This window comes from Microbacterium sp. HA-8, assembly GCF_046111165.1.
Taxonomy (GTDB): domain Bacteria; phylum Actinomycetota; class Actinomycetes; order Actinomycetales; family Microbacteriaceae; genus Microbacterium.
In genome coordinates, this window is record NZ_CP162025.1 from 2,849,412 (window position 1) to 2,906,666 (window position 57,255).

The following is a 57,255-nucleotide window of genomic DNA, read 5'->3' on the forward strand; positions in this document are numbered from 1 at the left end:
GCGCTCGCCGTCGGGCTTGGCGCTGGGCAGCTCGCGCGGCGACGCCCCCACCGTGACGACGAACGTGTCGGCCTCGATCCGGTCGAAGTCCGTGCCGCCCGCGCCAGTGGATACCACGACAGCATCCGTGCCTTCGAGCCGTCCGTGGCCGGAGATGATGCGCACGCCCGCTGCGGCGAGCGAGGCGCGCATGTCTTCGGACTGCTGACGCGCGAGGGCGAGCAGGCGCTTGTTGATCGTCGCCAGGTTGATCGCGACCTCGGGCCGGCTGGGCTTGCCGTCGGACCCGCGCGCGAAGAACTGCACGCCGAGGTCGGTCGCCTCCGAGATCGCCGATGCGGCGTCGGCGGTGGCGATGAGGGTCTTCGACGGCACCACGTCGGTGATGACCGCCGAACCGCCCACGCCCGCCCGCTCGATGAGCGTCACCTCGGCTCCCAGCTGGGCGCCGGCCAGCGCGGCTTCGTATCCGCCGGGCCCCCCGCCGATGATCGCGATCCGTTGTGTGCGCTCGAACTCACCCGGCATGATCCCCATTCTGTCACCCGGACGCGCACACGCGCGGCGCGGCCGTCTGGCCCGCGCGCCCCGCGCTTTCTAAAGTGGGGACATGTCATCGCACACCACACACCCGCTCGACGATCCCGCCACCGACCCCTTCGAGGTCGCGGCGCAGGCAGCGGACGACATCGCGCGCCTCACGGGCGTCGCGCAGCACGACATCGCCCTGACCCTCGGATCGGGCTGGGGCAAGTCCGCCGAGCTGCTCGGCGAGCAGGTCGCGGCCTTTCCCGCCACCGAGGTCACGGGATTCAGCAAGCCCGCCCTCGAAGGCCATGTGGGCACACTTCGCAGTGTGACCACCCCCAAGGGCAAGCACGTGCTGGTGATCGGCGCCCGCACGCACTACTACGAGGGCCACGGGGTGCGGCGGGTGGTGCACAGCGTGCGCACGGCCGCGGCGACGGGTGCGCGCACGATGGTGCTCACCAACGGCGCGGGCGGCATCAAGCCCGCCTGGAAGCCCGGGCAGCCCGTGCTCATCAGCGATCACATCAACCTCACCTCGGCGTCGCCGCTCGAGGGCGCGACGTTCATCGACCTGACCGATCTGTACTCCCTGCGCCTGCGTGACCTCGCGCGCACGATCGATCCCACGCTCGACGAGGGCGTCTACTGCCAGTTCCGCGGGCCGCAGTACGAGACCCCCGCAGAGGTGCGCATGGCCAAGACCATCGGCGGTCACATCGTGGGCATGTCCACCGCCCTCGAGGCGATCGCGGCCCGCCAGGCCGGTATGGAGGTGCTGGGCTTCTCGCTCATCACGAACATGGCCGCCGGCATCCAGACCACGCCCCTCAGTCACCAGGAGGTGATCGAGGCCGGACGCGAGGCCGAGCCGGTCATCTCCTCGCTCCTGGCCCGCGTGATCGGGGCGCTGTGAACGACGTGGATGCCGGGGCCCCGGCATCCCGCGCCTCTTCGGGTGACGTGATCGCACAGGCGCGGGCCTGGCTCGCGCAGGATCCCGACCCGCAGACGCGCGCCGAGCTCGAGGACCTGCTCGCGCGGGCGGAGGGGGACGAGGGGGCGCGCGCGGATCTGGCGGATCGATTCGGCTCGCGCCTCGCGTTCGGCACCGCCGGACTGCGCGGCGAACTCGGAGCCGGTCCCAACCGCATGAACAGGGTGCTCGTCGCGCAGGCGGCCGCGGGTTTTGCGTCCTATCTGCGCGAGCGGGCGGACGAAGGCGTCACACCGAGTGTTGTGATCGGGTACGACGGCCGGCGCAACTCCGACGTCTTCGCGCGGGACTCCGCCGAGGTCTTCGCGGGGGCGGGCCTGCGCGCCATCCTGCTGCCCCGACTGCTGCCGACGCCGGTACTCGCGTTCGCCGTGCGTCACCTCGGCGCCGACGCGGGGGTCATGGTGACCGCCAGCCACAACCCACCGGATGACAACGGGTACAAGGTGTATCTCGGCGGCGCCGACGAGGGCGCCCAAATCGTGTCGCCCGCCGACGCGCAGATCTCGGCGCACATCGTGCGGGTGGCGGCGGAGATTCCGGTGTCGCGGCTGCCGCGGTCGCTCGGCTACGAGAGTGCGCCCGAGTCGGTCGTCGACGCCTACGTCGCGGCGACGGCGGCGGTCTCGCCCGCGCCCGAGACCGCCGCGGGCATGCGCTGGGTGTACACCGCGATGCACGGTGTGGGATGGGACACGCTGGCGCGGATCCTCGCGTCGGCGAGCTATCCGGAGCCCGTTCTCGTCGAGCGGCAGATCGAGCCCGACCCGGCTTTTCCGACCGTGGCGTTCCCTAACCCCGAGGAGCCCGGCGCGATGGACCTCGCCTACGAGGCGGCGCGTGCGGCGGACGCCGAGTTCGTGGTTGCGAACGACCCCGACGCGGACCGGCTCGCTGTCGCCGTGCCCGCGGACGTCGAGGGAGGCTGGCGCGCGCTGTCGGGCAACGAAGTGGGGCTGCTGCTCGGGTGGCGGGCGGCTCGCCTGGCCCGCGAGGCGGGAGCGGTGCCCGGCGCGTCGCTGGCCTGCTCGCTCGTGTCCTCGCCCGGGCTGCGCGCGATCGCCGGGCACTACGGCCTGGACTTTCACGAGACGCTGACCGGGTTCAAGTGGATCTCGCGCGCGCCCGGGCTGATCTACGGGTTCGAGGAGGCCCTCGGGTATCTCGTGAACCCCGGCACCGTGCGCGACAAGGACGGACTCTCGGCGACCGTCGCCCTGCTCGGCCTTGCCGCGGAGGCGCGGGGGCGTGGGTCGTCGCTCGCGGGACTCGTCGACGAGCTGACCGCCCAGTTCGGTCACTTCGCCAGCGGTCAGGTCTCGGTGCGGGTCGAGGACGTGCGCGTCATCGCCGACATCATGGCGAGGCTGCGTCGGCAGCCCCCCGCCGAACTCGCGGGAGTTCACGTCACGCGCATCGACGATCTGCTGCGCGGCGACGGCGACCTGCCGCGCGGCGACGTACTGCGGGTGTGGCTCGACGACGGATCACGCGTGATCGTGCGCCCGAGCGGTACCGAGCCCAAGCTCAAGGTCTACCTCGATGTGCGTGGCGACACAGCCGAGGATGCCCGGTCGCGCATCGCGGCGCTGGACGCCGCGGCGCGCGCCCTCGTCGGCTGACTCGGGGCGCCTTCCGCGTCCCGCCCCGCGTTTGGGGTGTCGGTGCTCTGCGTCGGGGCGGTCGGTGCTCTGCGTTGGGGCGGTCGGTGCCGCGCGTTGGGGCGGTCGGTGCCCCGCGTTTGGGGTGTCGGTGCTCTGCGTCGGGGCGGTCGGTGCTGCGCGTTGGGGCGTCGAAATTACCGTGGGGCGCGCTGCTCCACGCCCCAACGTCGCGCTGACGCCCCAACGCGCGAAGCCGGGCAGCCCCGACCCTCGTTGGGGCGTCGAAATCACCGTGGGGCGCGCTGCTCCACGCCCCAACGTCGCGCTGACGCCCCAACGCGCGAAGCCGGCCCGGGAAGCGGGAGCTGACGGAGCAAGGCCGCAGGCAGGCGCCGCTCCTCCCCAGCTGCAGTGCGCGACGACGAGTCCCCGGATGCTGCACGACGGCGACCGCGCGACGTGCAGCATCCCGCACCCTCGATTCATGACCGATGCCTTCGCCATCCCGCTCGCGACGAATCGAACCCTCGCGAGGGCGGGGCTGACGGATCGGCAGATCAAACGTCACGTCGAGACGGGAACGATCACGCGGGTGCGGCGGGGAATCTATGTCTCGAGCGCCGATGCCGTCGCGCTCACACCCGAGCAGTGGCGCATCCTGCGCGCTCGGGCTTGGCACGCAGCATCGGATGAGCCGCCCGTGTTCTCGCACTCCACGGCCGCGGCCGTGCACGGACTACCCGTGTTCCGATCCCGCGACGAGCGCACGCACGTCATCGCACCGAATCCTCGCGATCATCTGGCAGCCGATATCAGTCGTCATCGAGGCACGACCGATGCGGGGGTGATCGAGGTCCGTGGTCTGCTGATCACCGACCTCGCGCGCACCATGTCGAGCGTCGCACGATTCGACGCGCCGGAGGCGGCGGTCGCCGTCGCCGACGCGGCGCTGCGCTCGGCAAGAAAAGAGGATCAGGCGGCGGTCGACCGGCTGCGCCGCGACGCGCTGGACTGGCTGACGCCGCGCACCCCCGGCGCCGCCCGGGCGACGGAGCTGATCACGTTCGCAGACCCGCGCGCCGACCGACCGGGCGAGAGCATCAGCAGGCTCTACCTGCACCGGCTGGGTTTCGCGGCGCCGCGCCTGCAGGTCGAGGTACCCGGACCGGATGGCACCCGCTACTTCGTCGATTTCGGTCTGGACGACATCCTCGCCTTCGGCGAGTTCGACGGCGAAGCGAAGTACTCCGACCCCCTCTTCCTCGCCGGCCGCACGCCCCAGCAGGCCCTGCTCGATGAGAAGCGCCGCGAGGACTGGATCCGAGGCGCGACCGGCTGGCGGATTCTGCGCTGGGAGATGACTCACCTCGCCTCGGTTCGAACGCTGGCGGCCCGGCTCGCGGCATTCGGCGTGGCGGTGCCGCGACCCTGACGACGCACGGCCCGTTGGAGCCGGTGGGGCGTCGGCGCTGCGTTGGGGCGCGGAACTCCACGCCGCCACGTGATTTCGACGCCCCAACGAGCCGAGGCTGAGGCGCACACCGATCGTCCGCGCAGGCCTCGATACGATCGATGGATGCTGCTCGCCGATCCGCTGCCCCTCGACGGAACGCACGTGCGGCTCGAGCCGCTCGCCGATATCCACACCACCGATCTCCAGGACGCGGCTCGAGAATTCGGCGACGCGCGTCCGTGGTACACGTCGGTTCCCGACTCCGCCGCCGTCGAAGGCGAGATCGCGCGCCGCCAGGGCGAGCATGCCGCGCGGCGCATGAACCCGTGGGCTGTCGTGGCGACAGCATCCGGCCGTGCCGTCGGCATGACGACGTTCTGCAACATCGACGAGCGCAACCGTCGTGTCGAGATCGGCTACACGTGGCTCGCGCCGTCGGTGCAGCGCACGGCGGTGAACACCGAGGCGAAGCTGCTCCTGCTCGGTCATGCTTTCGAGGGCTGCGAGGCGATCGCGGTGGAGTTTCGCACCCACTGGCACAATCGGCAATCGCGCGCAGCGATCGAGCGGCTCGGCGCGAAACAGGATGGGGTCCTGCGCAACCACAGCGTCATGCCCGATGGCACGCTGCGCGACACGGTCGTGTACTCGATCCTGCCGCACGAGTGGCCGGCCGTGCGCGCCGGACTGCGCGCGCGGCTCGCACGGCGCTGAGCGCAGGCGCAACCCGGCCCTTGCGCCACCACGTTGGGGCGTCAGAACCCCCGGGACGCACCTCGACCACCACGTTGGGGCGTCAGAGTCCCCGGGACGCACCTCGACCACCGCGTTGGGGCGTCAGAATCCCCGTGGGGCGCGCTGCGCCACGCCCCAACGTGATTCTGACGCCCCAACGCCGAGATAGAGACCGAGGCCGAGGCAGCAGGCCGCGGCGCGCAGGCCAACGTCAGGCCGGGTCGAGCAGCGCGGTGATGCGGTCGAGCAGCGCATCGGCGCCGGGGCCCTGCACCGCCACGACGACGCTCTCGCCGGGATCGACCCCGAGCGTCATCACGCCCAGGATGCTGGCGGCATCGACCGGTGCGCGCCCGTGCGCGCGCACCTCGACGGAACCCGGGTGCTCGTGGGCCAGACGCACGAGCTCGGCCGCGGGCCGGGCGTGCAGCCCCTCGGGGACGGAGACGGTGATCACCCGTTCGGCCACGTCTGTCCCCCATCGCGTCGCAAGCCATCGCCCGTGCCATCGCCCAAAGCATCACCGACAGCATGGCCCGAGCCATTGCCGGTGGGACCACTGTAGGCGGTCGGCGCGGGGTCAGCCGTCGATGACCGCCACCAGCTCGTCGAGGAATCCGGCGAAGTCCGCACCGCGGCGCACGATGCGCTGCACGCTGTCGCGCTCGGAGAAGACCTCCACCAGCTGCTCGAACACCGTCTGGAAAGCCTCCCGGTCATCCTCGCTGAAGGCGACCAGCGCGACGACCTGCACCCGGTTCTCACCCCAGGGCACCGACTGCTCGGACACGGCGATCGCGATCGCGGTGCGCGAGGCGGTCATCGTCAGCGCGTGCGGCACGGCCAGGGCGTCCGTGAACGCGGTCGACGAGAGTCGTTCGCGCTCGACGGCGCGGTCGATGTAGTCCTCATCGATCACACCCGACGCCCGCAGCAGCGCACCGAGCCGACGGATCACCGTCTCCTCGTCGTCTCCGGGGTCGAGGCCCCGCACGAACGCCGACGCGTCGAAGTACTGCTCGAGCTCGGCGCGCAGCCGCGCGAGTCGCCGCCCGCGGCGCACCCGGGCGGCGGCCGCACCGACCCTCGCCGCATCCGACTCGGTGAGGAAGGGCTGCACGAGCACGATGCGATCGGATGCCCTCGGCGGGGCGATCGTCGTCAGCACGAGGTCCGTCGAGATCGTCGCCCAGTCGGGATCGGCGCGCGTCTCGACGGTCACGACCTCGATCGCCTGGCCGAGCGAGCGGTCGACGCTGGAGCGCAGCAGCTCGTGCAGCTCGTAGTACCCGGGGCACACGATCGTCGCGGTGACGATCGTGTCGGCGCGGCGGCTGCGCTCGAGCCTCCCGCCCACGTGCATCGCGATGTAGGCGAGCTCGTCGTCCTGCAGATCGAGCCCGAGCAGGTCGTGCAGCTGCACCGCGAGGAAGACCGCGACCTCGAAGATCATCGGGTAGGTCGATTTGATCGAGCGTGTCAGCGGGTTGCGCGACCACGCGCCCACCCTCGCGCGATGCCGCAGGTTCTGCACGTGCAGCGCAAGACGCAGCACGAAGTCCTCGTGATCGAGGTCGACGGCGAACTCCCGGGCCGCGCGGCGCACCGCCTCCCGCACCGCCTGCTCGAGGTCGGGATCCAGGCGCACCCGCGGATCGGCGCCCGCCTCGTCGACGGGGGCGACGACACGTGTGAGCAGCAGCGTCGCGAGATGGCGCGTGTCGGCGGGGCCGAGCTCGACATCCATGTGCCGCAGCGCGAGCCGTCCGACGACCTCGGCCACGCCCGAGTCCGGGATCCGGCGCGCGTCGTCGTCTTCGATGACACGATGCCTGCGGGTGCGGTCCACGGCGATCGCGACGTGCAGCAGGACATCGGTGATGGCGTACTCGTTGACGTAGTACCCGAGCGGTGCCAGCTCGGCGACGAGGTCGGTCTTGAAGGCCCCGAGCGCGTCGGGGTCGACGTACTCGGCCCCGAGCGAGCGCCGCAACTGCGGCATGTCGAGGGCCCCGGCATCCATCTCGTCGTGCACGAGACGGCTGAGCAGACGTCGCTGCGCCTCCTCCGGACCCCGCAGGCGCAGCCGCGACGAAGAGCGCTCGAGCGCGAGCTCGGTGCCGGCGATGAGGCTGCGCACGCGCGCGACATCGCCCTCGAGCGTCGCGTCGCTGACGTAGAGCGCTGCGGCCGTCTCGTGGACATCGAGCCCGTCGTCGGCGTCGAGCAGCCTGCGGACGAGGGCGTGCAGCCGGTCGCGGGGCGTGCCCGCATCGAGGGCCGCGTCGCGCAGACCCGAGGCATGCGCGGGGTCGAGGCGATAGCCGAGCGGTCCCGATTCCACGGCGTCGACCCCGGTCAGGCGCGCGTTGATCGCCGTGACGTACGAACGGATGCTGCGCGGCGTCACCCCGACGGCATCCGCCAGCATCGCGGCGGTCACCCAGTCGCCGTCGCGGGCCAGCAGCGCGATGACCCGATCCTGTCGCGCCCTCGTCACGCGGAGCAGTCCCTTCCTCGGGCATCCCGTCCGCGGGACGCCCCCGCTAGTCAATCACGTCGCGCGTCACACCCGCCGGGTCGCGGGCCACCGAAGGCGCGCTCTTTCCGCCCCCGCGGAAGGCAGAGTGCCTTGTCGCCTCCCAGCGACCTCACAAGAATGGCACGGAAGGAGGTCGGATCGATGAGGATCCTTGTCGTGTGCGGCGCGGGTGCGTCCAGCACGTTCGTCGCGATGCGTCTGCGCCACGCCGCGGCACACAGCGGAATCGAGTTGAGCGCGCACGCCGGGACGACGGCATCCCTTCCGGTCGATCTCGACCAGGCCGACATCCTGCTGATCGGCCCGCACCTCGCACAGGATCTGCCGATGATCCGCCAGCAGGCGCAGCCCCGCGGCGTGCGCGTCGTCGTCCTTCCGGACGACGTCTTCGCCGACCTCGACGGCACCCGCACCCTCGCGCAGCTCATGCCCGAGCTCGAGCGCGCCGCCCCCGAACCATCCACCGAACGTTCCGCCTGATCGAGAGGAAAAATCATGGCTGAAATCACCCGCACCGTCCGCATCGGTTCGTCCCACGGACTGCACGCGCGTCCCGCGAAGATGTTCGCGCAGGCCGCGAAGGACGCGGGCTTTCCCGTGACGATCGCGAAGGACTCGGGCAAGCCGATCAACGCCGCGAGCATCCTCGGCGTCATCTCGCTCGGCGTCGAGCACGGCGACTACGTCACCCTCACCGCCGACACCGACGACGCGGCCGCGGGTGAGAAGGCACTCGACACCCTCGCCGAGCTGCTCACCACCGACCACGACGCCGCCTGATGATGGCCGAGCTTCGCGGAGTGGGCATCGGGCTGGGCGTGGCCCAGGGCCCCGTCGCCCGGATGGCCGAGCCGCTGCCCGCCCCGCCCGACACCCCCAGCGAACTGACCCCCGATGAGGAGACCGCCCGCGTGCGGGCCGCCGTCTCGGCCGTCGCGCGCGAGCTCGAGGCGCGCGGCGAGACCGCCGGCGGCGCCGCCCAGGAGGTCCTCGAGGCGCAGGCCATGATGGCCGAGGACCCGACCCTCGAAGAGGAGCTCGACACCCGCATCGCGGCCGGCAAGACCGCCGAGTTCGCCGTGTACGACGCCTTCCACTCCTTCCGCACGCAGCTGGAGGCCGTCGGCGGCTATCTCGGCGAGCGCGCGGCCGACCTCGACGACGTCGCCCAGCGCGTGATCGCGCGGCTGCGGGGCGTTGCGGCTCCCGGCGTGCCCGACCCCGGGCATCCCTTCGTGCTCGTCGCCAAAGACCTGGCCCCCGCCGACACCGCGCTGTTGGATCTCGACAAGGTGCTCGCGCTCATCACGACCGAGGGCGGCCCCACCTCGCACACCGCGATCCTCGCGCGCGAGAAGTCGATCGTCGCCATCGTCGGCACCGCCGGAGCGAAGGACCTCGCCGACGGCGAGACGGTGATCGTGGATGCTGCCGCGCACACGGTCATCACCTCCCCCACCGCCGACGAGCTCAGCCGCGCGCAGACCCGCGCCCGGGCACGTGCCGAGGCGGCCTCGGCGCCGATCACCCCCGGCGCGCTGGCGGACGGCACCCCGGTGCCCCTGCTGGCGAACCTCGGATCGCCCGCGGGCGCCGCCGAAGCGGTCGAGCTGGGCGCCGAGGGCGTGGGGCTGTTCCGCACCGAGTTCCTCTTCCTCAGCCAGGGCAACGCCCCCACGGTCGCGCAGCAGAAGGCGTCGTACACCCAGATGCTGCAGGCCTTCCCGGGCAAGAAGGTCGTGGTGCGCGTGCTCGATGCCGGCGCCGACAAGCCCCTGCCCTTCCTCAACGACGCCCACGAGGAGAACCCGGCGCTCGGGCTGCGCGGGCTGCGCGCCCTCCGCGCGAGCGAGGACATCCTCCGCGAGCAGCTCACCGCTCTCGCAGAGGCGGATGCCGCCACCTCCGCCGATCTGTGGGTCATGGCGCCGATGGTGTCGACCGTCGAGGAGACGGAGTACTTCACGACCCTCGCGCGCGAGTTCGGCCTGAAGACGGCCGGCGTCATGGTCGAGGTGCCCTCGAGCGCCCTGCTCGCCGACCGCATCCTCGGCCACGCCGACTTCGCCTCGATCGGCACGAACGACCTCACGCAGTACACCCTGGCGGCGGACCGCCTGCTGGGCTCGGTCGCGTCGTTCCAGGACCCGTGGCACCCCGCCGTGCTGCGTCTGATCCGCGAGGTCGGCGCCGCCGGGGCCGCCCTCGGCAAGCCGGTCGGCATCTGCGGCGAAGCGGCCGCCGACCCGCTGCTCGCGGTCGTGCTCGTCGGCCTCGGCGCGACGAGCCTGTCGATGGCCCCGACGGCGCTGGCGGATGTCCGCGCCACCCTGCTCACCCACTCCCTCGACGATGCCCGCCGCATCGCTGAGGCCGCCCTGGCCGCGAGCGACGCGGCCGACGCACGAACCGCGGCACAGCACGCCGCATCCGCACAGGCGTCCGCCACGGCCGCCGCCCACTAAAGAGAGAGACAGTCATGACAACGACGTCACCCCCCGCACGGAGCGGGGTCAACAAGGCGCGTGTCGGAGTCCAGCGCTTCGGCACGTTCCTCTCGGGCATGATCATGCCCAACATCGCCGCATTCATCGCGTGGGGATTCATCACCATGCTGTTCATCGCGGTGGGGTGGCTGGGCTGGTGGACGCCGGTCGCGCCGTTGCTGGGTGGCTTCGGCAACGCCGACGTCATCAACTGGCCCGGTGCGATGACGGCGCTCGCGCAGGATGCCGACGGCAACACGTTCCCGCAGTTCGTGGGTCTCGTCGGCCCGATGATCACGTACCTGCTCCCGCTGCTCATCGCGAACACCGCGGGCCGCATGGTCTACGGCGAGCGCGGTGGAGTGGTCGCAACGATCGCCGTCATGGGCGTCATCGTGGGCACGAACATCCCGATGTTCCTCGGCGCGATGATCATGGGCCCCTTCGCCGCGTACGTGACGAAGTGGATGGACAGGATCTGGGACGGCAAGATCAAGCCCGGATTCGAGATGCTGGTGAACAACTTCTCGGCGGGCATCCTCGGAATGCTGCTGGCGATCCTCGGATTCTTCATCTTCGGCCCGGCGATCCTGTGGTTCAGCGACATCCTGGGTGCCGCTGTGGCATGGCTCGTGAGCCTGAGTCTGCTGCCGTTCGTCTCGATCATCGTCGAGCCGGCCAAGGTGCTGTTCCTCAACAACGCGATCAACCACGGCGTCTTCACCCCGCTCGGCATCGAGCAGGCGACCGAGACCGGCAAGTCGATCCTGTTCCTCATCGAGGCCAACCCCGGCCCCGGCCTGGGCCTGCTGATGGCGTTCACGTTCTTCGGTGTGGGGGCGGCGAAGGCCTCGGCCCCCGGCGCCGCGGTCATCCAGTTCCTCGGCGGCATCCACGAGATCTACTTCCCGTACGCGCTCTCGAAGCCGATGACGATCCTCGCCCTCATCGCGGGTGGCGCGACCGGCGTCACGACCAACATGGTGCTGGGCGGGGGACTCGCCTTCCCGGCGGCCCCCGGCAGCATCATCGCGGTCACCGCCGCGGCCTCCAGCCCCGCCGCCGGCGGAATCACGAACCTGCTGGTCGTGTACTTGTCGGTGCTGCTCGCCGCGACCGTGACGTTCCTGATCACCGCGGTCATCCTCCGCGCCTCGCGCAAGCGCGACCTGCTGGCCGAGTCCGACACGTTCGGCGCGGCGATCGCGCAGACCGAGGCGAACAAGGGCAAGTCCTCGGCCGCGATGGATGCTCTGCGTGCCTCGTCCCCGGGCGACCGCGCGGCCGAGCGCGACGCCGACGCCGCCCTCGACAAGCTCGAGACCGAACGCGAGACCGGTGGCCGCGCCGACGGCGGCCTGCTCACCACGAAGCAGGTCAAGACAATCGTCTTCGCCTGCGACGCCGGGATGGGCTCGTCGGCCATGGGGGCGAGCGTGCTGCGCAACAAGATCAAGAAGGCGGGCATCGAGGATGTCACGGTCACCAACAAGGCGATCGCGAACCTGGATGCCTCGGCCGACCTGGTCATCACGCAGAACCAGCTCACCGACCGAGCGCGTCAGAAGACGCCGGGCGCCGTGCACGTGTCCGTCGACAACTTCATGAACTCGCCGAAGTACGACGAGGTCGTGGCACTCGTGCGTGATCAGCACCAGGATGGTGCGTAGGAACTGAGCGCGGTGGGGTCGGGCGGCGCGATGCCCCCGGCCCCACCGCCTCTGCTCCCGGTATCCGCAACAGAAAGGCATGTGACATGGCACGCGACGTCCTCTCCCTCGGACAGGTCCGCATCCACTCCGGTTCGGCGACCCGTGAGGAGGCGATGCGTGAGGCCGCCGACATCCTCGAGGCCGCCGGCGCCGTGACCTCCCGCTACTTCGACGCGATGCAGCAGCGCGAGGAGACCGTCTCGACCTACATGGGCAACGAGCTCGCGATCCCGCACGGCACAAACGAGACCAAGGACGCGATCCTCGACTCGGCCCTCTCGGTCGTGCGCTACGACGGCGGCGTCGACTGGGGCGGCGAGGCCGTGTCGTTCGTGATCGGCATCGCCGGCAAGGGCGACGAGCACCTCGACATCCTCTCCCAGATCGCGATCCTCTTCTCGGACGAGGACGAGGTCCAGCGACTGAAGGGCGCAGACAGCCCCGAGCAGCTCTTCGCCCAGCTCTCGTCGGTGAACCAGTCGTGAAGGCGGTCCACTTCGGCGCGGGCAACATCGGGCGCGGATTCGTCGGGCTGCTGCTGCACGAGGGCGGCTACGACCTCGTCTTCTCGGATGTCGCAGCCGGTCTCGTGGACGCGATCAACGCCGAAGACTCCTACACGGTCCACGAGGTGGGCGAGGGCGGCACCGACAGGGTCGTGACCGGCTTCCGCGCGCTCAACAGCGCCGAGGACCCGCAGGCGGTGATCGACGAGATCGCCGGGGCGAACGTCGTCACGACGGCCGTCGGACCCACCGTCCTGCCCTTCATCGCTCCGCTCATCGTGGCGGGCCTGGCCCTGCGCGACCCGTCCTCTCCCCCGCTGCAGGTGATGGCGTGCGAGAACGCCATCGGCGCCACCGACGTGCTGCGCGAGCACATCCGCGACCGCGCGGGCGATGCGTGGGATGCGATCTCCGCACGCGCCGTGTTCGCCAACACCGCGGTCGACCGGATCGTGCCGGCACCGCAGGACAATCCCGGCGTCGACGTCACCGTCGAGCCCTTCTTCGAATGGGCGATCGAGCGAGCCCCCTTCGGCGAGAACCCGCCCGCGATCCCCGGCGCGCACTTCGTCGACGATCTGACGCCGTACATCGAGCGCAAGCTGTTCACCGTCAACACGGGACACGCCACGACGGCCTACTTCGGCGCGCAGGCGGGTGTCGAGCGCATCTCCGACGCGCTCGCCGATGAGGGGATCGCGGCCCGGGTCGCCGCCGCTTTGGAAGAGACCTCGGCGCTGCTCGTGGCCAAGCACGAGCTGGACCCCGACGATCTCGGCGCCTATCGCCGCACGATCCTCGACCGCTTCCGCAATCCCGCACTGCCCGACACCGTGTGGCGGGTGGGCAGGCAGCCGCTGCGCAAGCTGTCTCGTCACGAGCGCTTCGTCGGCCCCGCGGCCGAGGCGATCGAGCGGCGGCTTCCGGTCGACGCCCTCGTGGACGCGATGGGAGCCGCGCTCCGTTTCGATGACCCCGAGGACGCGCAGTCGGTCGACCTGCAGCGCATGCTGCGGGAGCAGGACGCCGACGCGTTCACGGCCGCGGTCACGGGCCTTGACCCCCAGCATCCGCTCTATCCGCGGGTGCGCGCGCTCGTCGAGGCCCGGCAGAGCGAACTCGGCTGATTCGGGCGCCCGCGAGGCCGGGCGTTGCGAGGGTGCCGGAGTGGCGGATGCTGCCAGGTTCGGTTAGCCTCGCCTAAGTGTTCACTCAGACCCGCTCCCCGCACATCGCGCACGTGCCCATGCGCGCCACCGTCGCGCGCATCGAGACGCTGAGCCCGACGTTCCGACGGTTCACCCTGACGGGCCCCGAGATCTCGACCGTCGCCGACAACCGGCTCGATCAGCGCTTCAAGATCCTCTTCCCCGTGCCCGGGGTGGGACTGGATGCGATGCCTCCGGGCGATGACTGGTACCTGGCGTGGCGGCAGCTCGACAACTCCGTGCGCCCTGTCATGCGCACCTACACGGTCCGCGAAGTTCGACCCGAGGCGGCGGAGTTCGACGTCGACATCGCGCTGCACGGGCGTATCGGGCCCGCATCCGCCTGGGCGCTCGATGCACGCCCCGGCGACGAGCTCATCGTGTGCGTGCCCCACACGGGCTTCGAGGGAGATATCCACGGCGGCGTCGACTGGCGCCCGCCCGCCGAGGCGCGCCGCATCCTGATCGCGGCCGACGAGACCGCGCTGCCCGCCGTCTCGGGCATCTTCGAGCGTCTGGGTCCCGAGGTGCGGGGCACGGCGATCGTCGAGGTGCCGCACCCGGAAGACGCGGCAGCGATCAGCGCGCCGCCCGAGGGCGTGCGGCTCATCGTCGTGGCCCGCGGCGCGGATCCCGTCGGCTCACGGCTCGTGCCCACCGTCCGCGAGGCCGCCGCCAGCCTCTTGAGCGCCGCACCCGGCGGCGGCGCACAGGAGATCGAGGACGTCGACATCGACCAGGTCATGCTCTGGGAGGTGCCCCACGATCTGGCGGGCAATCCGCTCGGGCACGCCCCCTTCTTCGCCTGGCTCGCGGGCGAGGCTTCGCCCATCAAGGAGCTGCGCCGGTTCCTCGTGTCGGAGAAGGGCGTCGATCGCCACTCCGTCGCTTTCATGGGCTACTGGCGCGCCGGACGACCCGAGATGACGTAACGCGCCGCAACACGACACGACGGGTGAGGTATGGTTAGCCTTGCCTAAGCAATCAGGCGCCCACCCCCTGCATCCCGAAGGATCAACCGTGTCCGCACTCCGCCGCCGCGCGCTGCCGCTCGCCGTCGCCGCGACCGCAGCCCTCGCCCTGTCCGCCTGCTCGACCCCCGCCGGCACCGAGACCTCCGAGGAGAGCCCCGCCACCTCCGGGTCCGGCTTCCCCGTGACGATCGAGCATGTCTACGGCGAGACCGTCATCGAGGAGCAGCCCGAACGCGTCGCGACCGTCGCCTGGTCCAACCACGAGGTTCCCCTCGCTCTGGGGATCGTGCCCGTCGGCATGAGCAAGGCGACGTGGGGCGACGACGACGACAACGGTGTCCTGCCCTGGGTCGAAGACAAGCTCGACGAGCTCGGCGCCGAGACGCCCGTGCTGTTCGATGAGACCGACGGCATCGACTTCGAGGCGGTCGCCGATACCCAGCCCGACGTCATCCTCGCGGCCTACTCGGGCCTGACACAGGAGGACTACGACACGCTGTCGCAGATCGCCCCCGTCGTGGCCTACCCCGAGATCGCGTGGGGAACCTCGCTCGAGGACATGATCCTGCTCAACTCCGCGGCGCTCGGTCTCGCCGACGAGGGCGAGCAGCTGGTCGCCGACCTCGATGCTGAGATCACCGACGCGCTCGCCGCCAACTCGGCGCTCGAGGGCAAGAAGGTGCTCTTCTCGTACATCGACCCGACCGACATGAGCCAGGTCGGCTTCTACACCAGCCATGACACCCGGCCCGGCTTCCTCGAGTCCGTGGGCCTGCCCGCGCCCGAGATCGTCGCGGAGGAGTCGGCGGGCACCGAGGAGTTCTACGTCCAGGTGAGCGCCGAAGAGGCCGACCGGTTCGCCGACGTCGACGTCTTCGTCACGTACGGCGACGCCGACGGCGCCTTCGTCGCGGCGCTTCAGGCCGATCCGCTCCTCTCGCAGATCCCCGCGATCGCCGGCGGCAACATCGCGGTTCTCGAGAACTCCACCCCGCTCGCCGCGTCGGCCAACCCGTCGCCCCTGTCCATCTCGTGGGGCGTCGAGGAGTACTTCGCGCTGCTGGCAGCCGCGCTGCCTCAGGACGGTTGAGCACAGCGACAGCTCTCGGACGGTCGTCGGATTCCGCCGCGCTGCGGCGTCCGACGGCCGTCCGCCTCGCGTGGCTGGCGACGGGCATCGGGGTGCTCGCGGTGCTGTTCGCGGCATCCATCGCCTTCGGCGTGCGCGATGTCTCGATCGCCGAGATCCTCGCGGCACTCGCCGGCGACGCCGACGGCATCGGTCAGGCCGCCGTCACACTGCGCATGCCGCGCACCGTGCTGGCGATGCTCGTCGGTGCCGCGCTCGCCCTCTCGGGAGCCGCGATGCAGGCCGTCACGCGAAATCCCCTCGCCGATCCGGGCATCCTCGGCGTCAGTTCGGGCGCCGCCCTCGCGGTCGTCATCGGCATCGCGTTCTTCGGCTTGAGCAGCCCGTACGCCTACATCGGCGTCGCGACCCTGGGCGCGGCGGGGGCTGCAGCCTTCGTCTACGCCGTGGGCTCGATGGGGCGGGGCGGGGCCACACCACTGAAGCTCGCCCTCGCGGGAGCAGCGTCGTCGGCTGCATTCACCTCGCTCGTCAGCGCGATCCTGCTCCCCCGCGTCGACATCCTCGAAACCTTCCGCTTCTGGCAGATCGGCGGGGTCGGCGGCGCGAGCTGGGACCGCATCCTCATCGTTGCGCCCTTCCTCGCCCTCGGCGCCCTGATCTGCGTCGCGAGCGCCCGCGGCATGAACTCGCTCGCGCTGGGCGACGACATGGCCGCGGGCCTCGGCGTGCGTGTGGGCACCACCCGGCTGATCGCCGCCGTGGGCGCCGTCATCCTCGCGGGCGCCGCCACCGCGATCGCGGGCCCCATCGGCTTCGTCGGTCTCGTCGTGCCGCACCTGTGCCGGATGCTGGTGGGCAGTGACCATCGCTGGCTCCTGCCTTTCTCCGCCGTGACAGGAGCGGCGCTGCTCACGCTCGCCGACATCGTGGGCCGCATCATCACCCGCCCCGAGGAGATCGACGTCGGCATCGTGACGGCCTTCATCGGCGCCCCCGTCTTCATCTGGATCGTCCGCCGACAGAGGGTGCGCGAGCTATGACCCTGCAGACCATCGTCACGGGCCGGCGCGCCCGCGCCCGGCATCGCGGTCGCGTGATCGCGATGCTCGCGATCACCGTCGTCGCGGCATACGCCGTGACCCTCATGGTCGGGCAGACCTTCTACGGGCCCGCCGAGGTGGTCGACGTGATCCTCGGCCAGCAGGTCCCCGGCGCCTCGTTCACGGTCGGCACGCTGCGTCTGCCCCGCGCGACCCTCGGCCTGCTCACGGGCTTCGCGTTCGGACTGGCGGGCGTGACGTTCCAGACCCTGCTGCGCAACCCGCTCGCCTCCCCCGATGTCATCGGCATCAGCGCCGGCGCGAGTGCGGCGGCGGTCTTCGCGGGGGTGACCCTCGGTCTCGGCGAGCAGTCGGTGTCGATCTTCGCCCTCGTCGCGGCGCTCGTCACCGCCGGGGCGATCTACCTGCTCTCGTACAAGGCGGGGTTCGCGGGCACGCGCTTGATCCTCATCGGCATCGGCGTGGGCGCGATGCTCGACAGCCTCATCACCTATCTGCTCTCGCGCGCCGCCGCGTGGGACCTGCAGACGGCCATGCAATGGCTCACGGGAAGCCTGAGCGGCGCCACCTGGGAGCGCGTGCTGCCCGTGCTGCTCGTCGTGCTCGTCCTCGGCCCGCTGCTGATCAGCCGATCGCGGGCCTTCGCGGCGCTGAGCCTCGGCGACGACTCCGCCCAGGCGCTGGGCGTGCGCACCGACCTCACGCGCGTCGTGATGATCCTCGCCGCCGTGACGCTACTCGCCTTCGCGACCGCCGCGAGCGGGCCGATCGCCTTCGTGGCCTTCATGGCGGGACCGATCGCGGCGCGCCTGGTCGGACCCGGTGGATCGCTCCTGCTGCCGGCGGGACTGGTCGGCGCGCTGCTCGTGCTCGTCGCCGACCTCGTCGGGCAGTTCGCCTTCGGCACGCGGTACCCCGTCGGCGTCATCACGGGCGTGCTCGGCGCCCCCTACCTCGTCTATCTGCTCGTCCGGACCAATCGCGCGGGAGGCTCCCTGTGACCGATCATCATCGCCTGGCGGCACGGGGCATCACCCTCGCCTACGGAGACCGTGAGGTCGTGCGCGAACTCGACCTCACGGTGCCCGCCGGTGAGATCACCGCCATCGTGGGCGCCAACGGCTGCGGCAAGTCGACCGTTCTGCGGGCGCTGGCGCGGCTGCTCAAGCCCAAGGCCGGCGCCGTGCTGCTCGACGGCGACGAGATCCACCGGCTGCCCTCGCGCGATGTCGCCCGCCGGCTCGGACTGCTGCCGCAGAGCCCGACGGCGCCGGAGGGCATCGTCGTCGCCGACCTCGTCGGCCGCGGCCGGCACCCGCACCAGCGGTTCCTCGCGCGGTGGAGCGCGGCAGACTACACAGCCGTCGCGGATGCGCTCGATGCCACCGGCATCGCCGACCTCGCCGACCGCGCGGTCGACGAGCTCTCCGGAGGCCAGCGTCAGCGCGTGTGGATCGCCATGGCGCTCGCCCAGGAGACCGACATCCTGCTGCTCGACGAACCGACCACGTTCCTCGACGTGACGCACCAGATCGAGGTGCTCGATCTGCTCACCGACCTCAATAGAGCGCGCGGCACCACGATTGTGATGGTGCTGCACGATCTGAACATGGCCGCGCGCTACGCCGATCAGCTCGTCGCGGTGCGTGGTGGCAGCATCCACGCCGCCGGCAGGCCCGCCGACGTCATCACGCCCCCGATCGTGCGCGAGGTGTTCGCGCTCGAGTGCGAGGTGATCCCCGACCCGGTCTCGGGCACCCCGCTCGTGCTCCCCCGCGGGCGCCACCACAGCTGACGCGCGGCCCGGGGGCGCCTGGGCCCCGAACCCACACTTTTGCAGCGAACCCACATACGTCGGATGGTGGCTCGCTGCAAAAATGTGGGTTCGCGGCGCGGGCCGGACCGGCCGGGGCGGGCCGGGCGCCCGGGCGGTCCGGACCGGGCGGCGCGGGCCGAACGACGGGCCTCAGACGTCGAAGCCCTCGGCGATCAGCTCGATGAGCTCCTCGCGCTCCTCGATCGTGAGGAACGCGCCCGCGGCGGCGTTGAGCTGGAAGGTCTGCAGGTCCTCGAGGTCGTACTCGAACGCGCGGGCGAGGAGCGCGAGCTCCTTCGTCAGCGACGTGTTGCTCATGAGGCGGTTGTCGACGTTGACCGTGACCGAGAATCCGAGCTGGTACAGAAGGTCGAACGGGTGATCCGAGAGGTCCTCGCCCCACGCCTCGATCGCTCCCGTCTGCAGGTTCGACGAGGGCGAGAGCTCGAGCGGAATCTCGCGGTCGCGCACCCAGCGCGCCAGCGACCCGAACTTCACCAGCACCTCGTCGCCCGAGCGCGAGACGACGTCGAGATCCGACGCGAGGCGCACGCCATGCCCGAGCCGCAGCGCGCGACCGTCGATCAGCGCCGACCGGATCGAGTCCAGCCCCGCGGCCTCGCCCGCGTGCACGGTCACGGGGAAGAACTCCGAAGCCAGGTAGTCGAAGGCCTTGCGGTGGAGGGAGGGCGCGAAGCCGTCCTCCGGCCCCGCGATGTCGAAGCCGACGGCCCCCTGCTCACGATGCCGCACGGCGAGCTCCGCGATCTCGAGCGAGCGATCGGTGTGACGCATGGCCGTGATCAACTGACCCACACGGATGCTGCGGCCATCCGCGTCGGCGGAGTCCTCACCCTCCTCGATCCCGGCCTGCACGGCCTCGACCGCGTCATCGAGGCTGAGTCCGCCCGCCAGGTGCTGCTCGGGCGCCCAGCGCACCTCGCCGTAGATCACGCCGTCGGCGGCGAGGTCCTCGACGAACTCGCGCGCGACACGCGTCAGACCCTCGGCGGTCTGCATGACGGAGGTCGTGACGTCGAACGTCTTCAGATACTCCACGAGCGAACCCGAGTCGCTGCGGTCGGCGAACCACGCGCCGAGAGCGCCGGCATCGGAGGCCGGCACCTCGACGCCCGCGGCATCCGCCAACTCGAGGATCGTCCCAGGACGCAGCGCCCCGTCGAGATGGTCGTGCAGGCTCACCTTGGGCAGCGAGCGCACCGACACGCCCTGCAGGGTGAAATCGTCGCCGGGTTGCATGCTCATGGGTGCGCCTTTCGGGAGGGTGGTGCGGGTGGGGCGGTGGGGCGAAGCGGGATGCCGGGGGTTCAGGCCGTGATGCGCTCGACGACGCGGGGGCCGGCGGCTTCGGCCTGCACGTCGTCGCCGATCTGCCACGCGCCCTCCAGCGCGTCGAGCGCGCGGGCGAAGCGGGCCTCATCCTCGGCCAGCAGGGTGAACACCGGTTGACCGGCGCGCACCGCGTCGCCAGGCTTGACGTGCAGGTCGATGCCCGCCGAGTGGATGACGGGATCTTCGGCCCGGGCGCGGCCGGCGCCCAGTCGCCAGGCGGCGATGCCGAAGGGCAGCGCCTCCATCTGCGTGATCAGCCCGTCGGCGGGCGCGGTGACCGTGAGGGTCTCGGGCGCCTCGGGCAGCGGAGCATCGGGATCTCCGCCCTGCGCACGGATCATGGCGCGCCAGGTGTCCATCGCCCGCCCGTCGGCGAGCGCCGCTTCGACGTCGGCGTCGGGCAGACCCGCCAGCGCCAGCATCTCGCGGGCCAGCGCCAGCGTCAGCTCCACGACGTCGGCCGGGCCGCCGCCTGCGAGGACCTCGACCGACTCGCGCACCTCGTTGGCATTGCCGATCGCAAGCCCCAGCGGTGTGTGCATGCCGGTGATGAGCGCGGTCGTGGCGACCCCCGAGTCCTCGCCGAGCGCGACCATCGTGCGGGCGAGCTCCCGCGCCTGATCGAGCTCGCGCATGAACGCCCCGGAGCCGAACTTGACGTCGAGCACCAGCGCGTCGGTGCCCTCGGCGATCTTCTTCGACATGATGCTCGAGGCGATCAGGGGGATCGCCTCGACCGTGCCCGTGACATCGCGCAGCGCGTAGAGCTTCTTGTCGGCGGGCGCGAGCCCCGTACCCGCGGCACACACCACGGCTCCGACGCCCTTCAGCTGGGCGGTCATCTGGGCGTTGGTGAGCGAGGCTCGCCAACCGGGAATGGACTCGAGCTTGTCGAGCGTGCCGCCCGTGTGCCCGAGCCCCCGCCCCGACAGCTGCGGCACCGCGACGCCGAAGGAGGCGACCAGCGGAGCCAGCGGCAGCGTGATCTTGTCGCCCACTCCGCCCGTCGAGTGCTTGTCGACCGTGCGCTTGCCGAGGTCGGCGAAGCTCATCCGCTCACCGGATGCGATCATCGCGTCGGTCAGCACCCGGATCTGCTCGCGCCCCATCCCGTTCAGCAGCACCGCCATCGCGAACGCCGACATCTGCGCGTCCGAGACGTAGCCGCGCGTGTAGGCATCGACCATCCATCGCAGCGCGTCCGGGTCGACGCCCCGCCCGTCGCGCTGCGCGCGGATGACATCGACCGCGTCGAAGGGCTCGACAGAGGATGCTGCCGCCTCGGCGTTCGTCATCGTGCGGCCTCTTCGAGGTCGCGCGGGCCGAAGGCGTCGGGCAGCACCTCGTCGATCGTGCGGATGCCGGAGACCGTCTCGAGCAGCATGCCCGGCAGGGAATGCTCGAACAGGAGCTGTCGGCAGCGACCGCACGGCATGATCGTGTGCCCGTCGTTGTTCACGCAGACGAACGCGACCAGCTGACCGCCCCCGGACATGTGCAGGTCGCCGACGAGCGCGCACTCGGCGCACAGCCCCACGCCGTAGGAGGCGTTCTCGACGTTGCAGCCCGCCACGATCCGGCCGTCGCTCACGAGCGCGGCAGCGCCCACGCGATACCGCGAGTACGGCGCGTACGCCCGCGTCATGGCGTCGGTGGCGACGGCGCGCAGCTCGTCCCAGTCGATGTCGGTCACGATCACCCCTTGATGTACGGTTTGCCGGCCGCGGCGGGGCCGCGCACCTTGCCCACGAAGCCGGCGACCGCGAAGATCGTCACGACGTAGGGCAGCATGAGCATGAACTCGCTCGGCACCGGAGAGCCGATGACGCCGAGGGTGTTCTGCAGGTTGGATGCGAAGCCGAACAGCAGCGCCGCGAGGGTCGCCTTGATCGGATCCCATTGGCCGAAGATGACGGCGGCGAGCGCGATGAAGCCGGCCCCCGCGGTCATCTCCTTGTTGAACGCCCCCACCGAGCCGAGTGTGAAGAACGCACCGCCCATGCCCGCGATGGCGCCGCCGAGCGAGACGTTCCAGAAGCGCGTGCGGGCCACGTTGATGCCCACCGTGTCGGCGGCCTGCGGGTGCTCGCCCACGGACCGCAGACGCAGACCCCACTTGGTGTGGAACAGCCCGATGTACACCAGCACCACCGCGATGTACATGAGGTACACGATGATCGTCTGGCGGAAGAACATCGGCCCGATGAGCGGGATGTCGGCGAGGAACGGGATGTTGATGCGGTCGAACCGGGGCGGCGAGTTGAGTGTCGCCGCATTCGGGGCGAGCAGCTGCGAGAACAGGAAGCTCGTCACGCCGACGACCAGAACGTTCAGCACGACGCCGACGATGACCTGATCGACGAGGTACACGATCGAGAAGGCCGCGAGGACGAACGAAACCAGAACGCCCGCGACCGCCGCAGCCAGAAGGCCCAGCAGAGGCTGGCCGGTTGCGGTCGCGACGACGGCCGACGTGAACGCGCCCGCCAGCAGCTGACCCTCGATCGCGATGTTCACGACGCCGACACGTTCGCTGATCACGCCGCACAGCGCACCGAAGATGAGCGGCACCGACAGGCTCAGCGCGCCCGCCAGAAGCCCGGCCAGGGGGATGACGTGGATGGATGCCCCCGCGGCGGCCCAGGTGAGGAACCCGATCATGAAGACGACGGCGAAGAGCACGGCGAGCCAGATCGGCGCGCGACGTCGACGCTGCACGAGCACCGCCGACACCAGGGCGATGATCACCATGAGGACGATGCAGACGATCGTCGTGACCCCGGCACTCAGCACGATCTCGGGCAGCTGCACGGCATCACCCGCGGCGGAGATGCGGAAGACCGCCTCGCCGTCGGTGCGCGCGATGAAGAACAGCAGGGCCGCCAGCACGGTGACCACCGCGTAGGCGATCGGGGCCTTCCAGCTGACGACGACGGTCTTCTCGAGTGCGATCGGCGCCGCGGCGCCGTCGCGGTGTTCGGCGAGCGCGGTCACTTCGCTGCCACCTCCTTGGTGACGATGGGCCGCTGCCTCTTGGGCGCGGACCCCGGTGCGGGAAGCCGGAAGATCGCCCGCACGAGCGGGGGCGCGGCGATGAAGAGCACGATCAGCGACTGCACGACGAGCACGATGTCGATCGGCACGCCCTCGGCGGCCTGCATCGCGAAGCCGCCCGCCTTGAACGCGCCGAACAGCAGACCGGCGGCGAGGGTGCCCCACGGGGTGGATCGGCCCAGCAGAGCGACGGTGATCGCGTCGAAACCGATACCCGCGTCGATGCCGCTCGAGAAGCCGGTGGTGACGGTGCCCAGCACCTGGCTGACACCCGCGAGACCGATGAGCGCGCCCGAGATGAGCATCGCATAGACGTACATCGACTTGACGTTGATGCCGGCGACCCGAGCGGCGTTGGGGTTCTCGCCGACCGCGCGGAACTGGAAGCCCAGCGCCGAGCGATCGAGGATCCACCACACGAGCACGACCGCGGCGATCGAGAGCACGAAGCCGAAGTGCAGGTTGTACTGCGGTCCGAGCAGCTCGGGGAAGACGGCGGTGTCGCGCATCGCCGGCGTAGTCGGGTTGTTGGTGCCCGGCGCCTGCAGCAGACCCGGGGTGCGCAGCATCCACGTGATCAGGTACAGCGCGACGTAGTTGAGCATGATCGTCACGATGACCTCGTGCGCCCCGGTGCGCGCCTTCAGCAGTCCCGCGATGCCCGCCCATACCGCGCCGGCGGCGAGACCTGCCAGCAGCGCCACGATCATGTGGATGCCGAAGGGCAGCTCGATCGCGAAGCCCACATAACCCGCAGCCGCCGCGGCCATGAGCATCTGGCCGCGGCCGCCGATGTTGAACATGCCGACGCGGAAGGCGAGCGCGACGCCGAGCCCCGCCGCGATGAGGGGCGTCGCGAAGGTCAGCGTCTCGGTGAGGGGTCGGATGCCGGTAGCGAAGTCGGGCCGGCGGAAGTTGTAGATCGCGCCCTGGAAGAACGCGGAGTAGGCGCCCGCGACGGCCTCCCAGATGGCGACGAGCGTATCTCCTGGTCGGGCGAAGAAGTAGCCGGCGGACGCCTGGACGTCCTCATCGGTGAAAGCGATCATGATGGCGCCCACGAGCAGCGCCATCACGACGGCCAGCACCGAGATGATGGCGTTTCCGGTGGCGATCTCGCGGAACGCGCGATGCCAGCGACTGGGCTCCTGACCCGCGCCGGTCGGGGACGCGGTGGTCGTCGTCGCGCTCATGCCGCGGCTCCTTCGAGGTTCGGGGCCTCGCCCGCCATCATCAGACCGAGCACGTCGCGGCGCGTGTCGCCCGGCACGATGCCGACGACGCGCCCGCGATACATCACCATGATCCGGTCGGCGAGGGCCGTGACCTCGTCGAGCTCGGTCGAGACGACGATGACCGGCACCCCGGCATCCCGCGTCTGCACGATGCGCTTGTGGATGAACTCGATCGATCCGACGTCGACGCCGCGGGTGGGCTGGGCGGCGACGAGGAGTCGCAGGTCCCGGCTGAGCTCGCGCGCCAGGACCACCTTCTGCTGGTTACCGCCCGAGAGCCGGCCCACCTTCGTCTCGATCGACGGGGTGCGCACATCGAACTCGGCGACCTTCTCGCGCGCGAAGTCGCTGAGCTTGACCCGCTGCACCGTGCCCGCCCGCACGAACGGAGCGCCGTCGGCACGGTCGAGCATGAGGTTCTCGGCGATCGTGAACTCGCCGACGAGCCCGTCCTCCTTGCGATCCTCGGGGACGAATCCGACGCCGGCGTCGAGCACGCGGCGCACGCTCGATCCGACGAGCTCCGCCCCGTCGAGGGTCACGGAGCCCTGCACACGGGGCTGCAGGCCGACGAGGGCCTCGCTCAGCTCGGTCTGCCCGTTGCCCTGCACTCCGGCGACGGCGAGGATCTCGCCCGCGCGTACCTCGAAGCTGACGTGGTTGACGACGAGCTGACCGGTGTGGTCGATCACCGTGAGGTCATCGACGACCAGTGCCTTCTCGCCCAGGGTCGGCGGGTCCTTGTGCACGGTCAGCTCGACGGCGCGGCCCACCATCAGCGAGGCCAGTTCGGCGTTGGATGCTGTCGGGGCGGCCTCGCCGACGACCTTGCCCACGCGAACCACCGTGATGCGGTCGGCGACCTCGCGCACCTCGCGCAGCTTGTGCGTGATGAAGACGATCGACGTGCCCGCGTCCTTGAGCTGGCGCATGATCGCCATCAGCTCGTCGGTCTCCTGCGGGGTGAGCACCGCGGTCGGCTCGTCGAACACGAGCACGCGCGCGTCGCGGGAGAGCGCCTTGATGATCTCGACGCGCTGCTGCACACCGACGGGCAGGTCGTCCACGAGCGCGTCCGGATCGACGTCGAACCCGAAACGATCGGAGATCTCGCGCACTTTGGCGCGCGCGGCCGGCAGGTCGAGCCTGCCGCCGAAGCGGGTCTGCTCGTGGCCCAGCATCACGTTCTCGGCCACCGTGAAGACGGGAATCAGCATGAAGTGCTGGTGCACCATGCCGATGCCGGCGCGCATCGCGTCGCCGGGACCCGCGAAGTGCTGGACGACGTCGTCGAGCAGGATCTCGCCGGAATCGGCCTGATACAGCCCGTACAGCACGTTCATCAGCGTCGACTTGCCGGCCCCGTTCTCACCGAGGAGGCAGTGGATCTCTCCGGCCTCCACGGTGAGGTCGATGTGGTCATTGGCCACCAGAGCCCCGAACGTCTTCGTTATGCCTCGAAGTTCGAGCTTCATGCTCCCGATCCTAGTTGCGGGTGGAGGGGATCCCGCGAGGGATCCCGACGAAAGGAAGAGGGGAGGCCGGCATGCGCCGACCTCCCCTGCTCGGTGCGGTGATCAGCCCGCGAGGTAGGACTCGACGGTGATCTCACCGGCGATGATCGCTGCCTGCAGTTCCTCGATGGTCGCTGCGAGCTCGGCCGGGACGCGGTCCTCCCAGTCGTGGAACGGGGCCAGGCCCACGCCCTCGTTCTCGAGGGTGCCGATGAACGGCGTCGCGTCGAACTCGCCGTTGCCGGCCTCGACGAGGGCCTCGTGCGTGCCGACGTCGATGCCCTTGCGGATCGACGTGAGCAGCAGGTCGCCCACCGAGGGGTCGGTCTCGAACACGTCGGCGTCGACACCCAGCAACGCGATCTCGCGACCCGAGTCGCGGATGGCGGCCGCGGCCGACTGGTAGATCGGGCCGCCGACGGGCAGCAGCACGTCGACGTTCTGGTCGATCAGGCCCTGCGCGAGCTGGCGCGCGGCGTCGTTGGCCTCGAAGCCGCCCGTGAACGAGCCGTCCTCAGCCGCCCGGTCCCAGCCGACGACCTGGACGTCCGCGCCCATCTCCTCGTTGTAGTACTCGACGCCCTGCGCGAAGCCGTCCATGAAGATCGTCACGGTCGGGATGTTCAGGCCGCCGAAGGTGCCCACGACACCGGTCTGCGAGACGCCGGCCGACAGGTAGCCCGCGAGGAACGCGGCCTGGGCGGTGTCGAAGATGATCGGCTTGATGTTCTCGGCGTCGGTCGTGCCGTCGAAGTCCTGGTCGACGGTGTCGTCGATCGAGATGTACTCGACCTCCGGGTTGGCCGTGGCGGATTCGAGCGCGGCCGGCGCGAGCAGGAAGCCCACCGTCACGATCGTGTCACAGCCCTGGTCGACCAGGCTCTGCAGGTTGGCGTTGTAGTCGGTCTCGGCCTGCGACTCGACCTCGATGTAGTCGGTGCCGAGCTCCTCGGCAGCCGCGACCATTCCCTCGAAACCAAGCTGGTTGAAGGACTTGTCATCGAACCCGCCCGCGTCCGAGACCATGCAGGGCAGGAAGTCGAGCGCTTCCCCTCCGTCGCCGCCGTCGGTCTCCTCCGGTGCCGCGCCGCAACCGGCAAGAACGGCGGCCGCGGAAACCAGCGCGAGACCGCTGAACGCGGCCTTCTTCGTGATCCTCACTGTGTCCTCCAAAGACTCGCGGGATCCCGACCGATACGGGATCCGCCGACGAAACGTTACCCCGTGTGACGGCCGCCGCCCGACGCGATGCGGGCCGCGAAACCCAATGGTTATAAAAGACGCGATCCCGCGTCACGCAGGACGCAGTTTCGCCGGCGCCGGCAGGTCAGAGCACGTCGCCCCGACCGGTGAGCTTGAGGGCGTCGACGACGCCCTTCACCCGCTGCGCGTGCTCGCTCGTCGTGACGAGCAGGGCGTCCGGCGTATCCACCACGACGATGTCCTGCACGCCGATGAGGCTGATGATGCGGGCGGTCTGCGTGACCACGATGCCGCTCGAGGCATCCGCCAGCACGCGGGCGTTCTCCCCCAGGATGGCCAGCTCGTTGCGTCCGTGGGAGTTGAGTTTGGCCAGGCTCGCGAAATCGCCGACATCGTCCCAGTCGAAGTGGCCGGGGATCACGGCGAGCCGGCCGCGCTCGGCGGCGGGCTCCGCCACGGCGTAGTCGATCGCGATCTTCTTCAGCGTCGGCCAGACCCGGTCGACGACGGGACCGCGTCGGTCGCGATCGTCCCAGGCCTCGGCGAGCTCGATGAGGCCGGCGTGCAGCTCGGGCTCGTTGCGGGCGAGCTCTTCGAGCAGCACATCGGCGCGGCAGATGAACATGCCCGCGTTCCAGAGGAACGAGCGATCGGCGAAGTAGGCGCGCGCCGTGTCGAGGTCGGGCTTCTCCACGAAGCGCTCCACCGTCGCGGCCTCGGGAGCGGCATCCACCTCGAGCTCGGCGCCCTTCTTGATGTACCCGAAGCCGACAGAGGGCTCCGAGGGCTGGATGCCGATCGTGCAGATGTAGCCGTCGCGCGCGACCGCCACCGCCTGTCGCACCGCGAACTCGAACGTACGCGTGCCGCGGATGACGTGGTCGGCGGCGAAGGATCCGATGATGACGTCGGGCTCGCGGCGCACGAGGATCGCCGCCGCGAGACCGATCGCGGCGGCCGAATCGCGCGGCTCGGATTCGAGGAACACGTTGGGGTCGGGGATGCCGGGCAGCTCGCGCTCGACGGCGGCGCGATGGGCCCGGCCCGTGACGACGGCGATGCGTCCCTCTCCCGACAGGGGCGCGAGCCGGTCCCACGTGTCGCGCAGCAGCGTCTGGCCGGATCCGGTCAGATCGTGCAGGAACTTCGGGGCGTCGGCTCGGGAGAGCGGCCACAGCCTGCTGCCGATGCCGCCCGCGGGGATGACCGAGTAGAAGTCTGCGATGGGGTCCGCCATGAGCACAGGCTAGCGGGCCCGTGTGACACGAAACTCTCTCGATGTCGAGAGAGTTAGGCCCGCCTCACTCGCCGGGCCGATCCGCGCCGCCATAAGATGGGCGGGCGCCCGCGCTTCACGTCCGCGCCCGCGCACAGCGACGTCGCAGCGACAGGAGGACGACCGTGTCCGCAGGAACACGCCCGGCACCGTCCATATCGGAGACCACCTCGAAACGTCCCGCAGGAACCCTGTATCGGGGCCGCGAGGGAATGTGGTCGTGGGTGCTGCACCGCATCACCGGTGTCGCCATCTTCTTCTTCCTTCTTGTGCACGTGCTCGACACGGCCCTCATCCGCGTCTCACCCGAGGCGTATGACGCCGTGATCGGCACCTACAAGAACCCGATCATGGGCATCGGCGAGGTCGCCCTCGTCGGAGCGATCGCTTACCACGCCTTCAACGGCCTGCGCATCATCCTCATCGACTTCTGGTCGAAGGGCGCGAAGTACCAGCGGCAGATGTTCTGGGGCGTCCTCGGCATCTGGGCAGTCACGATGATCGCCTTCACCCCGCGCCACCTGATCAACGTCTTCGCCGGAGGAGGGCACTGATGACCACCGCCGACCTCGCCGCACCCCGCTCCCCGCACACCGCCCCGCGACGCCGCGGCGTCAACCTCGAGAAGTGGGGCTGGCTGTACATGCGCGCCTCGGGCGTGCTGCTGGTGGTGCTGATCTTCGGCCACCTGTTCGTCAACCTGATGCTGGGCGACGGCATCCACGGCATCGACTTCGGGTTCGTCGCGGGCAAGCTCGCCAACCCGTTCTGGCAGTGGTGGGACGTGCTGATGCTGTGGCTCGCGCTCATCCACGGCGCGAACGGCATGCGCACGATCACGAACGACTACGTCACCTCCCCGCGCGTGCGCTCGGTGCTCGTGTGGGCGATCGGCCTCTCCGCCGGCTTCCTCATCGTGCTCGGCACCCTCGTGGTCTTCACCTTCGACCCCTGCATCGGGGTCACCGAATCGAGCTCGCTCTGGGATTCGTGCCAGGCCCAGGGCTGACACCTCCCCTCCGACGACCCCCGACGTAAGGCACCAGCACCGTGACGACGACCGCCCCGACCGCCTCCCCGAGGATCGGCGTGCACCACCACCAGTTCGACATCGTGATCGTCGGCGCCGGAGGCGCCGGGATGCGCGCAGCGATCGAGGCCGGCCCGCACGCCAAGACCGCCGTGATCTCGAAGCTCTACCCGACGCGCTCGCACACGGGTGCCGCGCAGGGCGGCATGGCCGCGGCGCTCGCCAACGTCGAAGAGGACTCGTGGGAGTGGCACACCTTCGACACCGTCAAGGGCGGCGACTACCTCGTCGACCAGGACGCGGCCGAGATCCTCGCCAAAGAGGCCATCGACGCGGTCATCGACCTCGAGAACATGGGTCTTCCCTTCAACCGCACCCCCGAGGGCAAGATCGACCAGCGCCGCTTCGGCGGGCACACCGCCGATCACGGCAAGACCCCCGTGCGCCGCGCGTGCTACGCCGCCGACCGCACCGGGCACATGATCCTGCAGACGCTGTTCCAGAACTGCGTCAAGCTCGGCATCAACTTCTTCAACGAGTTCTACGTGCTCGATCTGATCACGACGAAGGATGCTGCCGGCAAGACGCAGGTCGCGGGCGTCGTCGCCTACGAGCTCGCCACCGGCGACCTGCACGTCTTCCACGCCAAGGCGGTCGTCTTCGCCACGGGCGGGTTCGGCAAGATCTACAAGACCACCTCCAACGCCCACACCCTCACGGGCGACGGCGTCGGCATCGTCTGGCGCAAGGGCCTGCCGCTGGAGGACATGGAGTTCTTCCAGTTCCACCCCACGGGACTCGCGGGTCTCGGCATCCTGCTCACCGAAGGGGCCCGCGGCGAGGGAGCGATCCTGCGCAACGTGTCGGGCGAGCGCTTCATGGAGCGCTACGCCCCCACGATCAAGGACCTCGCCCCGCGCGACATCGTCAGCCGCTGCATGCAGCAGGAGGTCGCCGAGGGCCGCGGCGCGGGTCCGCATCGCGACTACGTGCTGCTGGACTGCACGCACCTCGGCGCGGAGGTGCTCGAGACGAAGCTCCCCGACATCACCGAGTTCGCCCGCACCTACCTCGGCGTCGACCCGGTCGTCGAGCCCGTGCCGGTGATGCCCACCGCCCACTACGCGATGGGCGGCATCCCCACCAACGTCAATGCCGAGGTCCTCGCCGACAACGACACGGTCGTGCCCGGGCTCTACGCCGCCGGCGAGTGCGCGTGCGTGTCGGTGCACGGCTCCAACCGCCTCGGCACCAACTCGCTGCTCGACATCAACGTCTTCGGCAAGCGCGCCGGCCGCAACGCCGTCGAGTACGTCAAGACCGCCGACTTCGTGCCCATGCCGGAGGATCCGGCCGCCGAGGTGTACGGCCTCATCGAGGGCCTGCGCGAGGGCACCGGCACCGAGCGCATCGCCGTGCTGCGCAAGAAGCTGCAGGAGGAGATGGACAAGGGCGCTCAGGTGTTCCGCACCGAGGAGTCCCTCACCCACGTGCTCGGCGTCATCGAGGAGCTGCGCGAGCGGTTCAAGAACATCCACGTCGACGACAAGGGCAAGCGGTACAACACGGACCTGCTCGAGGCCGTCGAACTCGGGTTCCTGCTCGACATCGCCGAGGTCGTCGTCGTCACCGCGCGCAATCGCAAGGAGAGCCGCGGCGGCCACATGCGCGACGACTTCCCGGGGCGCGACGACGAGGCCTACATGAAGCACACCATGGCCTACCTGAGCGGCGACCCGCACTCGTCCAAGGCCGATGACCACATCACGCTCGGCTGGAAGCCCGTCGTCTTCACCAAGAACGAAGCCGGCGAGTTGCGTTATCCGCCGTTGGAGAGGAAGTACTGATGTCACAGGCGATCGCCACCGCCACCGATGCCACGCCCGACATCGACGCGGGCGCCGACACCGGCATCCAGTCGTTCCTCGTCACCTTCATCGTCCGCCGCTTCGACCCCGAGGTCGACGACGAGCCGCGCTGGGTCGACTACGACGTCGAGCTCTACTCGACCGACCGTGTGCTCGACGCCCTCCACAAGATCAAGTGGGAGGTCGACGGCTCGCTGTCGTTCCGCCGCTCGTGCGCGCACGGCATCTGCGGATCCGACGCGATGCGCATCAACGGACGCAACCGGCTCGCGTGCAAGACCCTGATCAAGGATCTCGACATCTCGCAGCCGATCTATGTCGAGGCGATCAAGGGTCTGCCGCTCGAAAAGGACCTGATCGTCGATATGGAGCCCTTCTTCGCCTCGTATCGCGAGGTCAAGCCGTTCCTGATCGCCAACTCCACGCCCGAGCCGGGCAAGGAGCGCGTGCAGTCCATCGTCAACCGCGAGATCTTCGACGACACCACCAAGTGCATCCTCTGCGCCGCGTGCACCTCGTCGTGCCCCGTGTTCTGGACCGACGGTCAGTACTTCGGACCGGCCGCGATCGTCAACGCGCACCGCTTCATCTTCGACTCGCGCGATGACGCGGGCAACGTGCGGCTCGACATCCTCAACGACAAAGAGGGCGTGTGGCGGTGCCGCACGACCTTCAACTGCTCCGAGGCGTGCCCGCGCGGCATCCAGGTCACCAAGGCCATCGCCGAGGTCAAGCAGGCGGTCCTGCGCGGCCTGTGATCGACCTCTCCGACGACGGCCCGCCCCTTCCCGGGCGGGCCGTCGTCGCTCAGGTGTGGAGCGATCTGGTCTTTCTGCACTGGCGCGTCGATCCGGCGCTCGTCGCGCCGATGATGCCGGCCGGCGTGCGCCCGGATGAGCACGACGGCAGCACCTGGGTGGGCCTGATCGGGTTCACACTCGCCGACCACCGGTTCCTGCCGCTTCCGGCGGTGCCCTTCTGGGGCACCTTCGTCGAGATCAACGTGCGTCTGTACTCCATCGACGATGCGGGACGGCGCGGCGTCGTCTTCCGGTCCCTCGACGCCTCGCCGCTCGTCTCCGTACTGGCCGCCAGGGCGCTGTTCGGCCTGCCCTACGTGTGGTCGCGCACGTCGCTGCGGCGATCGCCCGGCGTGTGGGACTTCGCAGCGACGCGGAATCGCGGCGGGGCGCGCACCGCATTCCGCGTGGCGGCGACCGATGAGGCGGACGAGTCCGCGCAGGCGCGCTGGCTGACAGCGCGGTGGGGCTTCCACGAGACCCGCCGGGGCCGCACGATCTTCGCGCCCAACACCCATCCTGCATGGCGGCTGTACCGAGGCGACCTCCTGCACCTGGATGACGCGTTCGTCGCGGCGGCGGGCCTTCCTGGCGTGTCCGACCGCGGCCCCGACTCCGTCCTCGTCGCGCCCGCGCGGGTGGCGACGAAGTTCGCCCGCCCCACGACGATGAGAACAGGGGATGCCGGCGGCATCGCTAGCCTGGAGGCGTGACCGACCCGCGCAAGCCCGACCCCGCCGTCGATGAGACGAGCGAGTGGCGCGCGCGGTGGGAGAGCGCCCAGGAGACGCTGCGCACGCACCTCGAGGAGCCGGTCGAGAAGGCCACCCGCATCACCCGCCGGACCCTTGCGTGGTTTCCGATCCGGGTCTGGCGCCACTATCTGCGGCACAACGGATTCCTCCTCGCGGCGGGTGTGAGCTACCAGGCGCTGTTCGCGATCTTCGGTGTCATCTATCTCGCCTTCGCGATCGTGGGCCTCTGGCTCGGGGCGAGCAGAGCGGCGATCGAGGGCCTCATCTCGATCATCAACGACTACATCCCGAATCTCATCAGCGAGCAGGGCCTGGTCACACCCGAACAGGTCGAGGCCGTGGCCACCAGCAGCGCGAGCACGCTGAGCATCACCGGCGCGATCGCGCTCGTGATCGTCGTGTGGACGGCGATCGGCTTCATCACCTTCGCCCGCCGGGCGGTGCGGGACATCTTCGGTCTTCCCTTCGACACCCGCTCTTACTTTCTGCTCAAGGCGCGCGACCTTGTCGCCGCCGTCATCTTCGGGGTCGCCCTGCTCACCGGTGCGCTCGTCGGAAGCATCGCGACCTGGGCGCTCGGGCTGCTGTTCACCGTCTTCGGCCTCGAGGATCTGAGCGCACTCTCCAATGCGGTCGCGCGTGTGGCATCCCTGCTGGTGTCCTTCGCGATCAACGGGGCAGCCCTCGCGGGGATGTTCCGGTTCCTCACCGGCGCCGCCCTCCCCTGGCGTCGGATCTGGCCGGGCTCGCTGCTCGGCGGAGCCGCGATCGTCGTCCTGCAGGTCGGTGCGGGTCTGCTGCTGAGCTACACGCCCTCCAATCCGCTGCTGGCGACCTTCGCGGTGCTGATCGGGTTCCTGCTGTGGTTCCGACTCAACAGCATCGTGATCCTCGTCGCCGGATCCTGGATCGCCGTCGCCGCTTCCGACCGCAATCTCGCGATCGCGGAGCAGAGCGAGGATGAGCGCGCCCGCGCGGAGTACGACGCGCTGCTGCTGGCGGCGGAGGTGCGGCTGCGTGAGGCGCGCCTCGAGCGTGACGAGGCGCCGTGGTACCGCTCCTGGGCCGCCGCGCGTCGCCTGCGACAGGCCGAGGACGATCTGGCGCGCATCCGCGAGATTCCCCCGCCTCCGGTGCGCTCGGGCGGCGTGTTCGACTTCTGACGCCTCGCGGTTCGGCGGCGGCGGCGCCCGGGCATCGCGGCGGTGTCGGCGGCCCTGGCTAAAGTGGAGCGCGTGCCTCGAACCATCCGCATCGCATCCGTCAACGTCAACGGCATCCGGGCCGCGGCCCGCAAGGGCATGCACGCCTGGCTCGAGGGGGCGGACGTCGACATCCTCACTCTGCAGGAGGTACGCGCCGGCGCCGACGATCTCGCGGCGTCGCTGCCGGGCTGGCACGTCGTCGGCGACGAGGCGCTGGCCAAGGGTCGCGCGGGCGTCGCCGTCGCGGCACGGGTTCCGTTCGGCGCCGTGCGCACGGATTTCGCCGACGACGCCCTCGACACCGCGGGCCGCTGGATCGAGGTCGACGTCGAGGTCGAGAGCGAGACGCTCAGCGTCGTGAGCGCCTACGTGCACACCGGCGAGGTCGGCACCGCCCGCCAAGACGAGAAGTGGGCGTTCCTCGACGCCATGGAACACCGCATGCCGCAGCTGCGCGCCGCGGCACCGCTTTCCCTCATCACCGGCGATCTCAACGTGGGACACCGCGAACTCGACATCCGCAATTGGCGGGGCAACCTCAAGAAGGCCGGCTTCCTCCCGCGTGAGCGCGCCTACTTCGACCGGTTCCTCGGGGTCGAGGGCGCCGACGTGCCGTGCACCGACGGCACCTCCGGCGCGGGGCTCGGCTGGGTGGATGTCGGGCGCCGATTCCACGGCGACGTCGACGGTCCGTACACCTGGTGGTCCAACCGCGGCAAGGCGTTCGACAACGACACCGGCTGGCGTATCGACTACCACCTCGCGTCCCCCGAGCTCGCCGCCCGCGTCGAGGACTACCGCGTCGTGCGCGCGCCGTCGTGGGACACACGCTGGAGCGACCATGCGCCCGTCGTCGCCGATTACCGCATCGGCCTCTGAGCACCGGCGACGCGGGGTGACAGCATCCCGCGCCTAGGATTGATCGGTGACCAAAGCGCGCCTCTACTCCGGAATGCAGCCCTCGGCCGACTCCCTCCAGATCGGCAACTACATCGGAGCCCTTCTGCAGTGGCGCGACCTGCAGGAATCGTACGACGCGTTCTTCTCCGTCGTCGACCTGCACGCCCTGACGCAGCCGAACGACCCCGCCGAACTGAGGGAGAAGACCCGCCGCACGGCCGCGCAGTACATCGCGGCCGGCATCGAGCCCGCCAAATCGACCCTTTACGTCCAGTCGCACGTGCCGGCCCACGCCGAGCTCGCGTGGATCCTCGGCACGCTCACCGGATTCGGCGAGGCGGGACGGATGACCCAGTTCAAAGACAAGTCGTCGCGCTACGGCCAGGATCAGACATCCGTGGGCCTGTTCACCTATCCGGTGCTCATGGCGGCCGACATCCTGCTGTATCAGACCGCCGTCGTGCCGGTCGGCGATGACCAGAAGCAGCACATCGAACTGACCCGCGATCTGGCCGACCGCTTCAACACGCGCTACGGCGACACGTTCCGGGTCCCGATGCCGATGATCCAGCAGGAGAGCGCGCGCATCTACGACCTCCAGAATCCGACGGCGAAGATGTCGAAATCGGCGGAGTCCGACGCCGGCGTGCTGTGGATGCTCGATGAGCCCTCGATCAGCGCGAAGAAGATCATGCGCGCCGTCACCGACAGCGAGGGCGCCGTGCGGTACGACCGCGAAGCCAAGCCCGGCGTGTCGAACCTGCTCGTGATCTACGCGGCCCTGACCGGACGGCAGATCCCGGCCATCGAGGACGAGTACGCCGGCCGGGGCTACGGCGACTTCAAGAAGGGACTGGCCGAGGTCGTCGTGTCGGAGTTCGAGCCGGTGCGCACGCGCGCGCTCGAACTGCTCGATGACCCGGCCGAACTCGACAGGGTGCTGGCCGCGAACGCCGACCGCGCAGCGGCCGTCGCCGAGGCGACGCTCGCCGACGTCTACGACCGCGTCGGTCTGCTGCGCCGCCGCTGACGCTCCCACGGCACGCTCGCGCCCCGGTGGATGTCGGGGGTCCGTGCCACGATGGACGCATGCCCGAGATGCCCGAGGTGCAGGGTTTGGTCGTATTCTTGCGCGGGCGCGCGGTCGGCCGGTCGATCACACGTGTGTCCGTCGCCCAGATCGCGGCGCTGAAGACCTTCGACCCGCCCGTGCAGGCACTGCACGGCGCGGTCGTCACCGACGTCCAGCGCCACGGCAAGTTCGTCGACATCGCGTGCCGCACCATCAACACCGGCTCCAGCACCGGCACCGGCACCGGCACCGGCGAGGCCGACCGCACCGCCGTGGCCGTCGCCACCCCTCCCGACGCCGACGTGCACCTGGTGTTCCACCTCGCCAAAGCGGGGTGGTTGCGCTGGTACGAGACCCTGCCGACCACGCTCATCAAGCCCGGCCGCACCCCCATCGCGCTGCGGGTCGCGCTCGATGACGGCTCGGGGTTCGATCTGACCGAAGCCGGCACCAAGAAGTCGCTCGCCGTCTCGGTCGTCCGCGATCCCGCCGATGTGCCGGGTATCGCCCGGCTCGGACCCGACCCGCTCGACCCGGACTTCACCCGCGACACGCTCGCGGGTCTGCTCGAGGGCCGCCGCACGCAGATCAAGGGCGTGCTGCGCGATCAGTCCGTGATCGCCGGGGTCGGCAATGCGTACTCCGACGAGATCCTCCACGTCGCCCGCATGTCGCCCTACGCCCTCGCCGCCACCCTCGAACCCGCCGCGGTCGACACCCTCTTCGCCGCGATGCACGCCACCCTCGACGAGGCGCTGGCCGCAGCATCCGGAAAACCGCCCGCCGACCTCAAAGACGCCAAGCGCCGCGGTATGCGGGTGCACGGCCGTCGCGGCGAGCCCTGCCCCGTGTGCGGCGACACGGTGCGCAGCGTCTTCTTCGCCGACAACTCCCTCGAGTACTGCGCCACCTGCCAGACCGGCGGCAAGGTGCTGGCCGACCGGCGCCTGTCGCGCCTGCTCAAATAGCCTCAGAGGGCCCGCACGTCGTCGTCGACCCAGTCGAGCGACCGGTCGACGGCTTTGCGCCACAGCCGCACCCGGCGTTCGCTCTCCTCCAGCGGCATCCGCGGCTCCCAGCGCCGGCCCTCGCGCCACTGCTCCCGCAGTTCGTCGAACCCACCCCAGACACCCGTCGCGAGGCCTGCCGCGTAGGCGGCGCCGAGGGCCGTCGTCTCGATCACGCGCGGGCGCACCACGGGGATGCCGAGCACATCGGCCTGGAACTGCATGAGCAGGTCGTCCCGTGTCATGCCGCCATCCACCCGCAGCTCCGCCAGCGGAGTCGCCGTGTCGGCCACGACCGCCTCGATCACGTCCCTCGTCTGAAACGCCGTCGCCTCGAGCGCCGCGCGCGCGATGTGGCCCTTGTTCACGAACCGGGTCAGTCCCACCAGGGCCCCGCGGGCGTCGGGGCGCCAGTACGGCGCGAACAGACCGGAGAAGGCCGGCACGAAGTAGGCGCCGCCGTTGTCGGGCACCGATTCGGCGAGAGTCTGCACCTGGGAGGATTCGCTGATCAGGCCGAGGTTATCGCGCAGCCACTGCACGAGAGACCCCGTCACGGCGATCGATCCCTCGAGCGCATATCGCGCCGACTCCCCCTCGCGCTGATACGCGACCGTGGTGACGAGACCGTGCGTCGATCGCACGATCTGATCGCCGGTGCCGACGATCAGGAAGTTGCCGGTGCCATACGTGTTCTTGGACTCCCCCGCCTCGAAGGCCGCCTGCCCGAAGGTCGCGGCCTGCTGATCGCCGAGGATTCCCGCGATCGGCACGCCGCGCAGCGACCCCGGCGTCTGCACCCGGCCCACCGCGTGCACCGACGGGACGATCTCGGGCATCATCGCGCGGGGGATGCCGAACGCCTCGAGGATCTCGTCCGACCAGTCCAGCGTCCTCAGATCCATCAGCTGAGTGCGACTCGCGTTGGTGACGTCGGTCACGTGGCGTCCGCCGCGTCGCTCGCCGGTGAGATTCCAGATCACCCACGAATCGGGAGTGCCGAAGAGCAGGTGCCCGGCCTGCGCGTCGGCCCGCGCACCGGGCGTGTTCTCGAGGATCCACGCGATCTTCGACGCCGAGAAGTAGGTCGCCAGGGGCAGCCCCGTCACCTCCGCGAACCGGGCGACGCCACCCTGCTCGGCGAGCCGATCGATGTGCGCCTGCGTGCGGGTGTCCTGCCACACGATCGCGTTGCCCACGGGTCGTCCCGTGCGCCGATCCCAGACGATCGCGGTCTCGCGCTGATTGGTGATGCCGAGCGCCGCGATGCGGGAGAGCGGGATGGATGCCTGGGCCACAGCCGCCTGGAGCACCCATTCGGTGTTCGTCCAGATCTCGACCGGGTCGTGTTCGACCCAACCGGCGCGGGGAAGGATCTGCGCGTGCTCGCGCTGCGCGGTCGCGATCGCCGTGCCCTCGGAATCGAAGACGATCGCCCGCGTCGAGGTCGTGCCCTGATCCAGGGCGATCACATGATCGGCCACATCGCCGCCTCTCGGTTGTCCTCGGCGCTCGCCGCGCCCCGGTCAGGCTAACGGGTCGGCGGTGTCGGGCACGCGCGCCCCGGACACCGGGGCGTCATGGACTCCGTCCGCGGGCTCACGCGGCTCGGCCGCCCGCACGGCGGCGAGAGCACGTTCGACCTCCTCCGCGCACCGCGAGTCATCCCACCCGAGCACGTCGGCGACGGCGCCGGCGACCTCCTCCGCGCACGCCGACGTCGCTCGCCCGGTGAAGGCGAGGTTCGTGCGCCGCAGGAGGATGTCGTCGAGGTGATGCACCGACTCGGTCCGGGCCAGGTGCCGGATCTCGGCCGTGCTGTAGTGCGGGGCGGCCGCCAGCGCGCGGTCGTCGGAATCGGCCGCGATCGCGTCGCGCACCTGTACGGCAAGGGTTCCGTAGCGATCGAGCAGCAGCTCCATCCGCTCGCGCCCCAGCGCCCCCGCGTGCTCATCGAGCCATCGCGACCGCGCAGCCGTCGTGACCGGAAAGCCGTGTCCGCCCCCGATCGCCAGACCCTTGGTCCCGAAGCGACGCGCTCGCCCGAGCGCGCCGAGTGCGCGATCGGCCAGATGCGCCCCGAGGGCCCGGAAGGTCGTCCACTTGCCTCCGACGAGACTGAGCACGGGCACCGCTGCGGCCCCGGAATCCCGCAGCGGCGCGCTTTCGATTCGGTAGTCGCGCGAGACGAACCCGGGCGCGAGGTCGCCGTGTCCGGGCAGCGGCCGCACGCCCGCGAACCGGTGCACGATCTGCTCGCGGCTGACCGTGATGCGGGGGAAGACGTGGCGCACGAGCTCGAAGAAGTAGTCGACCTCGGCCTCGGTGCACACGATCGGGTCGGCCATGTCGTGCTCGAGATCGGTGGTGCCCACGAGGACCCGCCGTCTCAGCGGGTAGATGAGCACGATGCGGCCGTCGCTGTGCTCGAAGAACAGCTCGCGCCCCCGGGTGGCGGCCAGGAGCTCGGGGTGATCCAGCACGATGTGCGAGCCCTTGGTGCCGCCCATGTAGCGCGTCGGCGATCCGAGCGCGGCGTTGGTGAGGTCGGTCCAGGGCCCCGTGGCGTTGACGACGACGGATGCGGTGAACGTCGTCGTGGCACCGGTCCGGGCATCGCGCAGCACGACACCTCCGCCCTGCGCGCCGATCGCCTCGACGTAGTTGGCGGCGCGGGCGCGCCCCTCGCCCGCGGCGATGCCGTCGGCGAGCACATCGAGCGCGAGCCGCTCCGGATCGCGCAGCGACGCGTCCCAATAGCTGGCCGTGTACTTCACCGCGGGATTCAGATCGGGCAGGTCGCGCAGCGACCGCCGTCGACCCCGGAACGTGTGCCGGGGCACGCGACCCCCGCCTCGCGAGAAGGAGTCGTAGATGACCAGGCCGATCTTGATGAGCGCGGCGCCGCGCTCGCGGGTCGCGCCATCGCCGTGGCGCAGGAAGCGCAGGGGCGCGCTCAGCACTCCGCCGAAGGCGGAGAAGATCGGGATCGTGGTGCGCAGCGGCCGCACGTAGTGGGGCGCGTCGCGCAGGAGCGCGTTACGTTCGGTGACCGCCTCGTGCACGAGCCGGAATTCGCCGTTCTCGAGATAGCGGATACCGCCGTGGACCATGTGCGAGGACGCCGCCGAGGCACCCGAGCAGAAATCCACGCGCTCGACGAGCGCGACATCCACCCCCTGGAGCGCGAGATCCCGGAACGTGGCGATGCCGTTGATGCCGCCGCCGATGATGAGGACGTCGGCCTGCGGGCGCCGCAGGAGGTCGTCCGCCGCGCGGGCGGGCATGCGTTGCTCGTGTGCGGACATGGCTCCCTCCCCCGCCTCCCAGCGTAATCGCCGCCGCAGACACCCGGCCCGAAACACGGCCGGAACGACGAACGAACGACACTCTCGATGCGCGGGAATGAAGTGCGCCCGCGCGCGTTGCTACACTTCGAGCAGTCAACGTGCTCCGGGGTCGGTGAGAATCCGAACCGGCGGTGAGAGTCCGCGAGCTGGGCGTCGTGTCATGCGACACCCGGTCGATCCGGTGGAATTCCGGAACCGACGGTGATGCGTGGGAGAACCCGCGCTAGTCCGGATGAGAGGCAGCACGACGGCGACGCCTACGGGCGCCGCCTGAAGTCACGCACCATCGCCTGACACACCCCGGACGAATCTGAGGACCGGGAAGATGTCGTACAGCGAGACCGAGTGGCAGGCCATGGGCCGGGCGTTCACGCTGGCACGGCGCGGCCCCCGCGGCATCAATCCACAGGTCGGCGCCGTGATCCTCTCGCCCCGGGGCGAGGCGCTCGCCGAGGGCTGGCACCGCGGTGCCGGGACGCCGCACGCCGAGGTCGACGCGCTCTCGCACCTTTCTGCGGAGGCGGCCCGCGGCGCCACCGCGGTGGTGACGCTCGAGCCCTGCAATCACACCGGGCGCACGGGGCCCTGCGCACTCGCGCTCATCGAGGCGGGGATTGCGCGCGTGGTCTACGCCATCGACGATCCCGCCGAGCGCTCGGGCGGCGGCTCGGAGCGACTCGCGGCCCACGGCATCGAGGTCGTCTCGGGCGTGCGCGCCGACGAGGCGCACGAGCTGCTCGACTCGTGGCTCGAGATGATGCGCCTCGGTCGCCCCCACGTCAGCGTGAAGTGGGCGCAGAGCCTCGACGGCCGCGCGGCCGCGGGCGATGGCACCAGCCAGTGGATCACGGGCCCCGAGGCGCGCGCCGATGTGCACCGCCGGCGCGCGCTCGCCGACGCGATCGTGGTGGGCACCGGCACCGTTCTCGCCGATGATCCCGCCCTCACGGCGCGCGAGCCCGACGGCTCGCTGCGCCCCGGCCAGCCGATGCCGGTCGTGCTCGGGCGCCGTCGCGTGCCCGAGGGCGCCGCGGTACGCACCCACCCGCGCGGGATGCTGTCGTACCCCGGCACCGATCTGCTCGGTGTGCTGGCCGACCTGCGCGAACGCGGGATGCACCGCGTCTTCGTCGAAGGCGGACCCACCATCGCCAGCGCGTTCGTCCGCGCGGGACTCGCGGACGAGATCCTCGCCTACGTCGCGCCCGTCCTGCTGGGCGGAGACCGCCTCGCGATCGTCGACGCGGGCGTCGGCACGATCGCCGACGCCCGCCGCCTCCGATTCGACGACGTCATCCGCCTCGGCGCCGACACCCTCTTCATCGCCACCCCCCTGCAGGATCTGTCCCATCAAGGAGGACACTGACATGTTCACCGGAATCATCGAGGAGATCGGCGAGATCGCCGCGATCGAGGCCTCGGGCGACGGCATCCGCCTCACCGTCCGTGCCCCGCTGGCGGTCTCCGACGCCGGGCACGGCGACTCCATCGCGGTCAGCGGCGTGTGCCTGACCGTCGTCGCCCAGGACGGCACCCACTTCACGGCCGACGTCATGCGCCAGACACTCGACATGTCGATCCTGCAGACCCTCGCGCCCGGCGACGCGGTCAACATCGAGCGCGCGACGGCGGTGGGCACCCGTCTGGGTGGGCACGTCGTCCAGGGCCACATCGACGGCACGGGCGCCATCGCCGACGTGCGACCCGGAGACCAGTGGCGCGTCGTTCGCGTCGCGATCCCGCGGTCCCTCGCCCCCCTCATCGTCGACAAGGGGTCCATAGCGCTCGACGGCGTCTCGCTGACGGTCAGCGCCGTCAGCGCAGCATCCGACGCCGACCCGTGGTTCGAGGTCTCGCTCATCCCCGAGACACTCGCCGCGACGACGCTCGGGGCGCGCGCCGTCGGCGATCCCGTCAACCTCGAGACCGACATCCTCGCCCGGCACGTGCAGCGCATGCTCTCCTTCGCCGGCGACTCCGCCCCGACCGAAAGAGGCGCGCTGTGAACCTGTCCACCATCCCCGAGGCCCTGGATGCCCTGCGCGCGGGCCGCCCGATCATCGTCGCCGACGACGAGAACCGCGAGAACGAGGGCGATGTCGTACTTTCGGCCGAGCTCGCCACCCCGGAGTGGGTCGCGTGGACGGTGCGCTGGTCGTCGGGCTTCATCTGCGCCCCGATGCCCGGCGACATCGCCGACCACCTCGATCTGCCGCCGATGGTCGAGCGCAACGAGGATGCCCGGGGCACCGCCTATACGGTGAGCGTCGACGCCGCCGAGCACGTCACCACCGGAATCAGCGCGTCCGATCGTGCGCACACCCTCAACGTGCTGGCAGACCCCGCCTCCACGCCCACGAGCGTGCGCCGGCCAGGCCACATCCTGCCCCTGCGGGCGGTCGACGGCGGCGTACGGGAGCGCAGCGGGCACACCGAGGCGGCCGTCGAGCTGATGCGGCTCGCAGGGCTTCGCCCCGTCGGCGCGATCGCCGAGATCGTCGCCGAGGACGGCAGCATGATGCGCCTGCCGGGCCTGATCGAGTTAGGCGCCCGCGACGGCGTTCCGGTGATCACCATCGAACAGCTCGTGGCGCACCTCGACGAGCACGAGCCGCGAACCGCCGAGACCCCGACGTCGCACCGGCGCCGGGTCAGCCTGCGCGCCGAGTCGGTCGTGCCCACCGAGCACGGCGAGTTCCGGTTCCTCGCCTACAAGGACCGCACGACCAGCACCGATCACCTCGCGATCGTCTCGGGCGATCTCGAGGGCGCGCCTCTCGTGCGCGTGCACTCGGAGTGCCTCACCGGCGAGGCCTTCGGCTCGCTCAAGTGCGAATGCGGTCCGCAGCTGGATGCCGCACTCAACCGGATCGCCGAGAGCGGCGGCGTCGTGATCTACATGCGCGGGCACGAGGGTCGCGGCATCGGGCTGATCAACAAGCTGCGCGCGTACAGCCTGCAGGAGCGCGGCCTCGACACCGTCGACGCCAACCTGGCACTCGGGCTGCCCGCCGATGCTCGGGATTACGCGGCCGCCGCCGGCATCCTGGCCGACTTGGGCGTCGAGCGGGTGCGTCTGCTCACCAACAACCCCGACAAGGTCGGCCAGCTGCGCGAACTCGGCCTCGACATCGTCGAGCAGGTGCCCCTGCTGGTCGGCGTCGGCCCCAACAACCACCAGTATCTCGAGACGAAAAGGGACCGCATGGGACACTCCATCGACGAGGGCGAGCTCGCCGAGGCATTCGCCGAGCTCAAGACGGGACACGACCGATGAGCGGCAAGGGAGCACCGGTCGCCACCGGCACCGTCGATGGCACCGGACTGCGCGTCGTCATCGTCGCGGGCGAATGGCACGACGTGATCACGGACGGCCTGATCGCGGGCGCGACGCGCGCGCTCCGGGCATCCGGCGCCCAGCACGAGCTCGTGCGCGTGGCCGGCTCGTTCGAGCTGCCGGTCGTCTGCAAGGCCATCCTCGAGGCGGGCGCCGATGCGGTCGTCGCGCTCGGCGTCATCATCCGCGGCGGCACGCCCCACTTCGAATACGTCTCCTCGGCGGCCACCGACGGGCTCACCCGCGTGGCGATCGAGACCGGCAAGCCCGTGGGCTTCGGCGTGCTCACCCTCGACGACGAGCAGCAGGGCATCGACCGTGCCGGTCTGCCCGGGTCGACAGAGGACAAGGGATTCGAAGCAGCGGATGCCGCCCTCCGCACGGCGCGGACCCTGCGCGCCGTGCGCGCATAGAATAGACGTTTGTGCGTCGGCGAACCCCGCCCGCACACCCGGTGTCCCACTGACGCGCCCGCGGCGCGTCATCCCTGCGCCGCCGCGTCCGACTCCGGCCCCTCATCGCTCCGCGAGCTCCGACAGGCCTTTCACCGCATGACCGCTACCGCTTCTCCGTCCGCCTCCGCCCCGGCATCCACCCCCGCCAACCCCCGCTCCCGCGTCATCGCGGCGAGCCTGGTGGGAACGACGATCGAGTTCTACGACTTCTACGTCTACGCCACCGCCGCGGTGCTGGTCTTTCCGATCCTGTTCTTCCCGACCGGCAACGACACGACCGCGCTGCTGTCCTCGTTCGCCGTCTTCGGTGCGGCGATGGTCGCGCGCCCGATCGGCGCCATCATCTTCGGCCACTTCGGCGACCGGTTCGGCCGCAAGGCCACGCTCGTCGCGTCGCTGCTGACGATGGGTGTCGCGACGTTCCTGATCGGCTGCCTGCCGACCTTCAACGACATCGGCTGGTGGGCGGCCCTGCTGCTGCTCGTCCTGCGGCTCGCGCAGGGCTTCGCCCTCGGCGGCGAGTGGTCCGGCGCCGCGCTCGTGGCCACCGAGAACGCCCCGAAGGGCAAGCGGGCCTGGTACGGCACGTTCCCGCAGCTGGGCGCCCCGATCGGCTTCATCATCGCCAACTCCGTGTTCCTGGCGATCTACTTCGCCCTGCCCCACCCCGACGGCGCCGCGCAGCGCTCCGAGGACTTCCTCGCGTGGGGTTGGCGGGTGCCGTTCCTGTTCTCGGCCGTCATGGTCATCGTCGGACTCTGGGTGCGGCTCAAGCTGGTCGAGTCCACGACCTTCACGCAGGCCTCGACGGCGGGCACGATCCGCAAGTTCCCGCTCGGCGAGGTCGTGCGCCGGCACTGGCGCCAGCTGATCCTCGGCACCTTCATCATGCTCGCCACCTACGTGCTCTTCTACCTCATGACGAGCTTCACTCTCTCCTACGGCACGAAGGCGACGACCGAGGGCGCCCAGGCGGCGGCGGATGCTGCCGGCACGTCCTTCGACGCGGCGACCTACGTTCCGGGGCTCGGGTTCGGTTACACGGACTTCGTCATCATGCAGATCGTCGGCGTGGTCTTCTTCGGGATCTTCACGATGCTCTCGGGTCCCCTCGCCGATTCGGTCGGCCGGCGCAAGCTGCTGATGTGGGTCACCGGCGGGATCTTCGTCTTCGGCCTGCTCTTCAACGTCTTCCTCATGCCGCAGGTCGACCCGAAGTTCACCGGCGCGCTCGTGCAGGCCTTCCTCGTCTTCGGCTTCATGCTCATGGGCGCGACGTTCGGCCCGATGGGCGCCGTGCTGCCCGAGCTCTTCCCCACCAACGTGCGGTACTCGGGCTCGGCCATCTCCTACAACCTGTCCTCGATCCTCGGCGCGGCGCTCGCGCCCATCGTGGCGGTCGCGCTGTGGGCGGCCACCGGCGGCAGCCCGTGGCTGGTGGGCGCGTATCTGTCGGTCATGGCGGTACTGACCTTCATCGCGCTGTGGCTCTCTCCCGAGACCAAGGACGTGGAGTACGACACCAACATCGGCCTGGGCGCGACGGGCTCGCTGTAGCGCCGGCATCCTCTGCGGTCTCGAGCGGGAGGGTCTCACTCGGAGTGAGGCCCGCCTTGCTGGTACAGCGGGCCCGCGGGCCCTACCGTGACGTTCATGGAACTGCTGCGCCACCTCGTCCTGCTCGTGCATCTTGTCGGCTTCGCGCTGCTCTTCGGCGCGTGGGCGGCACAGGCCTGGGGCGGCAAGCGCCTCATCACCCGCCTGCAGCACGTCGGACTCGCGATCGCCGGCGTCGCCGGGCTCGCCCTCGCCGCACCGTGGGGCATCTCGTACGAGCTGGACTACGCCAAGATCGGCACCAAGCTCGTGATCCTGCTCGTCATCGGCGCGCTGCTCGGGATCGGCCAGGCACGCCAGCGCAAGAGCGGCTCCGTGCCGCCGGCGATCTTCTGGGGCATCGGCGCGTTCACGTTCGCGAACGCCGCCATCGCGGTGCTCTGGCGCTGACCCGAACGCTCGCGTCAACGCGGCTGAGGGCTGGACCCCGTCGTAGCCTGTCGCCATAATTGGCTACAATCGCTCGACGCAGAGACTCGGAGCCGCACGTGATCATCGACTGCCACGGCCACTTCACCACGACGCCGCCCGGAGTGGCCGCGTGGCGCGAGGCGCAGACCTCGGCCCGCACCCCCGAGCTGCTCGCCGACATCGAGGCCCGCGAGTTCGAGGTCACCGACGACGAACTCGTGGATGCCGTCGCCTCGGCGCAGCTTGCACAGCAGAGCGAACGCGGCACCGACCTGACGATCTTCTCGCCGCGCGCGAGCTGGATGGGCCACCACGTCGGCGACGAGCGCACGTCGCTCGAGTGGACACGGCGCCAGAACGACCTCATCCACCGGGTGTGCACCCTCTTCCCGGGCAGCTTCGCCCCCGTCGCGCAGCTTCCGCAGAGCCCCGGCGCCCCGATCGCCGGCGCCGTCGGCGAGCTGCGCCGCTGCGTCGAGGAGCTCGGTTTCATCGGCTGCAACGTCAATCCCGATCCGAGTGGCGGGCGGTGGGACTCCCCCGCCCTCTCGGACGGGTACTGGACGCCCCTGTGGGACGCCATGGCCGAGCTGAACGTACCCGGCATGGTGCACGTGAGCGCGTCCGGCATCCCCGCCGTCCACACCACGGGGGCGTACTACCTCGCGGCCGACACGACCGCGTTCGTGCAGGCGCTCAGCTCGGGCTTTCTCGCCCGTCACCCCGGTCTCCGGCTGATCATCCCACACGGCGGAGGCGCGGTGCCCTACCACTGGGGGCGCTTCCGCGGGATGGCGGGCGATCAGGGGTGGGACCTCGACGCGACGATGACGCAGCTCTGGTTCGACACGTGCGTGTACCACCAGCCCGGCATCGACCTGCTGCTGGAAGTCGTCCCGGCATCCCAGATCCTGTTCGGCTCCGAGATGATCGGTGCCGTGCGGGGCCGCGATGCGCAGACCGGCCGGTACTGGGACGACACGAAGGCCTACATCGAGGCCGCTGTGCTCTCGGATGCTGCCCGTCAGGCGATCTTCGAGGGCAACGCCCGCCGGGTCTACCCCCGCATCGAGGCCTGGCTGCCCGCCGCCTGACACGCCTCGTCTCGTCTCGTCGAAACGGCGCCCGCGGCGGCCGGCCGGGACTACTCCGATTCCTCGTCGCGTTCGGGCTTGACGTACGCGCGCCCCTCGAGAGCCGCGCGGTCGATCTCCTCCTGGTCCTCGACATAGGGCGTGCCGTGCGTGTGGAATGTCGCGACGGTCTTCATCCCCCAGGCCTGCCCCTTGGCACGCTCGGCCTGCGTCCACTCCACGACCGGCCAGTCGGGGTCGAGGATCAGGCGCGCTCCCGCGTTCGCGAACTCGATGCGGTTGCCGCCCGGCTCCCACACGTAGAGGAAGAAGGTCTGGTTGATCGCGTGCTTGTAGGGGCCGTACTCGATGTACACCTTGTTCTCGAGGAAGATGTCGGCGGCCTTGAGGATGTCCTCGCGTGTGTCGGGTGCGAGCGCGAAGTGATGGAAGCGCCCCCGGGTCTTGGTCCAGTCGTCCGAGTAGACGACGTCGTAGGACTTCTGGTTGAAGCGGAACCACCAGGCGCCGTACCGGCCGTCGTCCAGGCGCACGCGCTCGGATTCGCGCGCCTTCATCACGTCGCGCCAGAACTCGCCCGCCGCGTTCACGTCGCTCGCGAGGTAGTTGATGTGGTCCATGCGACGGGCGTTGACACCCCGACCCGGGAAGGCTGCGGCCTGGTTCTTCAGCGCGGGACGATCCTCGTCGTCCGCGACGTAGTGCTCGGTGTCGAAGTACACCGCCATGACGTGGCCGTCGGGGTCCTCGAACTCGTAGGAGCGCCCCACCCCGACCTCGGGGTCGCGCCAGCCGTGCCCGAGACCTGCCGCCTCGATCGCGCGCACCCGGCGCTCGAGAGCCTCCTCGCTCGAGGCGCGGAAGAGGGTGCGCCCCACGCCGTTCGTGTCGGATGCCGTCAGCTTCAGCGTGTAGAGCTGGTACTCGTCCCAGCACCGCAGGTACGCCGAGTCGCCGATCCGCGCGACCTCGCGCATGGCGCACAGGTCGCGGAAGAAGTGCAGGCTCTCCTCGAATTTCGGGGTGAACAGCTCCACGCCGCCCATGTGGGCGATGTCGAAGTTCTCGTACTCGGCCATGTTGCGTCCTCCTTGACTGTGCCGGGTGATCCGGTCGGTTATCGACGCGGGCGCGGGAACACGCGCCCGTCGAAGAGCTTGCGGGCCGTGCGCTCCGATGCGGAGGCCCCTCGCCAGATGCCGGCCTCGTCCTGCATCGCCTCGGCCCGCGCCGTGAACAGCCCGCCGGGGTGCTCGAGCACCGTGACGTCGCCCTGGGGCGGCGCGGCGAGCGCGTGCGCGATCGTGCCGGGGATGCGGGCCCCCGCGGCGACGGATGCTGCCATCAGCACGCCGATCGAGGTGTGCACGCGATGCGGGATGAACGCCCGCGTGCGCAGGTCGCCGCCGGCGGCGGGCGGCGAGAGCAGGAACATCTTGGGAACCGTCTGGCCCCCGGCATCCTGCACCCCCATCCGCGGCGCCGCCGCGAGCCGGACCCGCTCGACCTCGGCCCGCAGATCCTCGTCCTCCTCGAGCTCGGCGGGCGTCTCGCCACCCTCGATGCCGAACTCGGTCGCGTCCAGCAGCACGACCGGCATGCCGTTGTCGATCAGGGTCACACGGTGACCCGCGATCTCATCGACCACGTTGCCGGTCGGCAGCACCGCCGCCTCGCGTGTGACGGAGAGGTCGATCGCGCACCCGACGCCCGGCACGCCGTCGATCGCGAGGTCGCCGTCGTAGTCCACCACGCCGTCGGGTGTCGGAATGCGCGCGGTGGCCGTGTCACCGGTGTTGAGCAGCCGGATGCGCAGGGTCGTCTCGGGTTCGACGGCAGGGATCAATCCGCGCTCGATCGCGAACGGTCCGATCCCGGCGAGCAGATTGCCGCACGTCTGCGCGTCACCCACGACCGGCTCGTCGACGCCGATCTGCAGGAAGAGATAGTCGATGTCGGCATCGTCCGTGTCCGAGACCGACACGATCGCGACCTTCGAGGTGAGCGGGTGCGCTCCCCCGATCCCGTCGATCTGGCGCGGATCGGGCGAACCCATGATCCGCAGCAGCAGGTCATCGCGGGCCGCACGATCGTCGGGCAGATCCGTGGCGACGAAGTAGGCGCCCTTCGACGTGCCTCCGCGCATCAGCATGCACGGGATGCCGGCGCGGACGGCGTCAGCCGGCATCGTATTCCGCCTGCGGCACATAACGGATGCCGAGCTGCTCGAGGACGGGTCGGAGTCCGTTGACGTCCATCGAGATCTCGCCCGCGCGGTATCGCTCGCGGTTCGCAGCCTCGCGCTGCACGCGCGCGCGGGCAGCCTCCAGCGTCGCCGCCGCGCGCAGCCTGGGCACGACCGCGACGCCGTCGTCGTCGGCGACGATCACATCGCCCGGCGCGACGACGACGGACCCGAGCACGACGGGCAGATTGACCGAGCCGGCGGTGTCCTTGACCGTGCCCTCGGCGCTCACGTGCGCGGCCCACACCGGAAAGCCCATCTCGCGCAGTTCCGCGGTGTCGCGCACGCCGCCCGAGGTGACGTACCCCCGCACGCCGCGCACCTGCATCTGGGTGGCCATCAGATCGCCGATGAAGCCGTAGGGCGAGTCCGTGGCCGGAACGACGACGATGACATCGCCCGCCACGGCCTGCTCGATCGCCGCGTGCACCATCAGGTTGTCGCCCGGGGCGACAACGGCGGTGATGGCCGTGCCGGCGATGCGCGCCCCGATCTGGATGGGACGGATGCGGGGGCCCGCGTACCCGATGCGGCCCAGGGCCTCGTGCACGGTCGCCGAGCCGAACGCCGCGAGCGCGTCGACGACCGCGGGGTCGGCGCGGGCGATGTCGGTGACGATGACGCTGTCGGACATGCGGCCTCCTCTGCGGACATCGCCGCGACTCGGGCCCAGCGAAGCACACGCCTCCCGAATGGTCAAGATTATGTCTACAATTTTGGCTGTGAGGTATTTACCTCTGGACATAGGTATATCCGTTCCGTAGCATCACGGACAGACCCATAGACAAGGAAGTCGAGGACACCCCCATGGCACGCAACCTCCAGGAGCTGCTGGACGAGAAGGGGAACGTCGTCCAGATGCTCCGCGACTCGAAGCTGGGCACCTACATCTACCCGGTGGTGCCGGCCGAGTTCACCAACTGGCGCCGCGAGCAGCGCGCCTGGCGCGAGAGCGCGGTGCTGTTCGATCAGACCCACCACATGGTCAACCTCTTCGTCTCGGGACCCGACGCTCTGCGCCTGCTCGCCGAGACCGGCATCAACGGGTTCAAGAACTTCCCGGTCAACACCGCCAAGCAGTTCGTGCCGACAGCATCCAACGGCGGCGTGATCGGCGACGGCATCCTCTTCCGCGAGGCGGAGGACGACTACGTCTACGTCGGGCGCGCACCCGGGGCGAACTGGCTGCAGTTCCACGCGGAGACGGGCGGTTACAACGTCGAGGTGCGCTACGACGACCGCTCCCCCTCGCGCCCGTACGGCGAGGCCGTGAGCCGCGAGTACTACCGATTCCAGATCCAGGGCCCGAAGGCCTGGCCGATCATCGAGAAGCTCGCGGGCGGGCCCGTCGAGCAGGTGAAGTTCTTCCACATGGGCGAGCTGACCATCGCCGGCGAGACCGTGCGCACCCTGCGCCACGGCATGGCCGGTGCGCCGGGTCTCGAGCTCTGGGGCCCGTACGCGCAGCACGGCAAGATCAGGGACGCGATCCTCGAGGCGGGCGCCGAGTTCGGCATCGAGCCCTGCGGATCGCGGGCCTACTCCTCGAACACGCTCGAATCAGGGTGGATCCCCTCGCCCCTGCCGGCGATCTACTCGAGCGAGGCCGAGCGTGCGTACCGCGAATGGCTGCCCGCGAACAGCTACGAGGCGATCAACGCCCTCGCGGGGTCCTTCGTGTCCGAGAACATCGAGGACTACTACCTGAACCCGTGGGAGCTCGGGTACGGCTCCTTCGTGAAGTTCGATCACGACTTCATCGGCCGAGACGCCCTCGAGAAGATCGACCCCGAGACGCAGCGCAAGAAGGTCACGCTCGCCTGGAACGACGAGGACCTCGCCAAGATCCTCACGAGTGTCATCGACCGCGACGGTGTCGGCTACCAGTTCTTCGATCTGCCGAACGCCAACTACGGCTCGTCGAACTACGACGCCGTCATCGACGCCGACGGCACCACGATCGGCCTCTCGCTCTTCACGGGCGTGACCGCAGGCGAGCGGCGCGGCCTGTCGCTGGCGACCGTCGATCGGGATGTGCCGATCGGCACCGAGGTGCAGGTCGTGTGGGGCGAGCCCGACGGCGGCTCCGGCAAGACGACAGTCCAGCCGCACGATCAGATCGCGGTGCGCGCGGTCGTCAGCCCCGTCCCGTACGCGGTCACCGCGCGCACGGAGTACCACGGCGGCTGGCGCTCCACCGGCACGCTCTGACCGTCACCACCCGGAGATGAGGGGGATGCTGCAGCCGCGGCATCCCCCTCATGCTGTCGCATGCACCTCGCCGTGGATCACGCCGAACTGGCCGGACGATCCACGGATGGCACCCGCGACCGTGTGGAAAAGCCAATCCAGGGCCGCCGCGTGCTGCGTCGTGGAGCGGCGGTAGAGCCGGACATCCACGGGCGGCATCTCGAACGGCAGTTCGCGGACGACGAGGGGCCAGCTCTCGGCCCACCCGGCCGCGATGGTGTCGGGAACGGTCGCGATCAGGCCGTGCCGCTGGGCCAGCAGCGGCGGCAGAGCGGCAAAATGGTTGATGCTCACGCGCGGCTCGATCCGCGCCGAGTGCCGCGTCAGCGCGCGCTCGAGCTGCGCAGCGCCGGAGTCGCCCGCGACCGCGACGTGGTCGGCGGCAAGGTAGGACTCCAGCGTCAGGGGCGCCTCGGCCAGAGGATGGCGCCCCGACATCGCCACCCCGTATCGCTGCGACTTGATGACCTCCTGCGCGAAGTCCGCACCCACGGGGGACGGTGTCACCGCGAGGTCCACGGTGCCCCGCCCCAGCCATTCGGCGAGCGCGCGCACGTCCATCGGCACCACCTCGATGCGCATCCTGGGCGCGCGCACGGCGACGGCCGCGACGATCGCGGGCATCCACCCGATCTCCCCCAGCTCCGACAGCGCGATTCGGAAGAGCCGCTGAGAGTGGGCGGGATCGAAGCCGTGCACCGCGTCGATGGTGCGATCGATGGCGGCGAGCGCGTCACGGAAACCCGGATAGACCGTCTCGGCGAGAGGCGTGGGCACCATCTCGCGGCCCGCCCGCTCGAACAGGCGATCATCAAGCTCGGCGCGCAGGCGGCCGAGCGCCTGGCTGACGGCCGGCTGGGTGACGTACAGGCGTGCGGCGGCGGCGGTGAGGCTCCGCGTCTCGTGGATCGCGGCGAAGACGCGCACGAGATTCAGGTCCACGGCGGTCCTCCGCGGCTAAGACCTACTGAGTTGTGCATAAGCAAAGCTTATTTACATCCCGTCCGCCGATAGGCAGAGACTGCCTACCATGGTGTCGACCCGCCGAACGAAGGAGTTCTCGTGACCGACGTCGCCCCCGCATCCACCGCCGCCGCCCTCGCCCGTGCCGGCGGTGACGCCGTGCAGATGCTGCGCAACGCGCAGGCGCGCCCGACGATCTTCCCGGTGACGCCCGAGTTCAGCAACTGGCGCAGCGAGCAGCTCGCCTGGCGCGACGGCGTCGCCCTGCTGGATCAGTCACACCACATGACCGATCTGTTCATCTCCGGGCCCGACGCGCTCGCCCTGCTGCGGGATGTCGGGGTCAACAGCTTCGAGAGGTTCCCGGTCGACTCCGCCAAGCAGTTCATCGCGGTCAACCATGAGGGCTACCTCATCGGCGATGCGATCCTGTTCCACCTCGACGACGACGTCTACGACCTGGTGGGTTGGCACATGGTGCTCGACTGGGTGCAGTTCCACGGCGAGACGGGCGAGTACGCGGTGACGTTCGAGCGCGACGGCAACTCCATCGTGCGATCCGGCGACCCGACGCTCTACCGCTACGAGATCCAGGGGCCGCGCGCCCTCGCCGTCATGGAGAAGGTGACCGGCGCCGAGGTGCCCCCGACGCGGTTCTTCGGCATGACGACATTCGACATCGCCGGCGTCCGCGTGCGCTCGCTCCGGCACGGGATGGCCGGTCAGCCCGGTTTCGAGCTCTTCGGCCCGTGGGCCGAGGGCGAGCGCGTGCGGGATGCGCTGATCGAGGCCGGCGAGGAGTTCGGGCTGGTGCTCGTGGGGTCGAAGGCATACTCCTCGGCCAACCTCGAATCGGCCTGGGTGCCCTCGCCGCTGCCGGCGATCTATTCGGGCGAGGGATCGGCCGAATACCTCGAGTGGCTGCCCGCCGCCCGGGCGGGGTCGCTCGCAGGGAGCTTCTGCCCGGCCCGCATCGAGGACTACTACCTGACCCCGTACGACCTCGGTTATGGGCGCAGCATCGCTTTCGACCACGACTTCATCGGGCGGGCTGCCCTCGAGCGGCACGCCGCCGCACCGCAGCGCCTCAAGGTGACGCTGCTGTGGAATCCCGACGACCTGGCCGCCGCGCAGCGCAGTCTGTACGAGCCCGGAACCCCCGCGAAGTACATCGACTTTCCGAAAGCGCGCTACGGCCAGCACCAGATGGACAGGGTGCTTCGCGACGGGGCGGATGTCGGCATCTCGCACGACGCGGGATACATCGTCGGCGAGCAGGCATTCGTCTCACTCGCGAGCATCGACGCGGCGCACGCCGAGCCGGGAACGTCGGTCGTCGTGGTGTGGGGCGAGGAGCCCAACACGGCCAAGCCCGCCGTCGAACGCCATCGTCAGGTGCAGATCCGCGCGACGGTCGAACCCGCGCCCTTCTCGCGGTTCGCGCGGGAGCAGTATCGCGCGGGCTGAAGCCGCGATCAGGAACGCATGCCGTTGAGGCGCTCGAACCAGGCGAGCGTCGCACGGGTCATATCCGCGGGCGCATCGATGGCTTCGAGCGCCGCGAGGGCATCGCGCACCTCGTGCTCGCGGCGCTCGGAGTGCAGGTAGGTGCCCGCGAGCAGGTGGTCGATCATCGTGCGGCCGCCGGGGCCGAGCTCGGCGGCGATCTGCTGCCGCATCCACGTCTCGGCCCCGGTCGCCCGCGCAGCTTCGAGGCCCTCGATCACGAGCGTCGCGAGTCCCTTCATGAACACGCTGCGCAGCAGCTTGAGCCGCGCCGCTTCGCCGACCTCGCCCGCGACGATCTCGATCGGCACGCCGAGGGGGCGAAGGCGCTCGGCCAGCACGTCGGCGCCGGGACCGCTCGCGAGAAGATCCGTCCGGTGACCCGCCCGCGGCACGGGGGCCAGCACGGCGACGTCGGCCATCCGCACGCCCGCCGATCGCGCGACGTCGCAGACCTCGATCTTCGTCTGCGGGGCCGCGGTGTTGAGGTCGGCGTAGACGGCGCCGGTGCCCAGGTGCGTCATCGCCGCTTCCGCGACGGCGACGGCGTTGCGCGCCCAGACGAGGCTGAGCACGACATCCGCGCCCAGGAGCGCGTCGCCGAGCCGATCGCACCGTGCGATCCCCGCGCCCGTCATCGCCGCGTGCGGGTCGTATCCGCGCACCTCGGCTCCGGCGTCGGCGAGCCCACGCGCGTAGCGGCTGCCGGCCTCGCCGAGCCCCAGAATCGCGATCGTCGTCATCGCGCCTCGCCCCGTCCCCGTGGCGGCCCGGCCGCCGACGTGCCCTCGTGCGGGTCGTGTCCGACGTGCTCAAGATACTCGATCGAGCGTGTCGACGAGCTGAGCAGGGCGCGGATGCCGGAGGCCCGCACACCCGCGTCGGGCTGATAGGCGCGAGCCAGGTCGCGGGCGACGCCGGCCGCGGCCCGAGTGAGTAGGTCGATCACAGGACTGGGGTCCGAGCCGTCGTTGTGCACCACGACGCCGATCGCGGCGTACACCGAGCCGTCCGGCCCCGTGACGGGCACCGCGATCCCGCGGGATTCACGGTGGATGAACCCCTCCGCCACCGCGAACCCGTCGGCCCGCACGCGCCGCAGCAGCCCGCGCAGCACCGGCTCGGTACAGGGCGTGTGCTCGGTGTACCGGCGCAGGCGCGAACCCAGCACCTCCTCGCGCACCGCGTCGGGTGCGTGAGCGAGGAGAACCAGACCGCTCGAGGAGGCGTGCAGAGGGATGCGACCCCCGATCAGCGTGGCGTTGAGCACGGCGTCACGCGCCGACATCCGCTCGATGAACAGCACGTCGCCGCCGCTGCGCACGCCCAGTTGCGCGTGCTGTCGCACACGCTCGTGAACGGCGCCGAGCCACGGGCGCGCGATCTCGCGCAGACCGAGCGCCCCGGGTGTGCGACTGGCGAACTCCCACAGGCGCACCCCCAGCCGGTAGGACCGATCGGGCAGACGCTCGAGCAGGCCCTCCTGCTCGAGCTCCGCGATCAACCGGTGTGCGCTGGAGCGCGCGATGCCGGCGGCCTGCGCGATCTGGGTGAGCGTCAGGTAGGGGTGCCACGCGTCGAACGTGTCGAGAATGCGCAGGTGCTTGTGCAACACCGACTCCCCCGCGGATCCTCGAACCATGCCATCCTCCTCGATGTCGGCGCCATGCTACCCGAGCGTCCCGGGTGTGCCTGCGTCTTTCTGCGCGCCCTGTGCCTGTCGAAGGGCGATGCCATCTGCGCCCGCGCGTTGGATGAGAGAAGTCTCATCACGAACCTCGCCGTGGGGCGTCAGGGCAACATAACTTCGATGCTGAATGTCGGACGCACCCCGTAGAGTCTCGAACATGAAACCAATCCCCGGTGATGCACCCGACATGGACGTCGTCGGTGTGGATGCTGTCGCGGCGGGGTTGGCTGCGGAGTATGCGGCCGCGGTGGCCGCTATTGCCGCAGCGGAGGCGCAGGCGATGAGCGTGCTGGCGCGAGCGCAGGCGGTCGGGTTGGAGCGGGTGGCGGAGATCCCCCGCTCCGCCGGTCGCGAGGCCGAACTCCCGTTGCGGGCTTTGGCGGCGGAGCTGGGGGCGTGTGCGCGGCAACCCGATCGGTCGGTGCAGCGGCGGATGAACGACGCCCACACCCTCGTGAACCGGTTCGCGGCGACCTGGGACGCGCTGGCCGCGGGTGTCGTGTCGGTGGGGCATGTGCGGGCGATCGTCGAACACGGGGTGAAACTCACCGACCCGGAGGTTCGGGCCGCGTTCGAGACCGAAGCATTGGAGCGGGCCGCGTCCACCACACCCGGGCGGCTCGGACCGCAACTCGCGCGACTGGTGGAGCAGGTGCAGCCCACGACGTTCGCGGAGCGGCACAAGGCGGCAAGGGAAAGCCGCGGGGTCTGGGTGCGGGACGTCGAAGACGGGATGACCGAACTCCTCCTCCGGGGCCCGGCGGTGCCGGTGCACGGCATCCACGACATGATCACCCACATCGCCCGCGACGTCCTCAACACCGCACACGCCACCCAAGACACGGACGCCGAAGACACGGACGCGGCTGAAGCCGCGGACGCCGGGGCTGATGAGAAGGCCGACGCCGAGTGCGAAGCCCTGGTGGATTTTCGGACGCTGGATCAGGTGCGTGCGGACGTGCTCATGGAAATGGTCCTCACCCACCGGATCGACACCGAGACCGGCGAAGGACTCGGCGACGGACACGGCGGACTCGCCTCCATCCGCGCAACCGTCAACGTCACCGTCCCCGCCCTCGCACTCGCCGGCGTGACCGACGACCCCGCAGAACTCGTCGGACGCACCCCCATCGACCTCGACACCGCGAGAATCCTCGCGAAATCCGTTCCCGGATGGGAACGGGTCTTGGCTGATCCGATCACCGGCGGAGTCCTCGCCGTCGACAGATACACGCGTTCGGCGGATCTGACCCGATATCTGAGGGTGCGGGACCCGCACTGCAGATTCCCCGGATGCCGCATGCCCACCCATCGGTGCGACGTCGACCACGGGCAGGACTTCGCCCTCGG

The 57,255-nt window shown here is 70.3% G+C and carries 53 protein-coding genes (2 of these 53 running past the window's edge); 34 read left to right on the forward strand and 19 right to left on the reverse strand.

Translation table 11 applies throughout. The annotated features are described in order from the left end of the window. A protein-coding gene (locus AB2L57_RS13565; RefSeq protein ID WP_292811456.1) for an NAD(P)H-quinone dehydrogenase crosses the window boundary here: on the reverse strand, positions 1 to 528 show its beginning. The gene continues 921 nt to the left of window position 1, outside the view; the window shows 528 of its 1,449 coding nt (coding positions 1-528); it begins with the start codon at positions 526 to 528; the stop codon falls past the left edge of the window. Between the two features lie 82 nt (positions 529 to 610). Here AB2L57_RS13565 and AB2L57_RS13570 point away from each other — a divergent pair, with 82 nt between their 5' ends. The 4 genes from AB2L57_RS13570 to AB2L57_RS13585 all read left to right on the forward strand — a co-directional run bounded on the left by AB2L57_RS13570 (position 611) and on the right by AB2L57_RS13585 (position 5,296). Next, positions 611 to 1,444, forward strand: a complete 834-nt coding sequence (locus AB2L57_RS13570) for a purine-nucleoside phosphorylase (RefSeq protein WP_292811454.1) — start codon at positions 611 to 613, stop codon at positions 1,442 to 1,444. Between the two features lie 5 nt (positions 1,445 to 1,449). Further along, on the forward strand, positions 1,450 to 3,147 hold the full coding sequence (locus AB2L57_RS13575; protein WP_292811462.1) for a phospho-sugar mutase: 1,698 nt from the start codon (positions 1,450 to 1,452) through the stop codon (positions 3,145 to 3,147). A gap of 466 nt (positions 3,148 to 3,613) precedes the next feature. Continuing rightward, entirely contained in the window at positions 3,614 to 4,561 is a 948-nt protein-coding gene (locus AB2L57_RS13580) for a type IV toxin-antitoxin system AbiEi family antitoxin domain-containing protein (RefSeq protein WP_409047340.1), read from the forward strand. 144 nt (positions 4,562 to 4,705) lie between these two features. Then, on the forward strand, positions 4,706 to 5,296 hold the full coding sequence (locus AB2L57_RS13585; protein WP_292811450.1) for a GNAT family N-acetyltransferase: 591 nt from the start codon (positions 4,706 to 4,708) through the stop codon (positions 5,294 to 5,296). A 232-nt stretch (positions 5,297 to 5,528) separates the two neighbouring features. On the opposite strand, the gene AB2L57_RS13590 is transcribed toward AB2L57_RS13585, so the two are convergent. Then, positions 5,529 to 5,786 (reverse strand): HPr family phosphocarrier protein, encoded by a 258-nt coding sequence (locus AB2L57_RS13590; RefSeq protein ID WP_409047341.1) that lies wholly within the window; start codon positions 5,784 to 5,786, stop codon positions 5,529 to 5,531. Between the two features lie 111 nt (positions 5,787 to 5,897). Further along, entirely contained in the window at positions 5,898 to 7,817 is a 1,920-nt protein-coding gene (locus tag AB2L57_RS13595) for a transcription antiterminator (protein ID WP_292811446.1), read from the reverse strand. A 183-nt stretch (positions 7,818 to 8,000) separates the two neighbouring features. Here AB2L57_RS13595 and AB2L57_RS13600 point away from each other — a divergent pair, with 183 nt between their 5' ends. The 11 genes from AB2L57_RS13600 to AB2L57_RS13650 all read left to right on the forward strand — a co-directional run bounded on the left by AB2L57_RS13600 (position 8,001) and on the right by AB2L57_RS13650 (position 18,694). Further along, positions 8,001 to 8,339 carry a PTS sugar transporter subunit IIB gene (locus AB2L57_RS13600; RefSeq protein ID WP_292811444.1) on the forward strand — a complete coding sequence of 113 codons (339 nt, stop codon included), beginning with the start codon at positions 8,001 to 8,003 and terminating at the stop codon, positions 8,337 to 8,339. A gap of 15 nt (positions 8,340 to 8,354) precedes the next feature. Beyond that, positions 8,355 to 8,639 (forward strand): HPr family phosphocarrier protein, encoded by a 285-nt coding sequence (locus AB2L57_RS13605; RefSeq protein ID WP_292811441.1) that lies wholly within the window; start codon positions 8,355 to 8,357, stop codon positions 8,637 to 8,639. 2 nt (positions 8,640 to 8,641) lie between these two features. Further along, positions 8,642 to 10,324 carry a phosphoenolpyruvate--protein phosphotransferase gene (gene ptsP / locus AB2L57_RS13610; protein ID WP_409048631.1) on the forward strand — a complete coding sequence of 561 codons (1,683 nt, stop codon included), beginning with the start codon at positions 8,642 to 8,644 and terminating at the stop codon, positions 10,322 to 10,324. A 14-nt stretch (positions 10,325 to 10,338) separates the two neighbouring features. Further along, complete coding sequence (locus AB2L57_RS13615) at positions 10,339 to 12,015, forward strand: PTS mannitol transporter subunit IICB (RefSeq protein ID WP_292811439.1); 1,677 nt, start codon at positions 10,339 to 10,341, stop codon at positions 12,013 to 12,015. An 86-nt stretch (positions 12,016 to 12,101) separates the two neighbouring features. Beyond that, positions 12,102 to 12,542 carry a PTS sugar transporter subunit IIA gene (locus tag AB2L57_RS13620; protein ID WP_292811437.1) on the forward strand — a complete coding sequence of 147 codons (441 nt, stop codon included), beginning with the start codon at positions 12,102 to 12,104 and terminating at the stop codon, positions 12,540 to 12,542. Beyond that, positions 12,539 to 13,690 (forward strand): mannitol-1-phosphate 5-dehydrogenase, encoded by a 1,152-nt coding sequence (locus AB2L57_RS13625; RefSeq protein WP_292811435.1) that lies wholly within the window; start codon positions 12,539 to 12,541, stop codon positions 13,688 to 13,690. Before AB2L57_RS13620 ends, AB2L57_RS13625 begins: the two co-directional genes overlap by 4 nt. A 77-nt stretch (positions 13,691 to 13,767) precedes the next feature. Next, entirely contained in the window at positions 13,768 to 14,703 is a 936-nt protein-coding gene (locus tag AB2L57_RS13630; protein ID WP_409047342.1) for a siderophore-interacting protein, read from the forward strand. Positions 14,704 to 14,791: 88 nt separating this feature from the next. Next, on the forward strand, positions 14,792 to 15,835 hold the full coding sequence (locus AB2L57_RS13635) for an iron-siderophore ABC transporter substrate-binding protein (RefSeq protein WP_292811430.1): 1,044 nt from the start codon (positions 14,792 to 14,794) through the stop codon (positions 15,833 to 15,835). Beyond that, positions 15,832 to 16,878 carry an iron ABC transporter permease gene (locus AB2L57_RS13640; protein WP_292811428.1) on the forward strand — a complete coding sequence of 349 codons (1,047 nt, stop codon included), beginning with the start codon at positions 15,832 to 15,834 and terminating at the stop codon, positions 16,876 to 16,878. The genes AB2L57_RS13635 and AB2L57_RS13640 overlap by 4 nt, the downstream gene beginning before the upstream one ends. Then, a complete protein-coding gene (locus tag AB2L57_RS13645) occupies positions 16,875 to 17,900 on the forward strand; it encodes an iron chelate uptake ABC transporter family permease subunit (RefSeq protein ID WP_292811426.1) in 1,026 nt (341 codons plus the stop codon). The genes AB2L57_RS13640 and AB2L57_RS13645 overlap by 4 nt, the downstream gene beginning before the upstream one ends. Next, positions 17,897 to 18,694 carry an ABC transporter ATP-binding protein gene (locus AB2L57_RS13650; RefSeq protein ID WP_292811423.1) on the forward strand — a complete coding sequence of 266 codons (798 nt, stop codon included), beginning with the start codon at positions 17,897 to 17,899 and terminating at the stop codon, positions 18,692 to 18,694. The genes AB2L57_RS13645 and AB2L57_RS13650 overlap by 4 nt, the downstream gene beginning before the upstream one ends. Before the next feature lie 171 nt (positions 18,695 to 18,865). Here the strand turns inward: AB2L57_RS13650 and AB2L57_RS13655 are convergent, their stop codons facing one another. The 8 genes from AB2L57_RS13655 to AB2L57_RS13690 all read right to left on the reverse strand — a co-directional run bounded on the left by AB2L57_RS13655 (position 18,866) and on the right by AB2L57_RS13690 (position 28,311). After that, on the reverse strand, positions 18,866 to 19,981 hold the full coding sequence (locus AB2L57_RS13655; RefSeq protein WP_409047343.1) for an adenosine deaminase: 1,116 nt from the start codon (positions 19,979 to 19,981) through the stop codon (positions 18,866 to 18,868). Positions 19,982 to 20,043: 62 nt separating this feature from the next. Continuing rightward, positions 20,044 to 21,363, reverse strand: coding sequence for a thymidine phosphorylase (locus AB2L57_RS13660; RefSeq protein WP_292811418.1), 1,320 nt, complete (start codon positions 21,361 to 21,363; stop codon positions 20,044 to 20,046). After that, positions 21,360 to 21,761, reverse strand: coding sequence for a cytidine deaminase (locus tag AB2L57_RS13665; RefSeq protein ID WP_409047344.1), 402 nt, complete (start codon positions 21,759 to 21,761; stop codon positions 21,360 to 21,362). The genes AB2L57_RS13660 and AB2L57_RS13665 overlap by 4 nt, the downstream gene beginning before the upstream one ends. 2 nt (positions 21,762 to 21,763) lie before the next feature. Continuing rightward, positions 21,764 to 23,062 carry an ABC transporter permease gene (locus AB2L57_RS13670; RefSeq protein WP_292811414.1) on the reverse strand — a complete coding sequence of 433 codons (1,299 nt, stop codon included), beginning with the start codon at positions 23,060 to 23,062 and terminating at the stop codon, positions 21,764 to 21,766. Then, positions 23,059 to 24,315 carry an ABC transporter permease gene (locus tag AB2L57_RS13675; protein ID WP_409047345.1) on the reverse strand — a complete coding sequence of 419 codons (1,257 nt, stop codon included), beginning with the start codon at positions 24,313 to 24,315 and terminating at the stop codon, positions 23,059 to 23,061. The genes AB2L57_RS13670 and AB2L57_RS13675 overlap by 4 nt, the downstream gene beginning before the upstream one ends. Beyond that, a complete protein-coding gene (locus AB2L57_RS13680; protein ID WP_409047346.1) occupies positions 24,312 to 25,832 on the reverse strand; it encodes an ABC transporter ATP-binding protein in 1,521 nt (506 codons plus the stop codon). Before AB2L57_RS13680 ends, AB2L57_RS13675 begins: the two co-directional genes overlap by 4 nt. 102 nt (positions 25,833 to 25,934) lie before the next feature. After that, positions 25,935 to 27,032 (reverse strand): BMP family protein, encoded by a 1,098-nt coding sequence (locus tag AB2L57_RS13685; RefSeq protein WP_409047347.1) that lies wholly within the window; start codon positions 27,030 to 27,032, stop codon positions 25,935 to 25,937. 166 nt (positions 27,033 to 27,198) lie between these two features. After that, positions 27,199 to 28,311 carry a mannose-1-phosphate guanylyltransferase gene (locus AB2L57_RS13690; protein ID WP_409047348.1) on the reverse strand — a complete coding sequence of 371 codons (1,113 nt, stop codon included), beginning with the start codon at positions 28,309 to 28,311 and terminating at the stop codon, positions 27,199 to 27,201. A 164-nt stretch (positions 28,312 to 28,475) separates the two neighbouring features. Between AB2L57_RS13690 and sdhC the strand changes: the two genes are divergently transcribed. From sdhC to AB2L57_RS13735, 9 genes are all read left to right on the forward strand, one after another. Then, entirely contained in the window at positions 28,476 to 28,904 is a 429-nt protein-coding gene (gene sdhC, locus AB2L57_RS13695) for a succinate dehydrogenase, cytochrome b556 subunit (protein ID WP_292811406.1), read from the forward strand. Then, a complete protein-coding gene (locus tag AB2L57_RS13700; RefSeq protein ID WP_292811403.1) occupies positions 28,904 to 29,359 on the forward strand; it encodes a succinate dehydrogenase hydrophobic membrane anchor subunit in 456 nt (151 codons plus the stop codon). The genes sdhC and AB2L57_RS13700 overlap by 1 nt, the downstream gene beginning before the upstream one ends. Before the next feature lie 41 nt (positions 29,360 to 29,400). Beyond that, positions 29,401 to 31,227, forward strand: coding sequence for a succinate dehydrogenase flavoprotein subunit (sdhA, locus tag AB2L57_RS13705; protein WP_409047349.1), 1,827 nt, complete (start codon positions 29,401 to 29,403; stop codon positions 31,225 to 31,227). Beyond that, entirely contained in the window at positions 31,227 to 32,006 is a 780-nt protein-coding gene (locus AB2L57_RS13710; protein ID WP_292812258.1) for a succinate dehydrogenase iron-sulfur subunit, read from the forward strand. The genes sdhA and AB2L57_RS13710 overlap by 1 nt, the downstream gene beginning before the upstream one ends. After that, entirely contained in the window at positions 32,003 to 32,761 is a 759-nt protein-coding gene (locus AB2L57_RS13715; RefSeq protein ID WP_292812256.1) for a YqjF family protein, read from the forward strand. The genes AB2L57_RS13710 and AB2L57_RS13715 overlap by 4 nt, the downstream gene beginning before the upstream one ends. After that, complete coding sequence (locus AB2L57_RS13720) at positions 32,758 to 33,966, forward strand: YhjD/YihY/BrkB family envelope integrity protein (protein WP_409047350.1); 1,209 nt, start codon at positions 32,758 to 32,760, stop codon at positions 33,964 to 33,966. The genes AB2L57_RS13715 and AB2L57_RS13720 overlap by 4 nt, the downstream gene beginning before the upstream one ends. Positions 33,967 to 34,038: 72 nt before the next feature. Continuing rightward, entirely contained in the window at positions 34,039 to 34,887 is an 849-nt protein-coding gene (locus AB2L57_RS13725) for an exodeoxyribonuclease III (RefSeq protein WP_409047351.1), read from the forward strand. Positions 34,888 to 34,933: 46 nt separating this feature from the next. Then, entirely contained in the window at positions 34,934 to 35,938 is a 1,005-nt protein-coding gene (trpS, locus tag AB2L57_RS13730) for a tryptophan--tRNA ligase (protein WP_292812249.1), read from the forward strand. A 59-nt stretch (positions 35,939 to 35,997) separates the two neighbouring features. Continuing rightward, positions 35,998 to 36,948, forward strand: a complete 951-nt coding sequence (locus AB2L57_RS13735) for an Fpg/Nei family DNA glycosylase (RefSeq protein ID WP_292812246.1) — start codon at positions 35,998 to 36,000, stop codon at positions 36,946 to 36,948. A gap of 2 nt (positions 36,949 to 36,950) precedes the next feature. Here the strand turns inward: AB2L57_RS13735 and glpK are convergent, their stop codons facing one another. Continuing rightward, the gene (gene glpK / locus AB2L57_RS13740; RefSeq protein WP_292812244.1) at positions 36,951 to 38,471 is read right to left on the reverse strand and encodes a glycerol kinase GlpK; all 1,521 of its coding nucleotides are present in this window, start codon (positions 38,469 to 38,471) and stop codon (positions 36,951 to 36,953) included. A gap of 42 nt (positions 38,472 to 38,513) precedes the next feature. Continuing rightward, positions 38,514 to 40,295, reverse strand: a complete 1,782-nt coding sequence (locus AB2L57_RS13745; RefSeq protein WP_292812241.1) for a glycerol-3-phosphate dehydrogenase/oxidase — start codon at positions 40,293 to 40,295, stop codon at positions 38,514 to 38,516. Between the two features lie 367 nt (positions 40,296 to 40,662). Here AB2L57_RS13745 and ribD point away from each other — a divergent pair, with 367 nt between their 5' ends. The 7 genes from ribD to AB2L57_RS13780 all read left to right on the forward strand — a co-directional run bounded on the left by ribD (position 40,663) and on the right by AB2L57_RS13780 (position 47,251). After that, positions 40,663 to 41,703, forward strand: a complete 1,041-nt coding sequence (gene ribD / locus AB2L57_RS13750) for a bifunctional diaminohydroxyphosphoribosylaminopyrimidine deaminase/5-amino-6-(5-phosphoribosylamino)uracil reductase RibD (RefSeq protein WP_292812239.1) — start codon at positions 40,663 to 40,665, stop codon at positions 41,701 to 41,703. 1 nt (position 41,704) lies between these two features. Then, positions 41,705 to 42,343: a riboflavin synthase gene (locus tag AB2L57_RS13755; RefSeq protein WP_292812237.1), complete on the forward strand. Its 639-nt coding sequence runs from the start codon at positions 41,705 to 41,707 to the stop codon at positions 42,341 to 42,343. Beyond that, a complete protein-coding gene (gene ribA, locus AB2L57_RS13760) occupies positions 42,340 to 43,614 on the forward strand; it encodes a GTP cyclohydrolase II (RefSeq protein WP_292812234.1) in 1,275 nt (424 codons plus the stop codon). Before AB2L57_RS13755 ends, ribA begins: the two co-directional genes overlap by 4 nt. Beyond that, a complete protein-coding gene (ribH, locus tag AB2L57_RS13765) occupies positions 43,611 to 44,087 on the forward strand; it encodes a 6,7-dimethyl-8-ribityllumazine synthase (protein WP_409047352.1) in 477 nt (158 codons plus the stop codon). Before ribA ends, ribH begins: the two co-directional genes overlap by 4 nt. Before the next feature lie 138 nt (positions 44,088 to 44,225). After that, the gene (locus tag AB2L57_RS13770; RefSeq protein ID WP_292812230.1) at positions 44,226 to 45,686 is read left to right on the forward strand and encodes an MFS transporter; all 1,461 of its coding nucleotides are present in this window, start codon (positions 44,226 to 44,228) and stop codon (positions 45,684 to 45,686) included. A 96-nt stretch (positions 45,687 to 45,782) separates the two neighbouring features. Then, a complete protein-coding gene (locus AB2L57_RS13775; RefSeq protein ID WP_292812228.1) occupies positions 45,783 to 46,136 on the forward strand; it encodes a Fe-S protein in 354 nt (117 codons plus the stop codon). Between the two features lie 98 nt (positions 46,137 to 46,234). Then, positions 46,235 to 47,251, forward strand: coding sequence for an amidohydrolase family protein (locus AB2L57_RS13780; protein ID WP_292812226.1), 1,017 nt, complete (start codon positions 46,235 to 46,237; stop codon positions 47,249 to 47,251). Positions 47,252 to 47,301: 50 nt separating this feature from the next. Here the strand turns inward: AB2L57_RS13780 and AB2L57_RS13785 are convergent, their stop codons facing one another. The 3 genes from AB2L57_RS13785 to AB2L57_RS13795 are packed head-to-tail and all read right to left on the reverse strand — an operon-like array spanning position 47,302 to position 50,130. Next, positions 47,302 to 48,330 carry a VOC family protein gene (locus AB2L57_RS13785; RefSeq protein WP_409047353.1) on the reverse strand — a complete coding sequence of 343 codons (1,029 nt, stop codon included), beginning with the start codon at positions 48,328 to 48,330 and terminating at the stop codon, positions 47,302 to 47,304. Positions 48,331 to 48,368: 38 nt separating this feature from the next. Further along, positions 48,369 to 49,439: a PrpF domain-containing protein gene (locus AB2L57_RS13790; protein ID WP_409047354.1), complete on the reverse strand. Its 1,071-nt coding sequence runs from the start codon at positions 49,437 to 49,439 to the stop codon at positions 48,369 to 48,371. Next, complete coding sequence (locus AB2L57_RS13795; protein WP_409047355.1) at positions 49,429 to 50,130, reverse strand: 4-carboxy-4-hydroxy-2-oxoadipate aldolase/oxaloacetate decarboxylase; 702 nt, start codon at positions 50,128 to 50,130, stop codon at positions 49,429 to 49,431. Before AB2L57_RS13795 ends, AB2L57_RS13790 begins: the two co-directional genes overlap by 11 nt. A 173-nt stretch (positions 50,131 to 50,303) precedes the next feature. Here AB2L57_RS13795 and AB2L57_RS13800 point away from each other — a divergent pair, with 173 nt between their 5' ends. Then, positions 50,304 to 51,707, forward strand: coding sequence for an aminomethyl transferase family protein (locus tag AB2L57_RS13800; RefSeq protein WP_292812217.1), 1,404 nt, complete (start codon positions 50,304 to 50,306; stop codon positions 51,705 to 51,707). Positions 51,708 to 51,755: 48 nt separating this feature from the next. Here the strand turns inward: AB2L57_RS13800 and AB2L57_RS13805 are convergent, their stop codons facing one another. Beyond that, positions 51,756 to 52,688, reverse strand: coding sequence for a LysR family transcriptional regulator (locus AB2L57_RS13805; RefSeq protein ID WP_409047356.1), 933 nt, complete (start codon positions 52,686 to 52,688; stop codon positions 51,756 to 51,758). 120 nt (positions 52,689 to 52,808) lie between these two features. On the opposite strand from AB2L57_RS13805, the gene AB2L57_RS13810 reads away from it, so the two are divergent. Then, entirely contained in the window at positions 52,809 to 54,176 is a 1,368-nt protein-coding gene (locus AB2L57_RS13810) for an aminomethyl transferase family protein (protein WP_292812212.1), read from the forward strand. A gap of 8 nt (positions 54,177 to 54,184) precedes the next feature. Here the strand turns inward: AB2L57_RS13810 and AB2L57_RS13815 are convergent, their stop codons facing one another. Next, positions 54,185 to 54,958, reverse strand: coding sequence for an NAD(P)-binding domain-containing protein (locus AB2L57_RS13815; RefSeq protein WP_292812210.1), 774 nt, complete (start codon positions 54,956 to 54,958; stop codon positions 54,185 to 54,187). After that, entirely contained in the window at positions 54,955 to 55,857 is a 903-nt protein-coding gene (locus AB2L57_RS13820) for an IclR family transcriptional regulator (protein ID WP_409047357.1), read from the reverse strand. Before AB2L57_RS13820 ends, AB2L57_RS13815 begins: the two co-directional genes overlap by 4 nt. Positions 55,858 to 56,062: 205 nt before the next feature. Between AB2L57_RS13820 and AB2L57_RS13825 the strand changes: the two genes are divergently transcribed. Continuing rightward, on the forward strand, positions 56,063 to 57,255 hold the 5' portion of the coding sequence (locus tag AB2L57_RS13825) for a DUF222 domain-containing protein (protein ID WP_409047358.1). The gene runs 196 nt beyond the window's last position; the window shows 1,193 of its 1,389 coding nt (coding positions 1-1,193); the start codon lies at positions 56,063 to 56,065; its stop codon lies beyond the right edge, outside the window.

Excerpts from the sequence above, each read along its gene's own strand:
- AB2L57_RS13570 (WP_292811454.1), top strand. The coding sequence starts at position 611 with ATGTCATCGCACACCACACACCCGCTCGACGATCCCGCCACCGACCCC.
- AB2L57_RS13580 (WP_409047340.1), top strand. The coding sequence starts at position 3,614 with ATGACCGATGCCTTCGCCATCCCGCTCGCGACGAATCGAACCCTCGCG.
- AB2L57_RS13585 (WP_292811450.1), top strand. The coding sequence starts at position 4,706 with ATGCTGCTCGCCGATCCGCTGCCCCTCGACGGAACGCACGTGCGGCTC.
- AB2L57_RS13600 (WP_292811444.1), top strand. The coding sequence starts at position 8,001 with ATGAGGATCCTTGTCGTGTGCGGCGCGGGTGCGTCCAGCACGTTCGTC.
- AB2L57_RS13605 (WP_292811441.1), top strand. The coding sequence starts at position 8,355 with ATGGCTGAAATCACCCGCACCGTCCGCATCGGTTCGTCCCACGGACTG.
- ptsP (WP_409048631.1), top strand. The coding sequence starts at position 8,642 with ATGGCCGAGCTTCGCGGAGTGGGCATCGGGCTGGGCGTGGCCCAGGGC.
- AB2L57_RS13615 (WP_292811439.1), top strand. The coding sequence starts at position 10,339 with ATGACAACGACGTCACCCCCCGCACGGAGCGGGGTCAACAAGGCGCGT.
- AB2L57_RS13620 (WP_292811437.1), top strand. The coding sequence starts at position 12,102 with ATGGCACGCGACGTCCTCTCCCTCGGACAGGTCCGCATCCACTCCGGT.
- AB2L57_RS13645 (WP_292811426.1), top strand. The coding sequence starts at position 16,875 with ATGACCCTGCAGACCATCGTCACGGGCCGGCGCGCCCGCGCCCGGCAT.
- AB2L57_RS13655 (WP_409047343.1), bottom strand. The coding sequence starts at position 19,981 with ATGAGCATGCAACCCGGCGACGATTTCACCCTGCAGGGCGTGTCGGTG.
- AB2L57_RS13660 (WP_292811418.1), bottom strand. The coding sequence starts at position 21,363 with ATGACGAACGCCGAGGCGGCAGCATCCTCTGTCGAGCCCTTCGACGCG.
- AB2L57_RS13675 (WP_409047345.1), bottom strand. The coding sequence starts at position 24,315 with ATGAGCGCGACGACGACCACCGCGTCCCCGACCGGCGCGGGTCAGGAG.
- AB2L57_RS13680 (WP_409047346.1), bottom strand. The coding sequence starts at position 25,832 with ATGAAGCTCGAACTTCGAGGCATAACGAAGACGTTCGGGGCTCTGGTG.
- AB2L57_RS13690 (WP_409047348.1), bottom strand. The coding sequence starts at position 28,311 with ATGGCGGACCCCATCGCAGACTTCTACTCGGTCATCCCCGCGGGCGGC.
- AB2L57_RS13700 (WP_292811403.1), top strand. The coding sequence starts at position 28,904 with ATGACCACCGCCGACCTCGCCGCACCCCGCTCCCCGCACACCGCCCCG.
- AB2L57_RS13710 (WP_292812258.1), top strand. The coding sequence starts at position 31,227 with ATGTCACAGGCGATCGCCACCGCCACCGATGCCACGCCCGACATCGAC.
- AB2L57_RS13735 (WP_292812246.1), top strand. The coding sequence starts at position 35,998 with ATGCCCGAGATGCCCGAGGTGCAGGGTTTGGTCGTATTCTTGCGCGGG.
- AB2L57_RS13745 (WP_292812241.1), bottom strand. The coding sequence starts at position 40,295 with ATGTCCGCACACGAGCAACGCATGCCCGCCCGCGCGGCGGACGACCTC.
- ribD (WP_292812239.1), top strand. The coding sequence starts at position 40,663 with ATGTCGTACAGCGAGACCGAGTGGCAGGCCATGGGCCGGGCGTTCACG.
- AB2L57_RS13755 (WP_292812237.1), top strand. The coding sequence starts at position 41,705 with ATGTTCACCGGAATCATCGAGGAGATCGGCGAGATCGCCGCGATCGAG.
- ribH (WP_409047352.1), top strand. The coding sequence starts at position 43,611 with ATGAGCGGCAAGGGAGCACCGGTCGCCACCGGCACCGTCGATGGCACC.
- AB2L57_RS13770 (WP_292812230.1), top strand. The coding sequence starts at position 44,226 with ATGACCGCTACCGCTTCTCCGTCCGCCTCCGCCCCGGCATCCACCCCC.
- AB2L57_RS13775 (WP_292812228.1), top strand. The coding sequence starts at position 45,783 with ATGGAACTGCTGCGCCACCTCGTCCTGCTCGTGCATCTTGTCGGCTTC.
- AB2L57_RS13785 (WP_409047353.1), bottom strand. The coding sequence starts at position 48,330 with ATGGCCGAGTACGAGAACTTCGACATCGCCCACATGGGCGGCGTGGAG.
- AB2L57_RS13790 (WP_409047354.1), bottom strand. The coding sequence starts at position 49,439 with ATGCCGGCTGACGCCGTCCGCGCCGGCATCCCGTGCATGCTGATGCGC.
- AB2L57_RS13795 (WP_409047355.1), bottom strand. The coding sequence starts at position 50,130 with ATGTCCGACAGCGTCATCGTCACCGACATCGCCCGCGCCGACCCCGCG.
- AB2L57_RS13800 (WP_292812217.1), top strand. The coding sequence starts at position 50,304 with ATGGCACGCAACCTCCAGGAGCTGCTGGACGAGAAGGGGAACGTCGTC.
- AB2L57_RS13815 (WP_292812210.1), bottom strand. The coding sequence starts at position 54,958 with ATGACGACGATCGCGATTCTGGGGCTCGGCGAGGCCGGCAGCCGCTAC.
- AB2L57_RS13820 (WP_409047357.1), bottom strand. The coding sequence starts at position 55,857 with ATGGTTCGAGGATCCGCGGGGGAGTCGGTGTTGCACAAGCACCTGCGC.